This window comes from Methylocystis sp. H62 (assembly GCF_015709515.1).
GTDB lineage: Bacteria > Pseudomonadota > Alphaproteobacteria > Rhizobiales > Beijerinckiaceae > Methylocystis.
Map to the genome: position 1 here is coordinate 1 of NZ_JADNQZ010000056.1, position 54281 is coordinate 54281.

54 protein-coding genes and 1 pseudogene (1 of these 55 running past the window's edge) are annotated in these 54281 nt (G+C 62.9%); 19 read left to right on the forward strand and 36 right to left on the reverse strand.

Features of this window, described 5'->3' with window-relative positions; translation table 11 throughout:
• Nucleotides 1–167 precede the first annotated feature (167 nt).
• Entirely contained in the window at nucleotides 168–809 is a 642-nt protein-coding gene (locus IYY11_RS14035; protein ID WP_196404430.1) for an IS5 family transposase, read from the forward strand.
• A 621-nt stretch (nucleotides 810–1430) separates the two neighbouring features.
• Entirely contained in the window at nucleotides 1431–2690 is a 1260-nt protein-coding gene (locus tag IYY11_RS14040; protein WP_246719977.1) for an ISKra4 family transposase, read from the forward strand.
• 209 nt (nucleotides 2691–2899) lie between these two features.
• Here IYY11_RS14040 and IYY11_RS14045 read toward each other — a convergent pair whose 3' ends face one another.
• The 5 genes from IYY11_RS14045 to IYY11_RS14065 form a co-directional block, all read right to left on the reverse strand.
• Nucleotides 2900–3703, reverse strand: coding sequence for an aspartyl/asparaginyl beta-hydroxylase domain-containing protein (locus tag IYY11_RS14045; RefSeq protein ID WP_196404432.1), 804 nt, complete (start codon nucleotides 3701–3703; stop codon nucleotides 2900–2902).
• A complete protein-coding gene (locus tag IYY11_RS14050) occupies nucleotides 3693–4487 on the reverse strand; it encodes a polysaccharide pyruvyl transferase family protein (protein ID WP_196404433.1) in 795 nt (264 codons plus the stop codon). Before IYY11_RS14050 ends, IYY11_RS14045 begins: the two co-directional genes overlap by 11 nt.
• Nucleotides 4484–5209, reverse strand: a complete 726-nt coding sequence (locus IYY11_RS14055; protein WP_196404434.1) for a DUF6492 family protein — start codon at nucleotides 5207–5209, stop codon at nucleotides 4484–4486. The genes IYY11_RS14050 and IYY11_RS14055 overlap by 4 nt, the downstream gene beginning before the upstream one ends.
• A gap of 41 nt (nucleotides 5210–5250) precedes the next feature.
• Nucleotides 5251–7329 (reverse strand): sulfotransferase, encoded by a 2079-nt coding sequence (locus IYY11_RS14060; RefSeq protein ID WP_196404435.1) that lies wholly within the window; start codon nucleotides 7327–7329, stop codon nucleotides 5251–5253.
• 136 nt (nucleotides 7330–7465) lie between these two features.
• On the reverse strand, nucleotides 7466–8827 hold the full coding sequence (locus IYY11_RS14065; protein WP_196404436.1) for a 2OG-Fe(II) oxygenase: 1362 nt from the start codon (nucleotides 8825–8827) through the stop codon (nucleotides 7466–7468).
• 105 nt (nucleotides 8828–8932) lie between these two features.
• Between IYY11_RS14065 and IYY11_RS14070 the strand changes: the two genes are divergently transcribed.
• Complete coding sequence (locus IYY11_RS14070; protein WP_196404437.1) at nucleotides 8933–9859, forward strand: glycosyltransferase; 927 nt, start codon at nucleotides 8933–8935, stop codon at nucleotides 9857–9859.
• Here IYY11_RS14070 and IYY11_RS14075 read toward each other — a convergent pair.
• Entirely contained in the window at nucleotides 9816–10637 is an 822-nt protein-coding gene (locus IYY11_RS14075; protein ID WP_196404438.1) for a DUF1826 domain-containing protein, read from the reverse strand. The two genes, IYY11_RS14070 and IYY11_RS14075, sit on opposite strands and share 44 nt — an antisense overlap.
• Nucleotides 10638–10777: 140 nt before the next feature.
• On the opposite strand from IYY11_RS14075, the pseudogene IYY11_RS14080 reads away from it, so the two are divergent.
• Nucleotides 10778–11472: pseudogene (locus tag IYY11_RS14080) on the forward strand (IS6 family transposase).
• A gap of 296 nt (nucleotides 11473–11768) precedes the next feature.
• Here IYY11_RS14080 and IYY11_RS14085 read toward each other — a convergent pair.
• Nucleotides 11769–13151, reverse strand: coding sequence for a site-specific integrase (locus tag IYY11_RS14085; RefSeq protein ID WP_246719978.1), 1383 nt, complete (start codon nucleotides 13149–13151; stop codon nucleotides 11769–11771).
• Nucleotides 13152–13265: 114 nt separating this feature from the next.
• On the opposite strand from IYY11_RS14085, the gene IYY11_RS14090 reads away from it, so the two are divergent.
• Nucleotides 13266–13700, forward strand: coding sequence for a DUF2267 domain-containing protein (locus IYY11_RS14090; protein ID WP_196404439.1), 435 nt, complete (start codon nucleotides 13266–13268; stop codon nucleotides 13698–13700).
• A 1005-nt stretch (nucleotides 13701–14705) separates the two neighbouring features.
• Here IYY11_RS14090 and IYY11_RS14095 read toward each other — a convergent pair.
• Entirely contained in the window at nucleotides 14706–15110 is a 405-nt protein-coding gene (locus tag IYY11_RS14095) for a hypothetical protein (RefSeq protein ID WP_246719979.1), read from the reverse strand.
• On the opposite strand from IYY11_RS14095, the gene IYY11_RS14100 reads away from it, so the two are divergent.
• From IYY11_RS14100 to IYY11_RS14120, 5 genes are all read left to right on the forward strand, one after another.
• On the forward strand, nucleotides 15103–15561 hold the full coding sequence (locus tag IYY11_RS14100) for a hypothetical protein (protein WP_246719980.1): 459 nt from the start codon (nucleotides 15103–15105) through the stop codon (nucleotides 15559–15561). The genes IYY11_RS14095 and IYY11_RS14100 overlap by 8 nt on opposite strands.
• 61 nt (nucleotides 15562–15622) lie before the next feature.
• The gene (locus tag IYY11_RS14105; protein WP_196404440.1) at nucleotides 15623–15892 is read left to right on the forward strand and encodes a hypothetical protein; all 270 of its coding nucleotides are present in this window, start codon (nucleotides 15623–15625) and stop codon (nucleotides 15890–15892) included.
• Between the two features lie 73 nt (nucleotides 15893–15965).
• A complete protein-coding gene (locus IYY11_RS14110) occupies nucleotides 15966–16550 on the forward strand; it encodes a hypothetical protein (RefSeq protein WP_246719981.1) in 585 nt (194 codons plus the stop codon).
• A 39-nt stretch (nucleotides 16551–16589) separates the two neighbouring features.
• Nucleotides 16590–18149 (forward strand): porin, encoded by a 1560-nt coding sequence (locus IYY11_RS14115; RefSeq protein WP_196404441.1) that lies wholly within the window; start codon nucleotides 16590–16592, stop codon nucleotides 18147–18149.
• A 149-nt stretch (nucleotides 18150–18298) separates the two neighbouring features.
• Nucleotides 18299–18655, forward strand: coding sequence for a hypothetical protein (locus tag IYY11_RS14120; RefSeq protein WP_124739159.1), 357 nt, complete (start codon nucleotides 18299–18301; stop codon nucleotides 18653–18655).
• A gap of 147 nt (nucleotides 18656–18802) precedes the next feature.
• Here IYY11_RS14120 and IYY11_RS14125 read toward each other — a convergent pair whose 3' ends face one another.
• The 7 genes from IYY11_RS14125 to galK all read right to left on the reverse strand — a co-directional run bounded on the left by IYY11_RS14125 (nucleotide 18803) and on the right by galK (nucleotide 24812).
• Nucleotides 18803–19765 (reverse strand): MORN repeat-containing protein, encoded by a 963-nt coding sequence (locus IYY11_RS14125; RefSeq protein ID WP_246719982.1) that lies wholly within the window; start codon nucleotides 19763–19765, stop codon nucleotides 18803–18805.
• 200 nt (nucleotides 19766–19965) lie between these two features.
• Nucleotides 19966–20808: a lytic transglycosylase domain-containing protein gene (locus IYY11_RS14130; RefSeq protein ID WP_196404624.1), complete on the reverse strand. Its 843-nt coding sequence runs from the start codon at nucleotides 20806–20808 to the stop codon at nucleotides 19966–19968.
• A gap of 117 nt (nucleotides 20809–20925) precedes the next feature.
• Nucleotides 20926–21153, reverse strand: coding sequence for a hypothetical protein (locus IYY11_RS14135; protein ID WP_196404443.1), 228 nt, complete (start codon nucleotides 21151–21153; stop codon nucleotides 20926–20928).
• A 106-nt stretch (nucleotides 21154–21259) separates the two neighbouring features.
• The gene (locus IYY11_RS14140) at nucleotides 21260–21919 is read right to left on the reverse strand and encodes a 3-oxoacid CoA-transferase subunit B (RefSeq protein WP_196404444.1); all 660 of its coding nucleotides are present in this window, start codon (nucleotides 21917–21919) and stop codon (nucleotides 21260–21262) included.
• A complete protein-coding gene (locus tag IYY11_RS14145; protein ID WP_196404445.1) occupies nucleotides 21919–22575 on the reverse strand; it encodes a CoA transferase subunit A in 657 nt (218 codons plus the stop codon). Before IYY11_RS14145 ends, IYY11_RS14140 begins: the two co-directional genes overlap by 1 nt.
• A 14-nt stretch (nucleotides 22576–22589) precedes the next feature.
• Nucleotides 22590–23639 carry a UDP-glucose--hexose-1-phosphate uridylyltransferase gene (locus IYY11_RS14150; RefSeq protein ID WP_196404446.1) on the reverse strand — a complete coding sequence of 350 codons (1050 nt, stop codon included), beginning with the start codon at nucleotides 23637–23639 and terminating at the stop codon, nucleotides 22590–22592.
• Nucleotides 23640–23648: 9 nt separating this feature from the next.
• A complete protein-coding gene (gene galK / locus IYY11_RS14155) occupies nucleotides 23649–24812 on the reverse strand; it encodes a galactokinase (protein WP_196404447.1) in 1164 nt (387 codons plus the stop codon).
• A gap of 83 nt (nucleotides 24813–24895) precedes the next feature.
• Here galK and IYY11_RS14160 point away from each other — a divergent pair, with 83 nt between their 5' ends.
• A complete protein-coding gene (locus tag IYY11_RS14160; protein ID WP_196404448.1) occupies nucleotides 24896–26854 on the forward strand; it encodes a beta-galactosidase in 1959 nt (652 codons plus the stop codon).
• A gap of 25 nt (nucleotides 26855–26879) precedes the next feature.
• On the opposite strand, the gene IYY11_RS14165 is transcribed toward IYY11_RS14160, so the two are convergent.
• Nucleotides 26880–27893 (reverse strand): magnesium transporter, encoded by a 1014-nt coding sequence (locus tag IYY11_RS14165; protein WP_246719984.1) that lies wholly within the window; start codon nucleotides 27891–27893, stop codon nucleotides 26880–26882.
• Between the two features lie 220 nt (nucleotides 27894–28113).
• On the opposite strand from IYY11_RS14165, the gene IYY11_RS14170 reads away from it, so the two are divergent.
• Both IYY11_RS14170 and IYY11_RS14175 read left to right on the forward strand, forming a co-directional pair.
• Complete coding sequence (locus IYY11_RS14170) at nucleotides 28114–28470, forward strand: DUF5132 domain-containing protein (RefSeq protein WP_196404449.1); 357 nt, start codon at nucleotides 28114–28116, stop codon at nucleotides 28468–28470.
• The gene (locus IYY11_RS14175) at nucleotides 28471–28914 is read left to right on the forward strand and encodes a hypothetical protein (protein WP_196404450.1); all 444 of its coding nucleotides are present in this window, start codon (nucleotides 28471–28473) and stop codon (nucleotides 28912–28914) included.
• A gap of 2 nt (nucleotides 28915–28916) precedes the next feature.
• Here IYY11_RS14175 and IYY11_RS14180 read toward each other — a convergent pair whose 3' ends face one another.
• Together IYY11_RS14180 and IYY11_RS14185 are read right to left on the reverse strand one after the other, a co-directional pair.
• Nucleotides 28917–30098, reverse strand: coding sequence for a methionine adenosyltransferase (locus IYY11_RS14180; RefSeq protein ID WP_196404451.1), 1182 nt, complete (start codon nucleotides 30096–30098; stop codon nucleotides 28917–28919).
• Nucleotides 30088–32988 (reverse strand): cation-translocating P-type ATPase, encoded by a 2901-nt coding sequence (locus tag IYY11_RS14185; RefSeq protein WP_246719985.1) that lies wholly within the window; start codon nucleotides 32986–32988, stop codon nucleotides 30088–30090. The genes IYY11_RS14180 and IYY11_RS14185 overlap by 11 nt, the downstream gene beginning before the upstream one ends.
• Nucleotides 32989–33679: 691 nt before the next feature.
• On the opposite strand from IYY11_RS14185, the gene IYY11_RS14190 reads away from it, so the two are divergent.
• The 5 genes from IYY11_RS14190 to IYY11_RS14205 all read left to right on the forward strand — a co-directional run bounded on the left by IYY11_RS14190 (nucleotide 33680) and on the right by IYY11_RS14205 (nucleotide 42492).
• On the forward strand, nucleotides 33680–34825 hold the full coding sequence (locus IYY11_RS14190) for a catalase family protein (protein ID WP_246719986.1): 1146 nt from the start codon (nucleotides 33680–33682) through the stop codon (nucleotides 34823–34825).
• Nucleotides 34813–36633, forward strand: a complete 1821-nt coding sequence (locus tag IYY11_RS14195; protein ID WP_196404453.1) for a cytochrome c — start codon at nucleotides 34813–34815, stop codon at nucleotides 36631–36633. Before IYY11_RS14190 ends, IYY11_RS14195 begins: the two co-directional genes overlap by 13 nt.
• A gap of 300 nt (nucleotides 36634–36933) precedes the next feature.
• On the forward strand, nucleotides 36934–37740 hold the full coding sequence (locus tag IYY11_RS22440) for a hypothetical protein (RefSeq protein ID WP_210331368.1): 807 nt from the start codon (nucleotides 36934–36936) through the stop codon (nucleotides 37738–37740).
• Between the two features lie 91 nt (nucleotides 37741–37831).
• Nucleotides 37832–39196, forward strand: a complete 1365-nt coding sequence (locus IYY11_RS14200; RefSeq protein ID WP_210331377.1) for a DNA polymerase Y family protein — start codon at nucleotides 37832–37834, stop codon at nucleotides 39194–39196.
• Entirely contained in the window at nucleotides 39193–42492 is a 3300-nt protein-coding gene (locus tag IYY11_RS14205) for an error-prone DNA polymerase (RefSeq protein WP_196404455.1), read from the forward strand. Before IYY11_RS14200 ends, IYY11_RS14205 begins: the two co-directional genes overlap by 4 nt.
• A 21-nt stretch (nucleotides 42493–42513) precedes the next feature.
• Here the strand turns inward: IYY11_RS14205 and IYY11_RS14210 are convergent, their stop codons facing one another.
• The 14 genes from IYY11_RS14210 to rpsE form a co-directional block, all read right to left on the reverse strand.
• Complete coding sequence (locus IYY11_RS14210) at nucleotides 42514–42855, reverse strand: LapA family protein (protein WP_124739174.1); 342 nt, start codon at nucleotides 42853–42855, stop codon at nucleotides 42514–42516.
• A 113-nt stretch (nucleotides 42856–42968) separates the two neighbouring features.
• On the reverse strand, nucleotides 42969–43259 hold the full coding sequence (gene ihfB, locus IYY11_RS14215; RefSeq protein WP_196392648.1) for an integration host factor subunit beta: 291 nt from the start codon (nucleotides 43257–43259) through the stop codon (nucleotides 42969–42971).
• Between the two features lie 45 nt (nucleotides 43260–43304).
• The gene (gene sppA / locus IYY11_RS14220; RefSeq protein WP_196404456.1) at nucleotides 43305–44276 is read right to left on the reverse strand and encodes a signal peptide peptidase SppA; all 972 of its coding nucleotides are present in this window, start codon (nucleotides 44274–44276) and stop codon (nucleotides 43305–43307) included.
• Nucleotides 44277–44373: 97 nt separating this feature from the next.
• A complete protein-coding gene (gene cutA, locus IYY11_RS14225; RefSeq protein WP_029648653.1) occupies nucleotides 44374–44691 on the reverse strand; it encodes a divalent-cation tolerance protein CutA in 318 nt (105 codons plus the stop codon).
• 7 nt (nucleotides 44692–44698) lie between these two features.
• The gene (locus IYY11_RS14230; RefSeq protein WP_196404457.1) at nucleotides 44699–46189 is read right to left on the reverse strand and encodes a DegQ family serine endoprotease; all 1491 of its coding nucleotides are present in this window, start codon (nucleotides 46187–46189) and stop codon (nucleotides 44699–44701) included.
• Between the two features lie 265 nt (nucleotides 46190–46454).
• Nucleotides 46455–46868, reverse strand: a complete 414-nt coding sequence (rplQ, locus tag IYY11_RS14235) for a 50S ribosomal protein L17 (protein ID WP_018406001.1) — start codon at nucleotides 46866–46868, stop codon at nucleotides 46455–46457.
• Between the two features lie 180 nt (nucleotides 46869–47048).
• Entirely contained in the window at nucleotides 47049–48068 is a 1020-nt protein-coding gene (locus tag IYY11_RS14240; protein WP_196404458.1) for a DNA-directed RNA polymerase subunit alpha, read from the reverse strand.
• 84 nt (nucleotides 48069–48152) lie between these two features.
• Nucleotides 48153–48542 (reverse strand): 30S ribosomal protein S11, encoded by a 390-nt coding sequence (gene rpsK, locus IYY11_RS14245; RefSeq protein WP_196399695.1) that lies wholly within the window; start codon nucleotides 48540–48542, stop codon nucleotides 48153–48155.
• A gap of 123 nt (nucleotides 48543–48665) precedes the next feature.
• A complete protein-coding gene (gene rpsM, locus IYY11_RS14250) occupies nucleotides 48666–49034 on the reverse strand; it encodes a 30S ribosomal protein S13 (protein WP_018406003.1) in 369 nt (122 codons plus the stop codon).
• Between the two features lie 207 nt (nucleotides 49035–49241).
• On the reverse strand, nucleotides 49242–49829 hold the full coding sequence (locus IYY11_RS14255) for an adenylate kinase (RefSeq protein ID WP_196404459.1): 588 nt from the start codon (nucleotides 49827–49829) through the stop codon (nucleotides 49242–49244).
• Nucleotides 49826–51166, reverse strand: coding sequence for a preprotein translocase subunit SecY (secY, locus tag IYY11_RS14260; RefSeq protein ID WP_196404460.1), 1341 nt, complete (start codon nucleotides 51164–51166; stop codon nucleotides 49826–49828). Before secY ends, IYY11_RS14255 begins: the two co-directional genes overlap by 4 nt.
• Before the next feature lie 151 nt (nucleotides 51167–51317).
• On the reverse strand, nucleotides 51318–51794 hold the full coding sequence (gene rplO, locus IYY11_RS14265) for a 50S ribosomal protein L15 (RefSeq protein WP_196404461.1): 477 nt from the start codon (nucleotides 51792–51794) through the stop codon (nucleotides 51318–51320).
• A gap of 10 nt (nucleotides 51795–51804) precedes the next feature.
• A complete protein-coding gene (gene rpmD, locus IYY11_RS14270) occupies nucleotides 51805–52014 on the reverse strand; it encodes a 50S ribosomal protein L30 (protein WP_014890745.1) in 210 nt (69 codons plus the stop codon).
• Between the two features lie 11 nt (nucleotides 52015–52025).
• The gene (gene rpsE / locus IYY11_RS14275) at nucleotides 52026–52598 is read right to left on the reverse strand and encodes a 30S ribosomal protein S5 (RefSeq protein ID WP_196404462.1); all 573 of its coding nucleotides are present in this window, start codon (nucleotides 52596–52598) and stop codon (nucleotides 52026–52028) included.
• Here rpsE and IYY11_RS14280 point away from each other — a divergent pair.
• On the forward strand, nucleotides 52515–52739 hold the full coding sequence (locus tag IYY11_RS14280) for a hypothetical protein (RefSeq protein WP_196404650.1): 225 nt from the start codon (nucleotides 52515–52517) through the stop codon (nucleotides 52737–52739). The two genes, rpsE and IYY11_RS14280, sit on opposite strands and share 84 nt — an antisense overlap.
• Here the strand turns inward: IYY11_RS14280 and rplR are convergent.
• The 4 genes in view from rplR to rpsN are tightly spaced (at most 32 nt apart) and all read right to left on the reverse strand, a layout consistent with a single transcriptional unit that may run on beyond the window.
• A complete protein-coding gene (gene rplR / locus IYY11_RS14285; RefSeq protein WP_018406008.1) occupies nucleotides 52736–53098 on the reverse strand; it encodes a 50S ribosomal protein L18 in 363 nt (120 codons plus the stop codon). The two genes, IYY11_RS14280 and rplR, sit on opposite strands and share 4 nt — an antisense overlap.
• A 9-nt stretch (nucleotides 53099–53107) precedes the next feature.
• Nucleotides 53108–53641, reverse strand: coding sequence for a 50S ribosomal protein L6 (gene rplF, locus IYY11_RS14290; RefSeq protein ID WP_196404463.1), 534 nt, complete (start codon nucleotides 53639–53641; stop codon nucleotides 53108–53110).
• 32 nt (nucleotides 53642–53673) lie between these two features.
• Nucleotides 53674–54072, reverse strand: a complete 399-nt coding sequence (gene rpsH / locus IYY11_RS14295; RefSeq protein ID WP_014890749.1) for a 30S ribosomal protein S8 — start codon at nucleotides 54070–54072, stop codon at nucleotides 53674–53676.
• Between the two features lie 10 nt (nucleotides 54073–54082).
• On the reverse strand, nucleotides 54083–54281 hold the 3' portion of the coding sequence (rpsN, locus tag IYY11_RS14300) for a 30S ribosomal protein S14 (protein ID WP_014890750.1). Its footprint extends 107 nt past the window's final position; 199 of the gene's 306 nt are visible here — the last part of the coding sequence; the start codon falls outside the window, past its right edge — the gene reads right to left on this strand; its stop codon occupies nucleotides 54083–54085.

Genomic DNA, 54281 nt, shown 5'->3' on the forward strand with positions numbered 1-54281 from the left:
CTCCGACTGAGTCGGAGACCAGAAGCCATGTCGACACGGATGGACGAGGAAGACTGGGCGCATACGCTCACGGTGTTTCGGGCCTGCCTTTCGCGTCGCGGACGCAAAGGGAAAAACGATCGCCGCTTCCTCGAAGCACTTCATTTCTTCACGCTCCAAAACGTAAGGTGGCGCGCGCTGCCGGAACGGTTCGGACGCTGAAACAGCGTCTGGAAACGCTTCGACCGCTTGAGCAAGGCCGGCGTATTCGAGGCCTTCTTCGACACGCTCGCCTCCATGAGTTCGTCGGCGCATCTGATCCAGATGTTCGATTCAACGATCGTGCGCGCGCACGTATCAGCCGCAGGAGCCAAAGGGGGCAAGACGCGCAGGCGCTCGGACGGTCGCGCGGCGGCTTCACCACGAAAATCCACGCCAAGTCGGACGCGTCGGGCGACATCATCGCTTTCGATCTGACCGGCGGCGAGGCTGCCGACGCGCCGCATTTCGAAACGCTCCTCGATATCGGGCCGGACATTCAGCCCCGCGTCGTCATCGGCGACAAGGGCTACGCCAGCAAGGACAATCGCGCAGCGGCGAGATCGCGCGGCGTTGCGCCCGTGATCCCGTACAAGGCCAATGAGAAGAACAAGCCCGCCTTCTTCGCGCGCACGCTCTACAAGGCGCGTTCGCGGATCGAGCAGGGCTTCGGCCGGCTCAAACGATTCAAGCGCATCGCGCTACGCTGCGAGAAGACCGCCAGAAATTTCCGATCTATCGTCAGTTTCGCCGCTGGTCTCTGCTTGATCAAATTCGTCCACACGGCCTAGGACTCTCGAAATACAAAGGTGCCACGACCGCTCCCGGCCCAAAGTCCAAATTCAATTCTTCATCATACCCTATCAAAACGACAGATCCGTCCTCGCAATACGAAAGAATATAGTGACACAGACGAGAGCATGCAAAGTCGTGGGGAGTATGTAAATTTTCGAGGGTTAAGGTCGCTTCTTTGGGAAAGGCGAGCCTATGCAAAAGCTGGTTTGGCGTGATCTGCTACCGTGAAACTGGACCGCTTTTATGTAGAGTTTCCGCGGCCTGATTCCTTGGCTGGCGGGAGTGGAAGACGATGACGGCGTCGAAATTTTCGGACGCGCAGAAGGCGTTCATCTTGAAGCAAGGCTCGAAAACTCAACTTTCGGGCGGTCCAATGTTGGGGAGCAGAGCATCAAACGCCGGTTCTCTAATTGCCAGTGGATGAAAGTTCAGCGGCAGGTCAGGCGGGTGAAACTCGTCACTGATCTTGGGGACGGAGCGCCAGAAATCGACGTCGAAGTGGCCCAGATCGAAAGAGACGATTTTGCTGTTCCTGAAACGCTTGGCCTTTCGCTCGCTGAAGTGAAACGCCGCGCGCTGCTATTCAAACGAAAATGGTCCGCGCGCAGACAGCGACGATGGGCGAGCGCTTCCGTTGCTGTACACATTGCGGATCGGACTTGCCCAGCAAAGGTTACAGATCCGTCACGTTTCGATCGCTGTTCGGCGACGTGCCGCTTCGAGTTCGTCGGTTCGCGAACTGCCAATGCCGTCGGGCCGCGGAAGAACCGAGAAGTTTTTCGGCGTTGACGCTTGAAGGCGGCTTAGCGCCGGAACTCGCCTATGTGACCGCCAAATTCGCCGCGCTCGCGCCGTTTGCGAAGGTGGCTGATTTGCTTGCAGAATTGTTGCCCGTCGGTGGAGCCGTCAACGCAGGTACAGTGCGCAATCGAACCCGCCGTGTCGGTGAGCGTATCGCGCGGCTGCGTCCCGAAGGAGCCGCAGACCCCGACATTGATGCGGTAACTCCTGCAGTGGTGATCGGCCTCGATGGGGGCTATCTGCGCAGCCGGCATCGGCGCCCCGAACGGAATTTCGAAGTGATCGCAGGGAAGGCGCTCAATCTCGATGGTTCCCAGCACCGGTTTGCTTTTGCACGCAACGGCAATTCCACGAGTGAGTTTGCTAACGCGGTTGTGAGCGCTGGCATCCGTCTCGGCACGCCAGCGACGGTGCTGTGCGATGGCGACCCCGGACTATGGAAGCTACAACGGCAGGTGATGCCAGAGGCAAATCTCGTCCTTGACTGGTTCCATATCGCCATGCGTTTTGAACACGCCTTGCAGGCGGCGCGCGGCCTTGGCGCCGGCACTTGCAGCGACTACCTCCAAGGCCATCCAATCCGCAAACTCGAGAGAGCCAAGTGGAAACTTTGGCATAGTCGTTCAAGCGCATATCTTGGGCGCTTGGCGCGCCTGACGCATTGGGTTGACGCCACTCATGTCAGAGATGTCAAAGGCGCGCCCGCAGTTCGGCGACACATCAACGACCTGATTGAGTATCTCTCCGCCAATAAACCTGCGCTCGTGAACTACGGACGGCGACGCCGTGATCGGCTGCCGATTTCAACCGCCTTTGTCGAAAGCGCAGTCAACGAAAATCCTGTCAAAGCGCATGATCAAGAAGCAGCGGATGCGATGGAACAGGTGGACCGTGCAGCCCTTCCTCGACGTGCGCGTCGCCGTTCTCAACAAAACACTCGCCGGTTCGTTCAGGCGCCTCTATCCAGATTTCCAACCAGACAACGAAAACGATCCCGTGCGTCTCGCAGTCTGACGAACCCCACAACCTTGCATGCTCCAAGACGTAAAGACAGCAACTCCAGGGTGGGCCTCTAGAGGGAGCATGTCTGGACGGCCCCCGTCGGTCAAGGGGTTCCTTTTGGTTCTGCACATCTCGGGCGCGGTCATGTCTACGGCCCGCTTGTGAAACGGCATGCCGTTTGACCCCCTATCGGCTTCCAATCAGCTTCCAAGCGTGACCCCACCAAGACGTCGACGGCTTGCTGTTTCGACGAAGGAATTTTACCATGATGGGGGTAACACACCTACTGCACCGGGCTCAGCGTGAGTCGCCGCGCCTCCAACGGTGTCACGAGCGGCGGAATCGACACGTAATGGCCGGGATCCGCCCGACCGAGACAGCGGGGAAAACGCGCGGCAGGCTCGATGCGGCGCAAATCGGCCGCAGCCAGATCTGCGCCGAACATGAGCGCGAAGGTCTCGCCGGTCAACAGCATGTCCCACACCAGATGTATGCGCGTTGCCGGCCCAGGATTAGTGGCGTCGTGGACGCAGCCCTGGTTGAAATAATAGATCGAGCGGGGCAGGAATCGGAACGCTTGGCCATCGAGCTGCATGCGCGCCTGTCTATGGGAGCGTATCGGCAGGTGAAATCGCGCCCGCACCGCCGGCGCGCCGGCCCGGCTCATGAACAGGCTATGCTCCTCGTGCAAAGCGAGAGCCGAATTCGGCCCTAGAAGGTTGACGCGGAAGTTGATGCTGTGCGGAAAGAGAGCGATAAAGCTTGCAAGGCTCGGATAGGTTTTGCTGTGATGGAACCGTTTGCCCAGACAGGACAGGTCGTGATCGTCGCGATAATCGGTGAAATCGCCGCTGCGATTGAGCAAGCTGAATTGCCGGACGCAGCCTCGAGGCCGCGCCCAATGCGTAACATGTCCGCACTGCTGCACGTCGGAACCGGTTTCGGCGGCGCATAGGCGGTCGATTTCGCCGCGCAGCGCCAGGGAGAGATTGCGTTCGAGGGTGAACAGCCGCAAACAGCGTATGCCGCCGGCGTGGTAGTTGCCGTCCCGAATCCCGCCGAGCAGCCTATCAACTTCAGTCACCATCTCCATTCTCCCGGCAAGCCGCTTGCCTGAAGGGGCAGCTCCGCCACAAGGCCTCGGTGTCCAGACTGGCGGGAGACCAGGCTTTGCTCGCGAGCGAAGCGAAACCGGCGCAGTCGTCGGCGAGGTGCGCCGCACTCGGCGGCTCGACGCCGAGCGCGGCGTAATGATCGTGGAACTTACTGCCGTCGCCCGAGGGGAGGTCGCGGAAGCTGACCCAGGCGGCCGGCACACCATAAGCGTGGCTGACGATCAGCCCGTGCAGTGAAGACGACAGGACCCACTCGCTGCGGCAAATCTGAGCGACGACCTCCTCGATTCCGGCCTGGATGTCGATCAGCACAAGCCCCGGCGGCACCCTGCCCCCGAGCCGCGCGAGGTCGGAGAAATGCGCGACCAGCGACGGGCCTTTACGCTTTAACGCGGGAGGCGGCAGGAAGCGCGGGAGCAACAAGGCGGGATCGCCATAGACCTCCGGGCAATCGGCACCGCAGGCGCGCGCGCGCCGTCCGCTCAGCGGCCCGCGCACGGCGAGAAGCCGCGCGGCAGGAGAGACGTGGTCGTCGGCGTTCATGACGCCACTGCCCCAAACCGTGCAGCGGGCGGTCGCGAAGGCGAGGATGCTCCCGGTTACGAAAAGCTTATCGCGCGGGTCCTCGGGCAACGCGAAATGGGGAGTTCGTCCGGTGATCCGGCGGATCAGCCAGGGCGTGAGGGCGTCGCCGAAATTCGGCCGGCTCGGAATCCGGCACCAGAAGGCGAGAACGGGTCGGCTGGCCTGCTTCATCGCGCGTCGGCGCGCGCGCGGATGGCGCATCTGATTTCCGGCGTCAGTCCGCCCCAGCTCCAGTGCCAGTCGCAGCAAGGCCGTGGAGCCGCGGCCGTTCCCGCGACGTGGAAGCTGAACTCCTCGCGATGGAAGCGCCAAGCGTAGGCGCCGAGGACGTTGAATTCGGAAAAGCCGCGCAGCGGGCGCGAGAGCACATAAGCGTCGAGCGGCGTTCCATGTCGTTCGAGTCCGTGATCCCGCACCGCCTTGTAAAGTCCGCGGGGAAAGACGAAAGGCGGTTGCTGCATGTAGTCGTGGAGCGCCGCGAAGCCCAAGAAATCCTCGACGGGCGTACGCCAGGGATAATGCCGGCCGAGTTCGCTCACCGGCTTGGCGATGAGAAATGGCCGACCTTGCGGATGCAGGTCTTCCGGCGTTATCTTGCGCGAAAAGATGCAATCGGCGTCCACATGCGCGATGTAGTCGGCGTCGGTATAGGCGTCGGCGAACAATTTTGTGAGTTGCTGGCCGAGATAGTCGTCCTTGTAGTCGGGGCATGCAACGACGCGTATTTCCATTTCGGGCAGCCTCGCGTGGCGAAGCCAGGGCAGAGTCGATTTCGGCACGACCACTACGGTTTCGCTGAAGCCACGGCAGTGGAGACGGATCGCCTGCAGGCAATAGCGCAGCCACTCCAGATCCTTCCAGTAGGTGCGGATGAAGATGGCCGTGCCGGTCATTGCCTCGGCCTCATCTCAGCTTGCATCGAAGACGATCCCTTTCAGTTCAAGGTCTCGCCGAATTTGGACGGCACGTAATGGTTCAGGAGCGTCGTGAGTGCGAGGCAAGGCGCGGGCGCGCGTTCGCGCCAGTGCGGCATGTCGTGGCCGCAGAACAGCACGGCGTCGCCTAGCGCGGCGGTCACTTCGACGCTGCCGTCGACAGTTTCGAAGTGGATCGGCCAATCCACGGATCGGCCGCCGCTCTCATCGATGACGAAGGAGAGCGTGTAGACGCACTGCTTGCGGTCGAAATGGGGATCCAGCTCGGCACCGCTTTGATAGGCGGACACATAAGCGTAGGACGGAACGACCTTCTCGCCGGCAAGTTCGGAGACGAAGTCCCATAGTTGGTATTGGACGAATTGGGCCATGGCTTCGTTGTGCCAGCCATGTCGCCGCTCGACCTGATCGTCGCCAGCTGTCCAGAGGTCCGAGGCGATCATCGTCCGGTAATAGCGGGCGAGCGCCTGGGTGTGCGGACTTCCGATGAGACGAGGTATGACGCAATATCCGGATCGAGCGATCGTGGCCTTGAGGGCCTCCCGGGTCCTGGCGGCGGATTCCTCGCCCCCACGGCGCTCGGCCTCCGTGGCGACGATTCCGGCGGCGTGAAGTTGCGCCAGCTCTCCGCCAAGATTTGGCGCCGGCCGGCCGGCTTCAAGGCGGCGATACAGGAGGGCCTGCTCGCGGGGCGCCCAGAACGGAAGGTAGCTTTCCGTCAGCGCGGAGCGCACCCAGAGGATCGGTTGATCACCAAGGAAACGGCCGCGGAAGCGCGCGCTGCCGGCGAGTCCCAACGGAATGCTGTTGCCCATTTGGTAACGAAAGCTCGGATCGACGATCAGCTCCTCGGACGCCGCCGAAGCTGTGGGCTGCACGTCGCGCAGGAAGCAGGCGAAGCGGACGCCCGGGATTTCGATCGTCTGCGGCGAGGCGATTGCGGCGGGGCGCTCCTGCAGATCAAGGCTGCGCAGACGTCCGCCGAGGCTGCGGACCCTATTTTCCAGTCGTCCGGCGTCGAGCGCCGGGTTCCGTCGCCATTTCAGCGACGACGGCGGCGATATCGTGGTCGCGCTAAGCGCCGGCGTTCGGTCGAGGAAGGCCTCAAATTTCGCATCCGTTTCAAGGCCGAGGAAACGGCAGAGCCGCAGCGCCGTTCGCTTCGGGGCGGCGATGAGTTCGTTATAATCGACATGCGCCCAGCGGTTGCGGTCCAACCCGTCGAGATCGTCGAGCGCATGCCGATACGCCGACGCCCATTGGGCGGTAACGACGTCTTGAAGGGAGCGCCCGGCAAGCCGCCGCCACTCGGGCGGCAGAAGAAAACACCACTTACCGTCCGGCCAGTCCGGCAGCTCCAGGAACCTGTCGAAGCCGCCATGACGCCAAGCTTCCATCAGGCTGCTGACGCTCTGGCGCGCATCGCGATGCAGGAGGATGAAGAAGCTGTCCGGAAAGGCCTGCGCCAGGAATGAAACCCGCAGGGCGTTCTCGGTCGTCTTGTCGAGAATGCGAAGCTGGGCCGGACCGGTTCCGGCCGGCAGGGCGTCCAGCTGCTGACCGGAGCGGTCGCGCAGGTCGAACATGAGGCCGGCGCGCAGGATCTCGGCGACATCCCCGCCGGCGTCCTCGTCGGTCAGCCGATCCGACGTGAAGCCGCGTTCGGCAGGGTGAAGGCCGACGATCCCCTCCACCGCCCCTTGGCCTTCGCTGCCCTGTGTCCACAGCCCCGGCGCTTGCGCGAGAAGGTCAAACAGAAGGGTGCTGCCCGAGCGGGGCGCTGCGATGATGAAGACGGGCCGGTCGAGCTTGCCGCCCCTGGCTGAGTCGGCCACGACGGGAGGCGGCGTCTCTCCGAGACGAGCCGAAAGCAGGCGATATGCGGGATCGGCTTGGAAGGACTGCAAGTCCGCCGAGTCCCGGACCAGATAGAAGCCGCGCAGCGCGCGCGCCTCCAGCCGCCATTGCCGCGCCAGAAGGCCGGCAAGACGCGGCGCCGGCAGAGCGACCGTGGTCCTCCACGCGCCCCGCGCCGCGAAGGCGTCAATTCCGTCCCAGCCCAGCCGCACGCTGTGCATCTGTCATCCTCCAGGATGCATGCCGGGCGACCGATTGGATGTTTCAAACATGGCAGGGCGTCCAACGATCCACCCGAAACTACGGGGGAGACGGGGACCACCGGCCGCCGCCGCCTCCTGTCCCTTGTCACGCCCGTCAGTCGCGCCGGTGAATCCAGCCGTTGACGGTGAACCTCGAGTCCCCGAATTCGCCGCTCGGCACCCGCACCGGTAGAACTTCGTGGTCATTGGCGCTGGCGAAGAAGAACAGCGTGTCCTGCCGCGGCGACAACGTCTGGAAATGATCCGCAGGCAGGAGCTGTCCGGCGACCATTTTCTTGCCGTAGATGCGTAGTTCGCCGCCAGAGAACCGGCGCGGTTCGCGGAAGAAATGATAAGCGAAAGAGACCTCGCGGGTGCTCTTGGAACCGGTGTCGGAATGGAGACGGTAGAAATCGCCATTGCCGCTCGCCGTTATCTGCATTTCGATCTGGCCGACCGGGAAACCCGGAAGTTTCAGCTTCTTGAGCGCCGGCTCCAGATGCTGCGTCAGCGCTTTCGCGAAGACATCCTTGAACGGGCCGAGATCGTCCAGCGTTCGCGCGCGGCGGACGACCTCGTCAACCGAGGCGCAATCGCTGGCGTCCCGAACGACCATCGCCGGCGTAAATCTCGATTCCGACGCCAGCGCGTACTGCATTAACTGATCGCGAGCCGGCCCAAGCATATTTGCGAAGCTGACGACAAACTCCACCTCGGAGATCGGATCGACTTCCCATCGTCCGGTGCCGCTCGGCACGCCGCCCGGCTTGCCGGCATGACCGCCGCGCACGAGGCGGATGATTTCAGAGGCGAGGCCTTCCGTGCCGAGCCATTCCGCCAGCGATCCCATATAGATAGTCTGATGGAAATACGACTGCGCCGCCAAGGCCCGACTGTCGATCGCGTGAGCGAGCAGGTCGGGCGTCGGTGTGTTGGCAATGCCCAGCGCCTCCTGAACCTTATCGACCGCGGCGCGATACGTATGATAGCGGGCGTGGGGCGTGACGAAGACATCCTCGGTCTTTCCGAAGCCGCTTTGCGTCAGGACGTGGTCGGCGAGGGTCGAATGCTCGGCCGCGAGATAGCAAATTTCGGCTCTCGGATGCGCCGAGAGCTGGTCCAACGCCTCTTTGTAGACGGCGCTGATGAGACCGATGTTGGTCAACTCCTGTGGTAATGTGTAGACTGGCGAGACAGCATAGCTGCCGTCGGCGATGGAATGGGTCACGCATATCGCAACGATCTCGCGAGAGCCGAGCCCCCAAGGTGGCCACGGCCGGTCGCGCACCGCCGCGACGATCCTGGCGTCGCCTTCCGCAAGGGTCGGCAGAAGGAACTCGTCGATGAGATGTGGCGCGCCCAAGCGGCGGGCGAACTGCCGCAGCGCCGCCAAAATTTGTGCATTCAATTCTTCGAAAACGTCGATCCGGGTGACTCTGTTGCCAGCGTCGAAGAAATGTTCGTTTTCTCTCAGCATGTGAGAGCTCCACGAAAGAATAAATGAGAACCATAACTATCTTTTTCTAAAAAGGTGCACGCTCGGGCTTCATTTGTCAATTACAATCTAGGAGAGGCTCTTTCCGTGATCGCAAGCCTGTCTTGGCCGTTCGAAGCTGTTCTTGACGCCCGTGGAGAAGAAATCGGCTGGATTGCGATCCATGGCCCCGTCCTCGCTTCCGCTCAGCAGGAGCAATTCGCCGAACTTCGGCGCAAGCGCGCTCGCTTCCTCGGCGTCACCAGCTATCTCGATTTTCCCCGCCACGACCCTCGCGACCCTCTCGATTATGAGGGGCTTTGCGAGGCGTGGTGCCATTGTTTCCGTGATCCCAATGCTTATTTCACTTATTCTGCCCCACGCGCCCTCATAAGCGTCTCCGACTTCACCGACTGGTTGCTCCTGCGGCGGCGCGCGGGGTCCATTGCCCCAGAGAGCCTTCCGGCCGAATTCGATTACGTCTATGTCGGCGGTGTCGACCCTTGGCGGAAGGGAGTGAAGAACTGGGCTCTTGCGGCGCGCTGCGTCCCGATGATTTACAACCGCCTGGGTCTGCGCGCCTTGGTAATTGGCGAAGCCGACGAGGTGTTTCTGCAACAGCCGGGGGTTTCGTTTGTTCAAGCTCTTCCTTGGGAGAGCCTGCTGGCGGCGATTGCCGGGTCCCGGTTTCTTCTGGCGCCTAACCGAAGCGACCCGTCGCCCCGGGTCTTGGCGGAGGCCCTTTGTCTCGACGTGCCGGTTGTGGTCGACCGGGCCATCCTCGGCGGCTGGAAATATGTGAACCGCTTCACCGGCCGCTTCTTTGACGGCGAGGAGAACGTTCTCGACGCTGCGCGCGACTGCGCCGAGGGCCGGGTTCGTCCTGACGGCTGGTTCCGCAGTCAGTTCGGACCGGAACTCTCCGGCCGACGGTTGGCGACGCTGCTACGCTCTGTCGATCCAGGTTTAGGCCGCGACGCCTCGCTGCAGCTCAGCGCCGCCGGGCCGTGCGGGGGTTCGCCGGCGAAAGATTGACGACGAGCCGCGGCGTGCCCGACATCGGCGAGCAATGCAGCCATGTGCGGCCGGACGGGTGAAGGTTCCAGAGCTCCCGGACGTCGAGATGGCGGAAGGCGACGACAGCGCCGGGCGGCGTCCGGTAGACTTTGGCGCCCTTTCTGAGAAAGGGCAGCATCTCGTCGAGGTTCAGCATGGATGACCTTCGGCGATCAGCCGCGGCGGCGTCTTCCTTCTGCAGCGCCGCCCGCCATTCGGCCGAGAGCCGCTCGCGCTTGCCGAGGTAGTCGTAGAACCGACCCATGTCCGGCATGTCGCGGGCCAGGACGTAGCGCGTCGCCTCGCCGTTATAGACCTTGAGGAGACCGAAAGGGGGCAGGCCGGGGCCAACCGTGTCGATATGGAAGCCGCAGATTTCGGTCGGCGCTTCGACCAGGACCCGCAGCAAGACGCTGTTGCACCCCGCCAATTGGCGCAGCTCATCGGCCATCACTGCTATGTCGTCGATCAGCGCGAGTCGCGTCGCGAATGCGAGACCCTCCTCTGGGAGGCTCGCTTCGAGGATCGAGGGCAGTTCCTCGATGCGGGCGGTCGGAAGGGTCAGCCGCTCGAAACGGAATGCGCCGCTCTCCACCACCGCCCCCAGCCTTTCTTCCCATTCCGGGCGCCGGCTTGGCCGGACGAAGACGGCTTGCACCGCAGGATCGCGAAGCCGTTCAATTGCTGCAAACTCCTCGGCGAAGATGATCCCGCTCGCTTCAGCCTCGATCTCGACGGAGTCTACAACCCTGTTCATGCCGTCCGTCCGGATGTTTCGCGCCACCTCTGGCCCGACACTGGAGACTATCGACACACGCGACGAGGTCAATCATCCGACCTCGCTTTACACCACATTGTCAGCTTGCCGGCCCTGACCTCTGGCTCTTATCCTGCACGATGACGAAAATCAGCTACGCCGGTTACCGCTTTCCGCCCGAGATCATTCAACAGGCAATCTGGCTCTATGTCAGATTCACTTTAAGCTTCCGCGACGTCGAGGATTTGCTAGCGGAACGCGGGATCGCGGTCTCTTATGAAACCGTGAGACGATGGGTCAATTATTTTGGGCCAAGATCGCAGCCGATCTGCGCAAACGCCGGCCGAAGCCGCACACCACATGGCATCTCGACGAAGTCTATCTCAAGATCGATGGACGCTTGGTTTATCTGTGACGCGCCGTCGATAGTGAAGGAGAGGTTCTGGATGTCTTGGTCCAGACCAGGCGGAATAAGACCGCAGCGCTGAAATTAATGCGCAAGCTTCTGAAGAAATATGGCTTTGCGCCGGAGAATTTGGTGACCGACGATCTGCGGTCTTACCATGCCGCCGCGCGTGATCTTGGGATCGAACAGCGGCATCTCACCGGCCGATGGCGAAACAACAGAGCGGAGAATTCTCATCAACCAACCCGACGACGAGAACGCAAGATGCAAGGTTTCAAGAGCGTTGGTTCAGCACAAAGATTTCTCTCCTTTCACGCAGCAGCCCACAACATCTCCAACGTTCAACGCCATCTCATTTCAGCAAGGACGCACCGAGCTTTTCGAGGCTCGGCCATGGACACATGGCGTTTGGCCACTGCTGAAGCATAAACAAGATCGTCAATGAGATTATTCGCGTCTTTCGTTCGACAACGTGACAAAGCCGGCGCGACGGGTTTAGAGGACGGCTTCGCACGACGCGCCGCGGCCGCGCCATCGGCGCGGGTTCAAGGCTCAACGGGTGGGGCGAATCGCTTTCCAACATGCGCGGAATCGTAGGCGCGGAACGGGTCCAGCGGCAAGCCACGGCGGCGCTTTATCGTTAAATTTAGCGCCCGATCCGCCGCGCTTGTCTTTCCTCCATCATGTCCGATAATGTGGGCTTATCGGATACATTTTGAGATAGATTAAACGCACAAGTGAGCTCGCCTACGAACTTGAATCGACAAATGTTTAGCATCCGATTTTGAACTTGGATCACTGTCACAGCTTTTGTTAAGCGCTGCAGCAATGGTCTCACCGATTGTATCCGCTGCGCGCCGGATCGGATCGGCGTCGAGATGGGCATAGCGGCTAGTAGTCGAAGCCTGCGTGTGACCCAGAAGCTTGCCGACGATCGGCAAGCCAAGCCCTGCTCCGGCGCCGACGCTGGCGAAAGAGTGGCGCAGGTCATGAATGCGCAAGTCCGGAAGATTGGCGGCCTCGGTCACCGCCGCCCACGGCTTCTTGAGATCCGCTCGCGGCACTTTTGGATCTGCGCCGGGTATGACGCAATCTCCGACGCGCCCCAAAGATCGAATTACCGCCAGTGCTGGCGCGTTAAGAAAGATCGTTTTTTTGCCAGTCTTGGAATCGGGTAGGAACAGCAAGCCCCGCTCCATATCGACATGTTCCCAACGGAGGTGAAGGATCTCGCGCAGGCGCGCGCCGGTAAATAGCAGGAGCCGAAGCGCAGCAATCCCGTCTCGAAATCGCCCGTCGTTCTCAAATCGACGGAAGGCTTCTCCGAGCCGCGCCAATTCCCCCATAGTTAGGAAGCGCTCCCGGCGCGATTCGGGGAACCGTTCAATCCGAGCAGCCGGATTACATCCATCTGCAACTAGTCCAAGCCGCTCCGCGAAAGAATACATGCTCGCGACCACCGCGAGCAGCCGATTTGCCTGATAGGGACGGTTCCGCATCGAAAGATGTATCCGCGCGAGATCGGACCCAACAAAATCATGCGCCTTCCGAGGACCATGTTTGGGCAGGACATAGCGTTCTATTAGGCTGCGGTAATGAGCCGCGGTCGTGCCCTTCCGCTTCGGGCTGACGTGCTCGGCGAGAAATCTCCTCGCCAGTTCATCGACAGTGATTGCCGCTCGCTCCCCCCGACGTTCTTCTACGGGGTCACGACCGCGACACACATTGGCCAGAACTGCCTGAGCCAGCCCCCTCGCCTGCTCCGGCGTCAAATGTCCGAATCGACCGATCGCGAGGAAGCGTTTCCGACCCGAAATACGATATCGGACAAGGAACGTTTTTGTCCCTGACGGCTCCACCCGAAGCCCAAGGCCCTTTAGAGTTCTGTCCCAGACGACATAACGCTCAGACTCAGGCTGCGCCATGTCGACAATCCGCTTTGTCAGCTTCGCAATCCGCACGCTCATCGGGCTCCATTGGTGACCATATGGTGACCACCAGAAAGAAAGTCGCCGACGGCAATCGGAAAGCGCCTCGCCAGATTTGTCAATGATAATCAATACATTATCGCAGCGTGGCGTAAAATCGGATAGCGTGGAATAGCCCATGGATGAGACTTTTAATCAGGGGGTCGTGGGTTCGAGCCCCACCGCGCTCACCAACATTATCAATTCGTCAAGGCGGCGGCATCGCAATCGGACTGAGAATTTCGAGGGCCGAATATGGACGAATGGGTCGCGCATATCGCGGCGTCGGTCGGCATCGCGCCCGCGGTCGCGAGACTCGCCGTCGGTCACGTTTTCGGCTTCCTCCAGAAGCGCCATCCGAACGGCCCTGCCGACGAACTGATCGAGAAAATCCCCGGTGCTGAAGCCGCGATAAGGGACGCTGCGGCGGCGCCGCGGCGGGGTCTGCTCGGCGGCGTGCTCGGAGGGGTCGGCGGCCTGGTGGGCGGCGCGAAAGGCGACGTCCTTGCGCTGACGGCTCGTTTGACGAGCCTGGGTCTCTCTCCAGACCAGCTTCAAAGGCTCGCCAGAGAGATCTTCGGCGGCGCGGAGCAGGTTATCGGCAGAGAGAAGCTGCGAAGCATGACTGATTCGATTCCTGGCCTATCGCAATTTCTCTGGCCGAAGTCGCGATCGGCGCGTCTCAGGTAAGGAAGAGGCGCGCGGGCGCCGACGCGCTTCGACAGGCATCCGCCGAATTGCTCGCCGTCGTGGTCATCCCAGAACGCGCAAGCGGCGCACGTTGAAGGCGCAGAATTGCGGGGTTCAAGGCTTGGCCGCCGGCGCGTGCGCCAAGAACCAGGTCCGTACCCAATGTCGGCGCGAATTCGCGCGACATTTCCGCAACTCAGCGAAGCCTTTGGCGACGTTCAGGGCTTGTCGATGCGCTCACCCATCGTCGTCCTGGAATCGTCTTGAGAGACAGCGCCCCATGCCGGACTCGCGCAGGCAAGATCGAGCGGCTGTTTAGCAAAATAACTCGCGTGTAAAACTTCGCATCTTGCCCGAACAGGAGCGCTAATGAGCTTTGCTCGAGCGAAACCCACGCCGGCAACTGCGCATCTTGTGAGTCTTGCAGCTTCCGTATCTGTAAGACGGCCGTGGTCTGAATGTCTCATAGCCATTCCCAGGCGGATTTTGCTCCTGCACCATGTTCTCCAAGACCACGGTCCCGATCGGGCCCATATCTCCTTGAGCCACAAGGGAAGTTGGACTTAGGAGCGCCAATGAGACAAACACCGACGAAAACAGGTTAACCCCACGACATTTCATGCTTTTTCCCCAATTTACCAGGTAGAGCGATCAGCTTATTAGCTATCATTGTACTTCGATTGAATACAAGAAGGCGTCTTACATTCATCTAAAGTTCATAATTCGGAACCGTTCCATAATTCTCATTTTGCACTTCACCAACGACGTTAACCTCTCATCGCCGAGGTTATCCACATAGGCTCGAAGGGCCATGTTTTTTCCATGATAAACTGAAAATATCGATGTAACTTCGATGTGTTAGCCCTTCTACATTGCACTGCAAGACGATGTTGCACTTTCGCCACAGTTATTACTAAAAGTGGTTATCGGGATATTTAGTGGCTGGACGGATCGACCGCTCTTCGACAACTCTGCGCCACGATGACTGGCGCGCTGGTCGTCTGATTAGAAAAAATCTCTAGAAGGATCCTCCCCATGAGCGACCGGGATCGCGAGGCCGCCGGCAAGACCGGCCTGATCGGAGTCATTTTCCGACAGCGCAACCGCCGCGCTGACCGCGACGACCGTCACGTCGCCGGCGTCGCCGCCATTGCCCGAGTCGACGATGCTGCCGACGCTGAAGGCGTGCGTGTTCATGTTGAAGACAGCGCCGGTCTGGCTGAACGCGGTGGGCTGAAGTTCGATGCCGCCGCCGACGGCGACGTTCTGGTTGACAACGCCGACGTTGTTGAGGCCGAGGTTGGTGACGCTGCCGACGTTCACGCCCTGCGAGACGGAGGTGTTGATGCCGACGTTGGCGCCGATCGGGTCAGCGAAAGCGGGGGTAGCGAGCACGGCGGCGATGGCCACAAGCGAGAGCTCTCTCTCCGCCCAAGGCACCGCGCTGCAGGACAACGCGCCCCTCAGCATCATTCCGATTAACGTCGGCGTCGGCGTCGGCGACAACACCACCTCCTCGACCGCGACTGTCGGCACGGTTCAGGCCAATCTGTCGTCGCAGCGTTCGACCACTGTCGCCGCCTCCAGCCAGGACGGCATCGGCAATGGCATCGACGCCAACGGCGGCAACGGCCAGGCCTTCATGATCACCATCGGCTCCAACAACACCAGCATCGACAACACCTCGGTGTCGCGGATCGAAGTCGACACCAACATCAATGTCGCTGATCGTGGCGGCGTCGCTGGCGGCCTGCGGCTTGAGGACTCCTTCAATCCGATCGATATCCAGGACAATGCTATCGCGCTCGCCGGCGTCGCGGTCACCGCGAACCACAACGACATCGGCAACGGCGCTCCCTGATCTTAGCGAGCCTGGCTAACATCGAGGGCGGCGTGCAGCATATGTTCAAAGGATCAGTCCTATGAAGCCAATACTGCATGCCGCCCTCGTCGTTCTCTTCAGTCTCTCCGCATTCGCGTCGCCCGCCGACGCAGCCAAGAGCCACAGGCAGAGACGATCTGTAGCGGTCGTGACTGAGGACAGTTCGCCGGCATGTCTCGGCGGCTATTTGGCGCAGACGGAAGCCCAGGATTATCTCAGAGACGACATCTGGGTCTTGGAGCCGGTTCCGGGCAGCGACAATCGCCCCTATCGCTTCGACTGTCGGCAGCCGGTTTTTTTCAGGCGTTAGCTCTTAGCGCTTTGTCTTTGAGAGAGCGCCGCCGCGCGCTTGGTCGTCATTTTTCGAGAGCTGGGAATAGACGATGTCGCGAACTCCGCTTCTAGCCGCAATCTTCCTCCTGAGCTTCATGAACTCCGTCTTTGCGCAAATGGCGACGCAAAGCGCACCCTTCAATTTCGCCTTTGGGTTTTCCGGCGGATCGCAGTCGTCCATCGACCTGTCGCAGTCCGGCTTCGTGAACGTCTACTACGGCGTTCAGGATTCAAATTTAGCGAATCAAGCGGTGATCAACCAGAACGGACTCAACAACTATTCGCAGATGCAGCAGATCGGCGACTCCACGGGAGTGTCTAGCGGCAGCGCGAGCGTTCGCGGCGACGGTCCGCGTTATGGCGCACAGAATTACGCCTCCGTGACCCAGAACGGCGTGGAGAATAGTTCGCAGATCACGCAAATGGGCGGCACGAATGTCGCCGCGGTCGCGCAAAACTCCCATGTCGGAAATGGTTCGGCGCCTCGCGTGCTGGTGCCGACCGACGGCCCGATCTACCAGTCCTATCAAACGTCAGAAGGCTATCTCTCTCTGTTCGCCACGGACAGCATGAGTCTGGCGATCTGGACGCCGCCAGGTCTGACGGCGACGAACAGCTTTGGACGAATGCACTAACGACGAACCTTTGACTTGGTGTCCAACGGACAGGGCTACGTGAAAAAGCGAACAAAAATCGTCGTATCGTTCGCCTGCGCCGCCGGAATGGCCGGCGCGTCGACTGCGCTCGCACAGCCGGCAAGCTTCGATAAGGGCGTCGACGCTTCGATTCTGGAAGCTGAGCGCGCGATCCAAGAGCTCAACGCCGCGTCAAAAACGCGAGTGAAAGAGAAGCGTCCTGTCAGTCAGCCGGTAGCAAAAGCTGCGCCGCGGCCCGTCGTTAGAATGACGGGGCCGTGCAATCTGAACGGCAATACCCAATTTTTTCAAATTCCCTACATCGGCTTTTGCGGCGCGGTCCACGGATCCTTTACCGGTTTCCTGGGCAAGGACTTTGCGACCGAAGACATAGCGTTCACGACGCAGCGCCTTCCTGCCTATCGATACGGATGGAACGGTCTCGGATTGAGCGCCGCCGTTCCGATGTTGTACTATTGGAAAAATCCGCTCGTCAGCAAAACAACGTCCGGCGCTTATACCGGCACCTACAGCATGGTGAATTTTCTGGCGTTCCGGAACACGGATTACGGAACGATCTCCGTGTTCATCAACGCCGGATTGTTCGCCAGGACGGTAAAAAATTATGAAGGTGAAACGCGCATATCGCTGAATCAACTATACGGAAACTACTGGAGGGGCGCCTTCGATCAGGCCTGGGTTCAATGGGGCGGGCTGCGCGTTGGACTCCAGCCGTCGCTGTTCAGTTTCAGCCGGACCGGCTACACCTTCATGCCGGGCTACGCGTCCTACATGACGACGCCGGCGGTTTCTTACACTCACAGAATCGAAAATATCAACGTTCTCCCAGGTCTCCTGCCGCGCTTGGGCGCCTCGATCAGCGTATCGGCTGAAGATCCGACGCTGAGGCGTTATCCGGACGGGGTTCTGTCGAGATATCCGACGGGCATGGGATACCCGGACTTTGTCGCGCAATTACGCGTCGGCGCCCCCGCCTTCGTCGTCCACGCGTCGGGAGCGATGCACGAAATCAGGGATGTTTCCGCCAACGCGTACAATTCCTTCATGCCGAAATACTCCACGTGGGGCTGGGCTGCGCAGCTCGCCGGCGAATATCGTTGGAAGTGGAGCGGGCTCATTGGTCCCCTTGGCGGCGAAATGTACGGCAAGGCCATGCTATCGGCGACCGCCACTCAAGGCGCGCTGTCGTATCTCGGCATGCCGTATATGTCGATCGACTATGTGAGCAGCTCGACTGGAACGATCCAGAGGAGTTCCGGTCAGTCATTGATGGCATCCTACGAACATCTTTGGACTCCCGTGTTCAAGACCTCGATCACCGGAGCGGCGTTTCAGAGCTACATGGGCTCCGCCCCCGAATTTCTCGGTTTCGGCAACGTCGCTTTCGGCTTCAATACGCAAGTCAGAGGTCAGCGCGTCGTCGGAAACGCCGAATATTGGGCTGGCGAAGGATGGGCGTTCGGTCTGGAAGGCGGTTGGACATGGAGCCAGGCCAACGGCCAATATCTCGGCGGACGCGGCCTGCCGGTGGCCGTCAACTTCCCGAACGTCCTCACCTATATGCGGAAGGCCTTTTGATGAGGCTGGACACATGTGGCGTTTCGGCCACATCGAGGATTCTATCGCAGTTCGTCGAGGTCGAAACGATCGACCGCAGCGCGCTGCAAAGCTAGGGTGACAGTAGGCAGTATCCGAACAACGAAGGCCAACTTCCAGGGACCAGACCCATGAAAAAGCTGATCGCGACAATATCCTTCTGCACGCTCGCTGCCGGTTCGGCCCTCGCCGACGGTCAGAACAATCAGAACCAGAATCAGTCCCAAGCGTACGGCAACAATTATTCGGCCGTCACACAGATCGGCGTGAACAATAACGCCGCCGTCGTTCAAAACGGCTCGGTCGGCGGAAGCATGGTCGATCTTGGATCGGGTAACCAGAATCAGAGCAATGTAAACATCGACAAGCAAGCCTTCGCGATCGGCAGCATCATCGACTCCGCAGGCGCCACGATCAGCAAGACCGACTCTGACAACATTTCCATTAATAATAATGCGCAAGCCTCGATCGTCACGCCCATCCAGTAGGCGCGGCGAAACGTAAGACCGCCGAAACCGCAAAACCCCAGCCTCCGGCTGGGGTTTTCTGTTTCATGCACTTTGCGTCAGCAAGGCGGCGCGCCCCGGCCGATCATCTATGATCCCGCGCCCGCTGGCGCGCCGAGCCCACGCGATCTATTGGGGCTGATATTTGCCCGCTCTAAAGATTCCGCTCTGCGACTGGCCATCGGGCAAGCTCATCGTTCCCTGTCCGTCCGGCTCGCCATTCTGGAACTCGCCGCGGTAGGAGGCGCCATTCGGCAGGGTGAGAATGCCCTTGCCGTGCGGGCGTCCGTCGCGGAATTCGCCCACATACTTCTTGCCGTCGGGAAATGTGTAAGCGCCTTTGCCGACGATCCGGCCGTTGACGAATTCGCCGCTGTAGCTTTCGCCGTTGGCGATCGTGTAAGTGCCCTTGCCGTGACGAACGCCGTCGCGGAACTCCCCGACATATTGGCCGCCGGACGCGAACCTGATCGTGCCGCGCCCCGTTGCTTTTCCGTCGCGGAACTCGCCCGCATAAAAGTCGCCGTTTGGAAACTTCAGTCCCCCGACGCAGCGCTTCCAAGGCGTCGCCAAACTGACGTCGCAAGGCGGCAGACCGTTTTTCGACCCCTTCTGTTCGTTCCGCGCCGCGCTGCCGGCATTCGGCTTCACGGCAAGTTCGCCGTCAACGAACTTTCCGGAGAACTTCTTGCCGTCTGGCATGGTGACGGCGCCCATGCCGTTGGGAACGTCCTCCTTGAACTGGCCGACATAGATTTTTCCGTCAGCAGCCACCAATTTGCCCTGCCCGCTTTTCTTCCCGTCCTTGAAATCGCCGGTGTAGGACTCGCCGTCAGGATGTGTGATGGTTCCCTTGCCATTTGGCGCGCCGTCGCGGAATTGGCCCCCGTATTTCTTGCCGTCCGTGAAAATGAGCGCGCCTTTGCCGTTGGCCTTGCCGCCCTTCATCTCTCCGATATAGCGGTTGCCGTCCGGCGCGGTTACCACGCCGAAGCACTGCTTCGAGATGTTTTCCTCGGAGCATTTTGGCAGTTTGCTTTGCGCCGACGCGGAGAGCGAAACGCCGGACGCGCCCGCACAAAGCGCAAGCATCAAGATGCTGCGGCGAAATTTTGGGACTGAGGCGTAAGGCATGGCAAAACCTGCGCTGGTGAGGCGGCGGAACCGTGAGCCTTATAGCTCAGTCAAAATTTAGAACAATGAACTTTTTCAAGGAAGAATTCGCTGAAATCCAAGAGAGCGGCTTGTTCAGCGGTCTTTGAGCATGCACGCGAACAGCGCAACGACGCCGCTCATTGCGCGCCCGCGAGCTTCGTCGCCAGCAGGGCGATGGTTTTTACATAAACGCGCGCCTGATTCCACTCGAGCAAAACCGCGAAGTTCGGCTCGCCTTCATTCCAGCCCGCGCCCGTGCGCCAACCTTTCCCCTTGAGGAAATTCGCCGTCGAGGCGAGCGCGTCTGGCGTGGATCGTATGAGATCACGTCTGCCGTCCCCGTCGAAATCGACGCCATATGTCAGATAGGAGGAAGGCATGAATTGCGTCTGGCCGATTTCTCCAGCCCAGTCGCCGCGCATCTGCGCCGGGGACATGTCGCCGCGCTCAACGATTTTCAGCGCATGCTTCAGCTCTTCGTTAAATTGCGCGGAGCGCCTGCAGTCATAGGCGAGCGTCGCGAGCGCCTGCATCGTCCTGAAGCGCCCATTGTCGGCGCCAAAGCCCGTTTCCAATCCCCAGATCGCCACGAGCACCGCTCCGGGAACGCCATAACGCGCCTCGATCTGTGCGAGCAGCGCCGCGTGCCGCTGAAGCATCGCCCGCGCCTTGTTCAAGCGGGCGGGCGTCACCAGGCGACTCGAAAACTTCTCGAAACTTTGGTGAAAAATCCGCTGTCCACGGTCGCGGCCAATCACCGCGTGATCATAGGTTACGCCGGCCAGCGCAGCGTCGAGCGTCCGCTGCGAAACGCCTTCCGCGGCGGCGGCGCGTTTCATCTGCTCGAGCCATTGGCTAAAACCGGGCGCCGACGATCCGCAGGGCGCGGCGCGCGCCGATACGGCGCACGCGCCCAAAGCCAGCACGCTGGCGGCAAGTAACACACCCAACGCCTTGGCGCTTTTCGACAGCCGGTTCATGACCGGCAGTTTAGTGGGCCTGTGAAGGCGCTGCAATCAGCCGTGCATCCTCACGACGCCCGACCCTCGGCGGAATCCGCGGGGCCAGCGCCGGCATTTCTCTAGCGACACGCTGAGTTAGCGGCGCTGTGCCCTGAACTGGCGTTTGCAGGCGCTTGAAAGCTCGTTCATATGCGCGCGCAGGCACCTTTCGACGGCGATCGCATTGGGCTCTTCCGCCGCGCAGAACTTGTGGGAATCGCGCTCGCAGGCCGTGCGCTGCTTGTCCATCGTCCGGGCTGTCGCGGGATTGAACGCGGCGAGGCCAATGAAGGCGGTAAGAGAAAAGATCAACAGCTTACTCATCGGTTGCTCTTTCGTTTAGCGCTAAGACCGCTGTGCAAAGTGCGCGACGCGGCCAGAGCGATACCTGTATCGAGCGTGGCCGATATCAAGTATCGGCGCCTGCCTGCTAATCGCGACAGAGAGGCATCTCAGGCGTAACTTCCTGCACGATGAGCCGCGCGCCCGTGCAGGCGACGATCTCCGCGACGCTGACGCCGGGCGCGCGTTCGCGTAGCGCCAGCCCCTCATCGGTCGGCTCGATGACGGCAAGCTCCGTCACGATCAGGCTGACGCGCCGCGCCGCCGTCGGCGGCAAGGTGAGAGATTCGACGATCTTCGGCTCGCCCTTGGCGGCGTGCTGCATCGCCACGATGACGCGCTTGGCGCCCGCGACGAGGTCCATGGCGCCCCCCATCCCCGGCGTAAACTTTCCGGGAATCATCCAGCTGGCGAGACGTCCCGCGGCGTCGATCTGCAGTGCGCCAAGCACCGCCATGTCGACATGGCCGCCTCGAATCAGCGCGAAGCTCGTCGCGCTGTCGAAACTGGCGGCGCCCGGCAGCGCCGCGATGAACCCGCCGCCAGCGTCGATGAGATCGCGATTTTCCATCCCTTCAGGCACCGGCGCGCTGAAGCCGATCAGGCCATTTTCGCTCTGCATGGCGACCGACATCCCCTGCGGGATAAAACGCGCCACGAGAGTCGGCAGGCCGATTCCGAGATTGACGAGCATGCCGTCGCGCACCTCCAGAGCGACGCGGCGCGCGATGATGTCCTTGGCGTCCATCAGCGCGCCCTGCCCACGATGTGCGTGACGAGCACGCCCGGCGTGCGCACCGCGTCGGGCGGAATGACTCCAACCGGCACAATCTCGTTAGCTTCGACGATGACGCAGTCCGCGGCGAAGGCCATGACCGGGTTGAAATTTGCGGCCGTCAGACGATAGGTCAGATTGCCGTAATAGTCGGCCTCATGCGCGCGCAGCAGGGCGAAATCCGCCCGCAGCGGCTTCTCGATGAGAAAGCTCGCGCCGTCGATCTCAATGACCTGCTTGCCGTCCGAGACGATCGTGCCCACGCCGGTCGGCGTCAGGACGCCGCCAAGCCCGCTGCCCGCGGCACGAATGCGTTCGGCGAGCGTGCCTTGCGGTATGAGCTCCACGTCGATCGCGCGGGCGCTCATCAACCGCTGCGTGGTCGGATTGGTGCCGATATGCGAGACCTCCGCGCGCGCAACGCATCCCGCTTCGATCAGCCTGCCGACGCCGACATTCGGATAGGCTGTGTCGTTGCCGATGATCGTCAATGCGCGCGCGCCACGCGCGACGAGCGCGTCGATCAACCGATCAGGCGACCCGACGCCAAGAAACCCGCCGATCATGACGCGTGCTCCGTCGGGAACGAGCTGCGCTGCGGCTTCGACGGTGATCGCGCTTTTTCTCATTCACCGAGCCCTGCTTATCGTGTGGGCGTATCCAGATAATGCGTTTCGGAGACTTCGCGCAAACGCGCCGCCGCGGCTTCCGGCGTGATGTCGCGTTGGGGTTCGCCCAGCAACTCAAAGCCCACCATGAATTTCCGCACGCTCGCCGAACGCAGCAGCGGCGGATAGAAATGCGCATGAAAATGCCAGTCGGCGTGCGGCGCGCCGTCTGTCGGACGCTGGTGGAAGCCCATCGAATAGGGGAAGTCGGTTTCGAACAGATTATCGTAGCGAATGGTCAGCCGACGAAGGATGTCGGCGAGCGCCTCAATCTCGTCTCCGGTAAGATCGTCAAAAGAGCCGATATGCCTTGTGGCCAGCACCATGGTTTCAAACGGCCAGATCGCCCAGAACGGCACGAGCGCAACGAAATGATCGTTGTGGCAAACGATTCGCTCGCCGAGGCTTTGCTCAAGCGCAAGATAGTCGCACAGGAGACAGGAGCCGTTCTTCGCCAGATATGCGCTCTGCCGCGCCGATTCCTTGGCGGCTTCGTTCGGAATGCTCTGCGTCGCCCAGATCTGACAGTGCGGATGCGGATTGCTCGCGCCCATGGCCGCGCCGCGATTTTCGAAAATCTGCACGTAATTGATCGCGTCGAGTTCGCCCAGACCAATGGTTTCCTCCCGCCATGCGTCAATGACGGGGACGATCTCGGGAACGGTCATGCGCGATAAAGTCTGATCGTGGCGCGGCGAGAAACACAGCACGCGGCACCGGCCGGTCTCCCCTTCGGCGACAAGCAGTCCGTCTTGAACGACCTCCTCCACTGACGCCTGCGGCGTGAGCGCCGCGAAGTCGTTATCGAACGCAAAAACGCCCCTATAGGCCGGGTTGCGTTCGCCATTCGCCCGCGCGTTTCCAGGACACAGATAGCAGGACGGGTCGTATCTAGGCCGATCCGTTACGCGATCCTTTTCGACCTGGCCTTGCCATGGCCGGCTGGTCCGATGCGGCGAGACGAGCACCCACTCGCCGGTGAGCTGGTTGAGACGGCGATGCGAGGCGTTGCTGAGCAAGGACACGAGCCGCTCCTAATCGCCGACAGGGCCCGCGCCAGGACCGGGCACGCAGGTGAGGATGGGCGGCATAACGCCGGTCGCGGCGCGATATCTGTCAGCCATCGCCTGCTCGAAAGCTTCAGCGCGGCTCGCTTCCACCAGATTGATGGTGCAGCCGCCAAATCCGCCGCCCATCATCCGAGCGCCATAAACTCCCGGAAGGCTGCGGGCGATCTCGACCATGAGATCGAGTTCGGCGCAGCTCACTTCATAATCGTCGCGCAGACTTTCATGCGAAAGATACATGAGACGGCCGCATTCCTTAAGGTCGCCCGCGTCCAGCGCCGCGGCGGCGCGCAGCGTGCGATCGATCTCGCCGACGACGTGACGCGCGCGGCGAAAGATGAGCTCGGGCATCGAATCCGCGTATCGCATCAATTGCGCAAACGTCACGTCCCGCAGCGCCGATACGCCGTCGAGCCGCGTCGAGATCGCCGCGACCGCGCGTTCGCAGTCCTCGCGACGCGAATTATATTCATCGCTCGCGAGTTGATGTCGCACCATCGTGTCGCAAATGACAAGACGCGCGTTCGGATCTATCGCAACTTTCCGCGAAACGAGACTGCGGCAGTCGAGCAGCAGGGCGCTCCCTTCGACGGCGCAGCACGATATGTATTGGTCCATAATGCCGCAGCGAACGCCGACGAATTGATTTTCGGCGCGCTGACAGATCTTGGCGAGTTCGACTCTGTCGACCTCGCAGCCGGAGATCGTCAAAAGCGCGAAGCCCGCGGCGACTTCAAACGCCGCCGAGGCTGAGAGTCCGGCGCCGATGGGCAGATTTCCGTCGAGGACGAGATCCGCGCCGCTCAGCTTGTAACCGGCGCGCTCAAGAAAAATCGCCACGCCACGCACATAATCGGTCCAATCGCCGCGCGGCTGTGCGTTCGCGTCGTCGAGGTCGAATTCGACGACTTCATCCATCACAAGCGAGCCTATGCGCAAGCGGCGGTCGGAACGCGGCGCAATGGCGGCCCAGATCGAGAGATCAAGCGCCGCCGGCATGACGAAGCCGTCATTGTAGTCGGTATGCTCGCCAATGAGATTGATGCGGCCCGGCGCCCGAAAAAGGCGTGGCTCGCGCTCGAAACTGCGGCGGAAGGCGGCAATCAGACCTTGCTCGATCCTCGACTCCATTCCGGCAACAATCCCATTGTCATCAAATCGTCAAGGCGACGCCGCATCGGATCGGCGGTAGGGGATCAAATGATAGTCCGCACATGACACGTCAACGCCTTGGCGTTTGCTACTATCCTGAACATTGGCCTCAGTCACGCTGGAGCGAAGACGCGGCCATGATGAAGGAGCTAGGTCTCTCCTTTGTTCGGATTGGCGAATTCGCCTGGTCACGGCTAGAGCCCAGCGAGGGCGCCTATCGCTTCGATTGGCTGAGCCGGGCGATCGAGACGCTGGACCACGCCGGACTTAAGGTCGTCCTTGGGACGCCAACGGCGACGCCGCCCAAATGGCTCGTCGACAAGATGCCGGAGATGGCGGCGCTCGACGCCGACGGCAGGCCGCGCAAATTCGGTTCGCGCCGACACTATTGCTTCAGCCACGAAGGCTACGCTCAAGAATGTGACCGCATCGTCGAGCATCTGGCGCGCGCCTTCGGCGGCCACCCCGCTGTAGCGGCGTGGCAGACCGACAATGAATATGGCTGCCACGACACGGTGCTCAGCTATTCGCCGGCCGCTCTGCAGGCGTTTCGGCGATGGTGCGAGGCTAAATATCGCACGATCGAAACGCTGAACGAAGCCTGGGGCAATGTCTTCTGGTCGATGGACTATCGAAGCTTCGATGAGATCGAGCTGCCGAACCTGACCGTCACCGAGGCCAATCCGTCGCATCTGATGGATTTCCAGCGCTTCTCATCCGATCAGGTCGTCGCCTTCAACCGGCGCCAAGCGCAGATCATCCGGCGTCGCGCGCCGGATGCGACGATCCTCCACAACTTCATGGGCGCGTTCGTCGACTTCGACCACTATGCGCTGTCCGATGATCTCGATATCGCTGCGTGGGACAGCTACCCGCTCGGGTTTCTGGAACGCTCCTCTCACGACGACGCCTTCAAGCTGCGCTACATGCGCGTCGGCGATCCCGACTTTCAGGCCTTTCATCACGATCTCTACCGCGCATGCGGACGCGGCAGATGGCAGGTGATGGAGCAGCAACCGGGGCCGGTGAATTGGGCGCCGTGGAATCCGGCGCCCGCGAGGGGCGCCGTACGGCTCTGGACCTTCGAGGCTTTCGCCGCCGGCGCCGAGGCGGTGAGTTATTTTCGCTGGCGGCAGGCGCCTTTCGCGCAAGAGCAGATGCACGAAGCGCTGCTGCTGCCGAACGCCGAGCCGAACGACGCCTGTCATGACGTCGCGCGCATTTCGGAGGAGCTCGCCATGCTCGATGCGCGCGTCGAAACGGCGCGCGCAGAGGTGGCGCTGGTCTTCGATTATGAAAGCGCCTGGGCGTGGCGCATCGAGCCGCAAGGTCAGGACTTTTCTTATTTCGATCTTGTCATGTGCTTCTATCGGGCGCTGCGGCGCGCGGGACTTTCCGTCGACGTCGTTCCGCCGACCGCGGCGGCGATCGCTGATCGAACGCTGATCCTTGTCCCCGCGCTTTTTGCACCGTCTCACGACTTCGCAGAGGCGCTGGCGAAAAGCAGCGGGACAGTGCTGCTTGGTCCGCGCGCGGGATCAAAGACGGCCGACTTTCAAATACCGGCGGATCTCCCTCCCGGCGTTTTGCGACGCATCATCGACATTCGCGTCAGACGAGTCGAAAGCCTTCGGCCCGGCGCACGGATTACGCTTTCCGGACATGGCGCTTTCGTGCGGTGGCGCGAATTCTTGGCGCTCGGCGAGAGCGTCACGCCCGAGTTCAGATCGGAAGACCGCGAAACTGCGCTCGCGCGATCCGAGAACGTCTTTTATCTCGCCGGTTGGCCGGACGAAGAATTGCTGAACAACATGCTGCGCCATGTTGCTCATGTCGCCGGCATATCGACGCTCGATCTCGCCGAAGATATCCGCGTCCGCGACAATGGCGCGATGCGCTACATTTTCAATTACGGCGCGACGACGACGGATATTTCGGCGCTGGTCGGCGAAGCGACTCTCTTGATCGGCGAGCGCCTTCTCGAACCTTGCGCCGTCGCGGCCTTCAGGCGTCGTGATTGACCGCCGCACGCTTCAAACGCGCAGCTCAGAACACCAGCCAAGAAGCGACGACAAAATAGGTCAAGAGCGAAAACGTGTCCTGCACCACGGTCGCGACCGGGCCGGAGCCGAGCGCTGCGTCATAGCCGAGCCTTGCAAACAACCAAGGCATGAGAAATCCGAACGTCGTGGCGATGGTGCTCGCGACCGCCAGCGAAATTCCGACGGTCGCGGCGAGGCCGACGCTCGAAAAGAAGAACCAGACGATCGGGAAAGCGAGACCGCCGAGCATCGCGCCGAGCAGCGCCCCGGTGCCGAGCTCGCCGGCGAAAAGCGGCAGCAAGGCCGAATCGGTGAGGGAGAGGCCGCGGATGACCACGACTTCCGACTGCGTGCCGACCGAATCCGCGAGATAGACGATCGCGGGGATAAAGAAGGCAACGGCGATATGCGCGCTGAGCGCAGTTTCGAAGCGCGACATCATCGCGGTCGCCGCGGCGCTGCCGGCCATGCCGACGAGCAGCCAGGGCAATCGATAAAGCGCGCGACGGTGCGGCGCGGCTGTCAACGCGTCTCTTGCAGCCTCCGACTTGCCGAGGATGCCCACCATGTGATGCAGATCCTCAAGATGCTCGTCGCGCAAGATGGTCATGAGCGCGCGCGCCGGCACGGCGCCGAGAAATCTTCCTTCGGCGTCGCAGACGGCCAAGATCGACAGGCCCGAGTGGATGGCGACGCTGGCCGCAGCTTCGCGATCCGCGCCGAGCGGGACGCTGTAGGCTTCGGCCGTTCGGGCAATGTCATGCAGCGGCGTCGTCTCCGGCGCCCCAAGCAGATCGCGTATGGCGACGACGCCGATGAGGCGACCGTCTTCGGCGAGCACGAAAACATGCGAGGCGTCGTCGAAACGCTGGCCAATCAACCGCGCCCGCGCCTCGCCGGCGCTTTCCCGCGAGCGGGCCACAGGCACGGACGTCACAAGATAGCGCCCCACGGTCTGGCCGTTCATCTCCACTGGAGGCAGGCGGTCTAGCGTCGGGTTACGGGACATTGCGGTCATGTCTTCCACGATGTTTCGGAGAGACGAGCTGCGTCCGGGCCGATTAAGCAGCGGGTAGCCGTAGCTCATAGGAACGCGTCACGTTACAGTTATGTGACCGCGCCCGCGCGCTCTTTTCGCGATCGCGTCGATTGTTGCTGATAGGATGTCTTGATAGAATTTCCTCGCCGTCGTCGCTTGGCCCTGGCGGCCTTCAGCGAATCGGACCGGAGTCGAAGTGATGAAACCCTTTGGATTTGCGTTGGGCGCTTTGACGGGCGCCGCCGCGGTTTTGCTTCTCAACCGTCAGGGAACGCAGCGCGTGCGCCCGATCGCCAAGGCGGCGATGAAAGCCGCAGTGATGGCCTATCACGAAGCGCGCGTGCAAGGCGCCGAACTCGCCGAAGCCGCCGAAGATCTCTTCGCCGAAGCGAAGGCCGAGGCCGTGGCCGATATTTTCGCTGCAGCAATGACCGCGGCGCAGACGAAGGCTGCGCAAGCAAAGACCGAGGCCACGTCCACAGCGACGGCGAAGCCCGAGAGCGCCGCGCCAGCAGGCGAGGCTCCCGCCTCACGGGCCGCAGGCGAGAGCGCGTAGATGAACGACGCAATCCTGCCCCTGGCGCAGCTGGCCCACGCCATGCCCGGCCGCGCGCGCCTGCGTGTCGCCGACCGCCGCGGCGACGCCGCTTATTTCGCTTCGGTCGCCAAGGGCCTGTCGGCGATCGCCGGCGTTCGCGCCGTCGAGGTGGCGCCGCTGACAGGCAGCGTGCTCATTCAGCACAGCGGACCCTTGGCGCGCATCGGCGTCGCGGCGCAGGAGGCGCGGCTCTTTGTCGTCGGCGAAGCGCCTCACGCCGCGCGCGCGGCGCCCGAAGTTTCCATCGATCCAAAGGTCGTCGCGGCGCTGGCGCTCTTTGCAGCGGCGCTGTGGCAAATGTCGAAGGAGAGCGTTTTGCCGCCGGCGATCACGCTTCTTTGGTATGCGAGCCGGCTGGGCGGAGTCTGGTCGCCGGATGGCGACGGCGGCAATGGCGATTAGTCCTAACCCCTGAGCGCCTCAGCGAGGTCGGTCGCTTCCCACGGGAGGTCGAGATCGGCGCGGCCGAAATGTCCGTAGGTCGCGAGCGGCAGATAGAAGCCTGCCGAGCCGCACATCTGGGGCGCGGTGCGCAAGCCGAAGCGGCGGACGATCGAGCCAGGGCGGAAATCCAGGAGCGCGGCGAGACGTTTGGCGATTTTCTCATCCGCCAGATAGCCTGTGCCGAAGGTCTCGACCGAGAGACTGATGGGCTCCGCCTGCCCCGCCGCGTAAGCCAGGTGAACTTCGCAGCGCTCGGCAAGGCCCGCCGCGACGATATTCTTGGCGGCGTGCCGCGCCGCGTAAGCGCCGGCGCGTTCGATGCGCGAAGGGTCCTTGCCTGACAGCGCCGAGCCGCTCTGGCGCGCGATCTCGCCATACGTATCGATCCCGCTCTTGCGCCCGGTCAGGCCGGCATGGCGCGCCGGTCCGCCGATTTCGAAGGGTTCGCCGGCATTGACGTGAACGCTCGTGTGGGCGTCCGGCCTCAAGTCGCCCGCGGAAAGCGCATCGAGCGCGATCGCGCGCAGCTGTCCGAACTTATCGTCGTCCATCGCCGCGCCGTCAAAGGCGACGGTCAGCGAAACCCCATAAATACGCGCGGGACGACCGCCACGAAATTCGACGGAGACTTGCGTCTTGGCGTCGGGCGAGAGCGACGAGAATCCGTCGCGCCGTGCGGCGTCGAGCGCCCGCGCGACCCTATGCGCGAGGCTGATCGGCGCCGGCATGAATTCAGGCGTGTCGCGACAGGCGTAGCCGAAAACATTGGCTTGCTCATGCGCGACGCGCCTGCTGACCGCCGCGTCGTCATCAAGCTCCGCTAAAGGCGGCTCGCGCGCCTCGAGTGGCAATTCGACGAAGCTCGTCAGTATCGAGCAATTGCGCGCGTCGAAGCTCCCCGCGGCGTAGCCGGCCTCCTGCATGACCGTGCGCGCGAGCGCCGGCAAATCGACGAGCGCGTCGGCGGCGTATCGCGCGGCGAGAAAGACGACGCCCGTCGCCAGGGCGCACTCCACAGTTGCGCGCGCGCGATCGTCTTCACGCAGCAGCGCATCGATGGCCGCATCGCTGATCTGATCGCAGAGCTTGTCGGGATGCCCCGGCGTCACCGACTCCGACGTGAAGATCATGTCAGGCGACATGGCTTTCTCCGTTGCCGCGCGGCGGCGCCTCTTCGCGATCGGCGATTCTGCCGATGATGTCGTTGGCGAGCGAACTACCGAGGGCGATGGCGCCGATCCGCAACAGGTCGCCGGCGCCGAGCGGCGACAGGCCGAGAAGGCGCCGGGTCAACGGAAAGAGTTGCACGCCCGCCTGCAGCAGCAGGGTCGCGCCCACGGCGCCATAGAGCGTCGAATTGGGCGGCCTGCCGACCTCGGAGCTTAATCCGCGTAACTCCGAACGACAGGCCAGACTGTGGAGCAACTGGCCGCAGGTGAGGCCGTGAAAGGTGACGGTGCTGGCGCGCGCGCCGCCTGCGCCGCCGCCGAGGCTGAAATAGCCGAACAGCGCCGCAACGCCCATCACCGATCCCTCGCGAAGAATGCGCCTAAAATCGGAGGCGGCGAGAATCGGCGCTTTCGGATCATGTGGCGGCCTGTCGAGCACGTCGGGCTCCGGCGGCTCAAGTCCCAGCGCGATCGCCGGCAGCGCGTCGGTCGCCAGATTGAGCCAGAGCAGCTGCATCGGCGTCAACGGCTCACCGCCCACCAGCGCGGCGCCGAGCATGGCGATCGTTTCGGATGCGTTGGTCGAAACGAGATAGCGCAGGACCTTGCGAATATTCGCATAGGTGGCGCGGCCGAGTCGTATGGCCTCGACGATGCCATCCATGTCGTCGGTCGCGAGCACGATGTCGGCGACCTGACGGGCGACGTCGGCGCCTTCGCCACCCATGGCGATTCCGACGTCCGCCGCGCGCAAGGCGGGGCCGTCGTTGACGCCATCGCCGGTCATCGCCACGATATGGCCGTGGCCTTGCAGCGCCTTGACGATGTTGAGCTTGTCGACGGGGCTGACGCGCGCGAAGACATGCGGCTGCCTCGCCAGCGCCTCGAGCATCTCGGGCTGCATCTTCGCCATCTGCCCGGCTTCGAGCACGCGCAGCTCGCCGCCATGATTGAGATCCAGGCGACGCGCGATGGCGAAGGCGGTCGCGCTTTGATCGCCGGTGATCATCACCGTGCGCACGCCGGCTCGATGCAGCTGCTTGAGCGCCGGGCCAACGCTGGCGCGAATAGGATTCGCGATGCCGGCAAGGCCGAGCCACACGAGATCATGCTCGTCACGGGGATCGCCGCCCGCTTCGCCGACCGCGACGCCAAGAACGCGAAGCGCGTCGCCAGCCATGTGTTCATTGGCCTTGAGAATGGCGGCCCGCGCCGGGCCGTCGAGCGGCGCGGCGCCATCGGCGATCCTGTGAGTGGCGCAACGCGCCAGCACCTCGACCGGATCGCCTTTGACGCAGAGCACGCGCGCGCCGCCGATCGCTTCGTGGAGCGTGCTCATGCGCTTGCGGCCTTCCCCGCGCGCCACGCAGGTCGCCATAGGCGCAGAGCGACGCAAAGCGATAGGATCGACGCCCATCGCCACGCCCGCTTCGATCAGCGCGGTTTCGGTCGGCGTGCCGTCGATCTCCCAACCTTTCGCCGCCGGCGCGACGGCTGCGTCGCTGCACAGCGTCGCGGCTTCGAAGAGGCGACGCGCAATATCGATTGTTACGGCGTCGGCATCGACGCCGTCGCGCAACAACCGGCCTTCCTGTAACTCAAACGCGCCATTGTCGACGTGAACGCGCACCGCCGCCATGCGGTTTTCGGTGAGCGTGCCGGTTTTATCGAGTCCGATCGTCTCGATCGCGCCAAGCGTCTCCACGGCGTCGATCTTGCGCACCAGCACCTTGCGCTTGCGCATGTCCTGCACGCCCAAGGCCAGCGTCGTGGTCGCGACGGCGGGCAGCCCTTCGGGGATGGCCGCCACGGCGAGCGAAATCGCGCTGCGCAAAGTCGGGATAAGCCCGTGGCCGCGCAGAAGGCCAAGAGCGAAGACGCACGCGCAAATGGCGCCATTGACGATGACAAGTTCGCGCTCGACGTCGCCAAGTTCGCGCTGAATAGGCGTTTGTGGCCGCTGTAGCGCGCCGAGCAACTGCTGCACGCGGCCGATTTCCGTCTGCGCGCCGATGGCGGTGATAATGGCGACGCCGGATCCGCCGGTCACCGCCGTGCCGCGAAACACCATATTGCGACGATCGGGAACTCCCGTGTCCGGCGATAAAACGATCTTTGCGTCTTTTGGGGCCGGTTGCGCCTCGCCGGTGAGCGGCGATTCGTTCACGGTCAGATCGTCGCTGGCGATCAGACGCGCGTCCGCCGGCACGAAGGCGCCGCGCTCGATCAGCAGCAGATCGCCCGGCGCAAGATCGCGCGCGTCGATCCTCAATCGCGCGCCGTCGCGGACGACGGCGGCGTCCGACAGCTCCTCCGAGGCAAGGCCCGAAATCGTACGGTCCGCCTGACGTTCGGTGGCTGCGGCGATGCCGGCGTTGATCAGCACCACCGCAGCGATCATCACCGCATCGGCGACGCCGCCGGTGGCCAGCGACACCACCGCCGATGCGCCGAGCAATACGATCGGGAGACTGGTCAACTGTTCCGCGAAAACAATCGCCGCCGAGCGCGGCTCTGCGCGGTGGAGCTCGTTGCGCCCCCATTTCTGCAATCGCTCCGCCGCGTCTTCCGCCGTTAGGCCTCGATCGATATCCGTTTCCAGACGCGCCGCGAGCGCTTCCGTCGCCTCGGCGTGCGCGGCGTTTTCCGGCGTGAGCGACGCGCCGTCGCCGACGTCCCATGCCGGCTCTTCGGCGACCGCCGCTTCGAGCGCCTGCATCAGCCGCGCGCTTGTGAGGGGCTGCTGAAATTCGATGAGAGTCGAACCCGTCAATTCGCTGGCGCGAACGAAAAGGACGCCGGGCAGACGTCGAAGCCGCTTCTCGACGGCCCGCGCGAGCGCTGCGCGGCCGCGCAGTCCCATATGGCGGATCCGCGCGCGGCCGCAACAAGCGTCATGAATAAGCTCGGCGCCAAATTGCGCACAGGACTCCACGCCGAAGCGACGTGAACCTACGGGCGCCTTCTCTGAGTCCGCTTCAGCCAGGATCATTGAGCACATTGTCTGGCGCGCATCGAAGCCCGCTTTTCACGACCGTTCGATGACATTTTCGGCACTGCGGAATCGCTTCCGCAAAACCGCTGTTCCAAAGTCATGTCGTCGGCAGCCGATCCCAAACGGCGACGCGCAATGGGCGCGCTCCGCAATGTTTGAGATCGCTACTATAGTTGCGCGCAAGGGATAGGCGCAACCGCGGGCCACTGCGTTGCGCGCTGCGCATCCTGCGCTGCAAAATCGACTGCCGGCGGAACCTTAACGAAGGATCGGCGTTCCCCACAAGCGGCAAGCCTATATTGCGCCTTTGCCAATTTGCAAATCTGATAGTGTTACTGTTTTCAGTTTCGTCGATTCGGGTGGGAGCGAACAATGTTCTTGAGAGAGCTGCTTGCGGCGAGCTTCGCCGCATCCGCATCTGCTGTCGCCGGCTCAACGTTCTGCACAACGTCGATAACGCCATTCTAGGCGTCAAGGTCGCGCGGGCGTATAACGTCCTTGCGGCGGACTGCTTTCAAATGCGCAATTCAAGAAATCGCTTTCTCGAGGGGAGGGAGACATGATGAGAAGACGGAGCGCGTCTGTCGCGACGGCCGCCTTGCTTTTGGCTGTGTCAACAAGCCCGCGCCAAGCCGCGCACGCCGAAGAGGCGAGAGCCGCGGCGCCAGCGGCGCCGCTCACGAAATTCGAAAAAGCGCCTCAAGGCGAAGCCGAGCAGATCGGGCAGATCATCGCGCTCACCACGCAGCTTCTGCAGATGCGCTATCCGGAAGGCATGGCGCGGCGCGGCGTGCATCCGAAGGATCACGGCTGCGTCAAAGCGACGTTCACCGTCAATTCCGACATTCCCCCAAATTACCGGGCCGGCGTCTTCGCGACGCCGGGCAAGAAATATCCGGCCTGGATTCGCTTCTCCAACGCCACGCCGTTTCTCGCGCCAGATCTCGGCAAGAACGGAAAACCCGACAGTCGCGGCATGGCGATCAAGCTGATCGGCGTAGAAGGCGATACGCTCTTAAACGAGCCCGGCGCCAAAACGCAGGATTTTCTGCTGATCAACCTTCCCGCCTTCGCCTTTCCGAATGTCTCCGAATATTTGGAAGTCACAAAAATCCAGCTCTCTAATCACGACGACATTCTGCCCTTCTTGACACAAAATACGCCGGAGAGGCTGAAGACACGGGCAGTGGTCGCGAAGATCCTGCAAACCAACGTCGGCAATCCGCTCGAGAGTCCGTATTTTTCGGCTGCGCCGTTTCTTTATGGCTCGGACAGGGTCGCCAAATTCAGCGTGACGCCGAGAAGCGCGGAAAAGACGCCCGTGCCGGCAAATCCAACTACGAATTATCTGCGCGAGGCGATGAAGAAGAGCCTCGATCCCGCCAATGGCAAGCCGGCCGTCTTCGATTTCAAAGTCCAATTGCGCAATGACGATTCGCTGCCGATCGAAGACGCGACCGCCGAATGGTCGGAGACGACCGCGCCGCAGCAAAATGTCGCGACGATCGAGATCGACCAGCAAGATTTCGACGATGCGTATCAGGTGACGGAATGCGAGCACATGGCGTTCACGCCATGGCACGGGCTCACAGCGCATCAGCCGATCGGCGGCATCAATCGGCTGCGCCGCGACGTCTATATCGCCTCCTCGAAGTTCCGGTCCCAGCCCAAAGAGCCGACGGGATTCCCAAAATGGCCGTGGTGATGCGTCTTACACGCGCGATCGCGCGCATTTCGTTCGTCGCATGCCTGACGCTGACGTCACACGCCTGTCTCCACGCGCCGGCTTTCGCGCAATCGGCGCCGGCCGGCGGCGAGTGGCGCGCCGAGCAGGAAAAAAGATTGAAGGCGCTCGACGCCTATATCAGCCGCAAGCCGGTCGCCTATCGCTGGTTTGCGGATTTTCCCTTCGGCCTTACGGACGGCGCTCCGTTCATCATTTTGAAGCTCCTGCCAAAGCTCGCGCCCGAAGAATGGGGAAGCGCGGATAATTTTCTCGACGTCGCCGGCCTCTTCATCGACGGGCGCGATCCGACCTACCCTATCGCGCGCGGCTTCGGCTGGACCGGATTGGCGCGCGACGACGCAAACGGCGCCGTCGATTACGCGGCGTTGAGTTGCGGCGCCTGCCATATCGGCCGCGTGCGCCTCGATGACGGCAGTCTGCGCTATCTCGACGGCGGCGTGAACGCGCAGTTCAATCTCGTGCAATATCGCGTCAGAGTGAAAAACACGATCGAGAAGATCACCGCCGGCGCGACGACGCCAGAGGAGAAGATCGAACGCGCCACTCGGGCCATTCTTACAGCGCTCGACAAGGCGCATGCCCAAGACAGAAATTACTTCTACAAGAATTACTCCTTCGCCGGCCGCCGCTTCGACGCCGCCTATGAGACCCGTCAGATCGAGCTCTTCATGCAGGACGCGCCGGCGATCGTCGGCAAATTCCTGACGCGCGCCGGACTGGAATACGTCTCACTTCTCGACCTCGTCTACAAGAACTACAAAGGTTTCGAGGAGCAGATGACGCAGGGCTTCGGCGGGATGGCCGACGCGACCGGCGTCAGCACGTCGATGGTCTACGCCGCCGCCGAAGCGCGCGGCGAAAATCCGGATCCGATGACAAGCCTGCCGCCGACGCCGGGCATCACCGACTTCATGGCCGTGTGGGAGCAGGAGAAGCGGCTGGCGCGCTGGTCCGCGGATCACACACAACTCGTCGACGGCGGCGGACAATGGAACGGCAATATTCCGATTCCGATCTTCCGCAACCTCGCCGCCGAATTGACGTTGGGGCTGGGACGCGACACCGACATTCGCATCGCCGCTTTCAGCGAGGATCTGCTGCGCGATCTGCCGGCGCCGGTCTACCCCTTCCCCGTCGATCTCGCGCTCGCAAAAAAGGGCGCGGCGCTCTTTGAAGAAAATTGCGCGGCGTGCCATCGGCCGCATAACGGCAAGGTCTACGACCTCGGCACGGATCTCGGACGGGCGCGCGTCGTCAGCGATGCGATTGCGAAAAACGCCCGCGACAGTTTCACAAAAATATGTCCGCCGACGAGAGTCGTCGAGATGCCGCCGTCGGGCGACCGGCTTGCGCCCTGCGCGAAGTTCGAAGAAATCTCGCTGGAGAACCGCGCTGACGTCTCCATGGCCGATCCCGCGACGCATGAGGGCTATAACGCGCTGCCGCTTGGCGGCGTGTGGGCGCAGGCCCCCTATCTGCACAACGGCTCAACGCCGACGCTTTATCATCTCCTCGTGCCGCGCGAGCGCCCGGCCGTCTTCATCAAGAGCCGGCTCGACTATGACAAGAAGCTCGTCGGCTTCTCCTGGGAGCCGGCGCAGACGCTCTCGCGCGAGGGCTATCGTTTCGATACGACGGCCTTTCCGGCGCTCTCCAACAAGGGGCACGACAAGGACGTCGTCGAGGACGGCAAGACCTTGAAGCTCGATTGGTCGGACGACGTCGCCGGCGCCATGGCGATCGTCGAATATCTGAAGACGAAGTGACATTCGAAGCCCGGCGCGGGCATCAGCCGTCCGGAATCTTCCTCCCCGCAGCCGTCATGCCCGGCCTTGTGCCGGGCATCCACGCCGGGACATCGCGAAACGCATCACGTGGAGACGGCATGTTCGCTCATGTCCTGACATTTGCAGCGCGTCGTCGCGTGGATGGCCGCGACAAGCGCGGCCATGACGCGGTGAGATGACGCCTTGTTAACCTGGATACGGAGCCCTGCCGTTTAGCCAGCCCCGCCTTGACTCTCCCGCATCGGGAGTCATTATAAGAACATAACAGGAACTCATGAGATGACCCAACCGCTGGCGTCGCTGCGGAAAAGCCTGGCTTGCGCCTATTCGGCCGTCCCTTCCGAGACGATCGCGCTCGGCGCGCCCGCCCTTGATGGGCGGCTCGGCGGCGGCATTCTCCGTGCGGCGCTGCATGAGGCCTATGCCGAGACCGCCGCCGACGCCCCGGCGGCGACGGGCTTCGCTCTGGCGCTCGCCAGGCGCGCACTGGCGGGCGCGGAAAAGCCGCTGCTCTGGGCCCGGCAGGAGGCGCTGAGCGCCGAATCCGGCGCGCCCTATCCGCCGGGTCTCGCCGACATTGGCCTCGACCCCGCCGCCGTCGCCTTCATTCGCGTGCGCGACGCCAAAGAGGCGCTGCAGGCCGGCGCCGAAGCCGGACGCTGCGCAACTGTGGGCGCGACGCTGATCGAACTCTTCGGCGAAGCGCGCGCCTATGACCTTACCGCGAGCCGGCGCCTGGCTCTGGCGGCCGCCGCCGCCGGCGCGCCGATCTTCGTCTCCCGCGTCGGCGCCTCCCCCGCGCCGAGCGCCGCCGCCAGCCGCTGGCTCGTGCGCGCCGCGCCTTCCCGCGCGCTAGCGGCGAATGCGCCGGGATCAGCGGCTTTTACGGTTTTTCTGCTGCGCCAGCGTGGCGGCGCGGCGGGGCAAGAGCAGCATGAGTGGCGTGTGGAGTGGAACCGTGACCGTGGCGCCTTCGAGGACAGAACATTCGACGCATCGTCGCTATCTGGCCCTGTGGCTTCCCTTCCTGTCGGCGGAACGCCTGGCGAAGGCGCGCCGCAGAGGGCCGGACGCAAATTCGGATGACGCGCCGCTCATCCTCGTCAAAAAAGAGCGCAGCGCGCTGCGCATCGACGCGCTCGATCGAAAGGCGATCGCGCTCGGCCTGACGCCGGGCATGACGCTCGCCGACGCCAGGGCGCGCGCGCCCCATCTCTCAGTCGCGCAGGCCGACCCTGACGCCGACGAGCGGCTGATGATGCGTCTTGCCGCCTTTTGCGAACAGTTCACGCCGCTCGTGGCGCTCGATCCACTCTGCGGCCTCATGCTCGACGCGACGGGCTGCGCGCATCTTTTTGGCGGCGAAGCGATGATGCGGACCTGCATCCTGCAGGCGATGGCGCGCCTCTCCTTCACCGGCCGGGCCGCTGTCGCCGGAACGCCGGACGCCGCGCGCGCGCTGGCGCGTTTTGGCCAAGAGGTCGTCACGCCTCCGGGCGAAGATGAAATTTTCACACGCCCGCTCGCCATCGCCGCGCTCGAAGCGCCAAAAGAAACGAGCGTCGCGCTGACGCGCGCCGGCCTCACGACCTTGGGCGATCTCGCCGATCGTTCCTCGGCCGCGCTGACGGCGCGTTTCGGCGCCGAAACCATGCGGCGGCTGACCCGCATTCTGGGACGCGAAGACGCGCGCATCACGCCCTTGCGGCCCTTGCCGGAATGCATGGTCGAGCGGCGCTTCGCCGAGCCTTTTCTCGATCTTTCCGCGATAGAGAATGTTCTGCGCCCGCTGATCGCCGAAGCGATGGGCATTCTCGAAAGGCGCGGCGAAGGCGGCCGCGTTTTTGAAGCGCGCTTCTTTCGCACCGACGGCGCCGTCGCTGTCCTCAATTTTGAAACCGGTGCGCCCTCTCGCAATGTCGAGGCGCTTTTGCGTCTTTTTCGCCTGAAGGCCGACTCGCTCGCCGATCCGCTCGATCCGGGATTCGGCTTCGACGTTATCCGCTTTTGCGTCCTCAACGCCGAAACTCTGACGCAAAGCCAGATCGGCTTCGAGCGGCAGGACGCGCAGGAGGGCGACGTCGCCGATCTCGTCGATCGCCTCTCGGCGCGTTTTGGCCGCGAACGCGTGCTGCGCTTTGCGGCGCATGAGACGCATGATCCCGTGCGCGCCGCCTCCTATGTTTACGCGGCGTCTCCTTCCAAACCTAATTCCTGGGAGAAGCCGGAGCCGGGCGAACCGCCCTTGCGGCCGCTGTTTCTGTTCGATCCGCCGCAGCCCATCGACACCATGGCGGAGACGCCGGACGGGCCGCCGATGCATTTCAAATGGCGCCGCGTGCGCCACATGATCGCCCGCGCCGAAGGGCCGGAGCGCATCGCGCCGGAATGGTGGCGCAACGCGGTCGGCCGCGACAGGCGAACGCGCGACTATTACCGGCTGGAGGATCGCGAAGGCCACCGCTTCTGGGTGTTTCGCGAAGGCCTCTATGAAAGCGAAACCGCCGCGCCGCGCTGGTTCCTGCATGGGCTCTTCGCATGAGCGCGCCTTTCGCCGAACTCGTCGCGGCGACGAATTTCTCCTTCCTGCGCGGCGCGTCGCATCCGTCAGACATGGCGCTGACGGCGCTGCTGCTCGGCCATAGCGGCATTGGCGTCGCCGACCGCAACAGCGTCGCCGGCGTCGTGCGCGCCTATGCCGCGCTCAAGGAGCTGCAGGAAAAATTGCGCGATCCGCCAGCGGGCGAGGATGCGGCGTTTCTGGCGCAGCTCGATGCGGCGCAAGTAGACTCCTTCAAGCTCGTTGTCGGCGTGCGTCTCGTCTTCGCCGACGAGACGCCCGACATCGTCGTTCATCCGCAAAACCGCAACGGCTGGGGACGGCTCACGCGGCTGCTGACGACGGGGAATCTTCGCGCCAAGAAAGGCGAATGCCATCTTTATTTCGACGATCTTGCGCAAGCCGCGCACGATCTGCTGCTGATCGTCATGCCTTCACGCAATCTGACGCGTCTGCCGTCGGCGCTCGCGCGTCTGAGCGATCTGGCGCAAGGCGACGTCTGGCTCGGCGCGACCATGCCGCGGCGCGGCGACGACAGGCGGCGTCTCGCAAAACTGAAAGAGATCGCCGCACGAACGCAGACGCCCCTGCTCGCGACGAATGACGCGCTTTACGCCGATCCCGGCCAGCGCGATCTGCAAGACGTCATGACCTGCATCCGCGAAGGCGTGACGCTCGCGCAAGCTGGGCGCCGGCTGGAGATCAACGCCGAGCGTCATTTGAAGACGCCCGACGAAATGGCGCGTCTCTTCACTGAGACGCCGGAGGCGATCGAGGAGACGCAATGTTTTCTCGCGCGCGTCGATTTCTCGCTCGATCAACTGAAATATGAATATCCGGACGAGCCTGTCCCGCCGGGACGCAATCCCCAGGAATGGCTTGAGGAGCTGACCTATCGCCACGCCGTCATGCGCTATCCAGACGGCGTGCCGGAGAAGGTCGAGAGGCTTCTGCGCGAGGAGCTGGCGCTCATCGAGACGCTCGACTACGCGCGTTATTTCCTCACCATTCACGACATCGTGCGGATCGCCGAAGACAAGGGGATTCTCTGCCAGGGGCGCGGCTCCGCCGCCAATTCCGCCGTTTGCTATGTGCTCGGCGTCACCTGCGTCGATCCGGCGGAGAACGATCTGCTCTTCGCCAGATTCATCTCGCAGGAGCGCAAGGAGCCGCCCGACATCGACGTCGATTTCGAGCATGAGCGGCGCGAAGAGATCATCCAGCATATTTACGGCAAATACGGCCGCGAGCGCGCCGGACTCGTCGCGACCGTCATCAGCTACCGGCCGCGCAGCGCCATTCGCGAAGTCGGCAAGGTCTTCGGACTGACCGAGGACGTGACCGCCGCGCTCGCCAGCACGCAATGGGGCAGCTGGGGCTCCGACATTCCGCAGGCTTACATCCGCCAGACCGGGCTTGATCCCGAAAACCCCGTCATTCGCCGCGCCATTCGTTTCGCGACGCGCCTGCTCGGCTTTCCGCGCCATCTCTCGCAGCATGTCGGCGGCTTCGTTCTCGCGCGCGGACGGCTCGACGAATTGACGCCCATCGCCAACGCCGCGATGCCGGAGCGCACCTTCATCGAATGGGACAAGGACGACATCGACGCGCTCGGCCTGATGAAGGTCGACGTGCTGGCGCTCGGCATGCTCACCTGCATTCGAAAATGTTTCGATTATTTGCGCGCCCATGAAGGAAAGGACATGGGACTTGCCGACGTGCCGGCCGACGACAAGGCGACCTACGACATGCTGTGCCGGGGCGATTCCATCGGCGTCTTTCAGGTCGAGAGCCGGGCGCAGATGAATATGCTGCCGCGGCTGAAGCCGCGTGAATTCTACGATCTCGTCATTCAGGTGGCGATCGTGCGGCCCGGACCCATTCAGGGCAATATGGTGCATCCCTATCTGCGCCGCCGCTCCGGCAGCGAGCCGGTGATCTATCCCTCGCCCGCGCCGGAACACGGGCCGGCGGACGAATTGCGCAAGGTGCTCGAAAAGACCAAGGGCGTGCCGCTGTTTCAGGAGCAGGCGATGAAGCTCGCCATGGTCGCGGCGAAATTCTCCGATGTTGAAGCCAATCGTCTGCGCCGCGCGATGGCGACCTTCCGCAATCTCGGCACCATCCATCAATTTGAATCGCTGATGGTCGAGCGCATGGCGGCGCGCGGCTATGATCGCGGCTTCGCGCAAAGCTGTTTCGAGCAGATCAAGGGCTTCGGCTCCTACGGCTTTCCCGAAAGCCACGCCGCGTCCTTCGCCAAGCTCGTCTACATCTCGTCCTGGATCAAATGCCACTATCCGGCGATCTTCGCCTGCGCCCTGCTCAATTCGCAGCCGATGGGCTTTTACGCGCCGGCGCAGATCGTGCGCGACGCGCGCGAGCATGGCGTCGACGTGCGCGCCGTCGACGTGAATTTCAGCGAATGGGACAATAGGCTGGAGCGCGCGGAAGACGGAGATTTGGCGCTGCGTCTCGGCTTTCGGCAAGCGGACGGCGTGCATGAAAGCGAAGGACATCGCATCGTCGACGCGCGGACGAAGCCCTATGACAGCGTCGAAGATCTCGCGCGGCGGGCGGCGCTCAACGGCGCGACGATGCGCGCGCTCGCCGACGCCGACGCTTTCCGCTCATTGCAAAGCGACCGCCGCGACGCGCTCTGGGCCGTGCGGCGTCTGCCGGACGCCAAACCCCTGCCGCTCTTTGCCGCCGCCGACGCGCGCGAACTCGCCAAGGAACAAGATCCGCTGCTGCCGTCCATGTCGCTTGGCGAACATGTCGCCGCCGACTATCAGACGCTGCGGCTTTCGTTGAAGGCCCATCCCATGGCGGTGCTGCGGCCGATTTTCACGCGCGAACGGATCATCCCTTGCGCGGAAGTTGCGGCGCTCGCTGACGGCGCCTTTGCGCGCGCGGCGGGCGTCGTGCTGGTACGCCAGCGGCCCGGACAGGGCAACGCCATTTTCGTCACGCTCGAAGACGAAACCGGCGTCCTCAATATCGTCATCTGGGCGCGGCTCTTCGAGCGCTACCGCCGCGAGACGATGGCGTCACGACTCATGCTGGTGGAAGGAAGGGTGCAGAAGAGCCCCGAAAATGTCGTGCATCTGATGGCGCAGCGCATTATCGACCGCAGCCAGGACCTCACTAGGCTGTCAGAGGCGCATCATGCGGAAATCGTCCTGTCTCGCGCGGACGAATTCATCCATCCCCAGCATCCGCGCGGCGGCCATCCGCGCAATGTCCGGATCTTGCCGAAGTCGCGGGATTTCCATTGAAGGCGCGACAGAGACAGCCGCTTAGCTGCTCTTCACTCTCTTATCGGCCGGCAGGCTCGCCAACGCCTGCTGACGCAGCTTGTCGATCTCCACACGCGTCTTGCGCGCCTCGGCGCGAGCGATCTTCGCGGCGCGGCGTACGGAGAGATGCCCCAGCCAGGAAGAGATCCCGCCCGCAAGCACGCCAATCGCCATCGACGCCAGAACGACAAGGAAGATCGGCGCCTCGAAAGAAGGACCCGATCCGTCGCTCGGCGCGAAGGGATCAAGCCCGATGCGCACCGAGCCACGATTGGCCATCGAGAAAAACAGAATGATGAGCGCCAGAGGAACGAAAACGATGACGCGCAGGATGGACTTCATAACATCTCCCTCTTGCCGGCGCCGCGCAACACGCTGGGCAGCCGCACATATAGCCGCCGCTTCGCCGCTGCCGCGCGTCCCGAAACCAGAGGACGCAGCCGCTTTAGATCGCCTCAGGCCGGATAATTCTCGTTGAGGCGCTCGCGCATCTCTTTACCGGTTTTGAAGAACGGCACGCTCTTTTGCTGCACCGACACCTGCGCGCCCGTGCGCGGATTGCGGCCGGTGCGCGCATCGCGTTTCTTGACCGAAAACGCGCCGAAGCCTCGCAATTCAACGCGATCGCCCCGCGCCAATGCCGAGGTGATCTCGTCAAGAATCGTGCTGACGATTGTCTCGACGTCGCGCTGGTAAAGATGGCCATTTCGGCGCGCGATACGTTGAATAAGTTCCGACTTTATCATGAGCCGATCCAATATGTTAGCGTCGAACAAAGCGCGACGCCCGAGTCAGTTTGCGGGCGAATGCTGCCAAATCGCCAAAAGGCCGTCAAGCTCGCCGCTCCGTTCGAGCAGAATTGATTTTTCTAAAAAACCGGCGATCGACTCCAATCCGGCGACCCGCGCGAGGCCGGCGGCGGCGCCGACAAGCCCAAGCCGCTCGAGGCTGGATTTCTTCTTCCACTCGCGCACGGGCATGTCTTTCGCGATTCCCTTGTTGGCGACCAGCCAATCGATGGCCTCGCGCTGGCCGCCGATGAGATCGACAAGCTTCAGCGGCACGCCCTGGCGCGCGGTGAAGACACGGCCGTCAGAGACCTTCGCCAGTTCCGCGTCGTCAAGCTTGCGCCGCTCCTGAACCAGCGCCTTGAACCAAGCGAAGGAGTCAGCGACAAGACTGGCGACCGCCTCGCGCGCCTCCGGGCTCGTCGGTTCGAGCCCGTTCGGCGCGGCCTTGAGCGGCGACGATTTTATCGTCTCGACCTCGACGCCCCAATTATTAAGCAACTTCGAGACGTTGGGATATTGGAACAACACGCCGATCGAGCCGACCAGCGAATTGCCGCGCGCGACGATCGTGTCGGCGGCGAGCGCGGCAATATAGGCGCCGGACGCGGCCACCGTCCCGACAACGGCGACGACGGGCTTCTTCTCGGCGACGCGCCGAACCTCCTCATAGAGCCGTTCGGAGCCTGTCGTCGTGCCGCCGGGACTCTCGATCTCCAGCAGCAGAGCCTTCGTCTGGCTCGATTCCCCGATCTTCTTGATCATATCGATCGTATCATCGTCGCCGGTGATGACGCCCTGCAGCTCGAGGCGGGCGATATGCGGCGTGAGCTTATCCGCCGAGTCGGCGCCGCCGAGCCGCACCACGGCGACGAGGCCCGCCAGACCCAAGGCGAGCAGGGCGGCGAAACGCCACCAGCCCAGCTTGCGGCGAAGCCTGCGGCGATCAACGAAATAGTCGGTGGGAGGTGACATCCAAGGGTCCCGAAGGCTGGCGCGGCGCAAGGAGCGTCGCCGCGCAGGAAAGGTAATGCCGAGATCGACGGTTTAAAAGACGCCCGGCCGGGCGCGCTTACCGTCGCGTGGCCTCCATCGCCCAGGCGAGATAATCTTTGTCCGCCTCGGCGACGTCGATGCGCAGAATTTCCGGCGTCTCATAGCTATGCAGACGGCGGACCAGTTCGGCAAGCGCCGGATAGTCGTCACCGCGCGCTTTCATGTGCAACAAGAACTCAGGCTCTTCGCGCATTTCGTCCTTCCAGACGTAGTGGCTGCGAATGGGATGTATCTGAACGCAGGCGGCGAGCTTTGCGGAGAGCGCCGCCCGGGCAAGCGCGCGCGCCTTTTCCTCGTCGTCGATCGTCGTGACGAGGATCGCAAGCGCGCTCATGCCGATCCTAGCCGCCGATGACCGTCGTGAACACCTGCCCGCCGCGCGCCAGGGTGATCTTCCAATAGTAGGCGCGCCCTGCCGTTACGCTCTCCAGATCGCGCGTCGTCCCGATCTTTTGGTCATTGACGGCGAGAATGATGTCGCCGCGCTGCAGATTGAGCTGCTGCGCATAGGAGCCGTCGTCGACCTCGGACACGACGACGCCATTGGCGGTTCCCTGCACCGACATCTCTTCGACGACCGCGGGAGAAATATTCATGACCGTGGCGCCGGCGAAAGGCGACGCGCCCTTTATCCTGATCGCGTCGCGCGGCGGCGTTTCCGGCGCAGGCGCGAGTCGAATTTGCGCAACAATCTTTTTGCCGCCGCGCAATACGCCGAGCGTCGCCTGCCCGCCAATCGGCTTGGTGGCGAGCCGATAGCCGACCGCCTCCGGGTCATCGGCCGTCTGGCCGTCGACCGAGATAATGACGTCGCCGCGCTTCAGACCGGCTTCGGCTGACGGCCCCTTCGGATCGACGTCGGCGAGCAAAGCGCCGGTGGGACGATCGAGCCCGAGGCCGTCGGCGATCTCCTGCGAGAGCGTTTGCAGCGTCGCGCCCATCCAGGCCCGCCGAACCTGCTTGCCGCCGCCCTTTGCGGCGGCGATCACGCTCTTGACCATATTGACGGGAATGGCGAAGCCGATGCCGACCGAGCCGCCGGACTTCGAGAAGATCGCGGAATTGATGCCGACGACGCGCCCGTTCATATCGACCAGCGGTCCGCCCGAATTGCCGGGATTGATCGCCGCGTCCGTCTGAATGAAGAAGCCATAGTCGCTGATGCCGACATGGGTGCGCGAAAGCGCCGAGATAATGCCTTGCGTCACCGTTTGACCGACGCCAAAGGGATTGCCGATCGCGAGCGTCAAATCGCCGACTTCAAGCGCGTCCGAATCGCCAAGCTCCATGGTCGGAAAATTGGCGCCGTCGACGAGCTTCAACACCGCGAGATCGGTGCGCGGATCGCGCAACAAAATCTTCGCGGCGAATTCGCGCTTGTCGGCGAGCGCCACCTTCACGTCGGTCATGCCCTCGATCACATGGTTGTTGGTGACGACGAGGCCGCTTTGATCGACGATCACGCCCGAGCCCAGCGACTGCGCCATGTTGCGCCCCGGCATGCCGCCGCCCTCGCCAAAAAATCGACGAAAAATCGGGTCATCGAACAGCGGATTGGCGGGCATGCGCTCGACCCGCGACGCGAAGACGTTAACGACTGCCGGCTGCGCCTTTTTGACGACCGGCGCGAAGGAATTCATCAACTCGCCGCGGCTCGTCGGCACGGCGCGATCGGGCGCCGGCGGCGTAAAGCTCTCGACACGGCCAGGCGGCCTTGGCGAAGCGGTCTGAGCCTGTTCAGGCGAGACTTCGGCGCGCGCGAAGGCCAAAGGCGCCGCGAGGGCGCAGGCGAGCGCCGCAGCCATAAAAATGTGATGCGCCGAAATCTTCATGAAGCGCTCCGTGGCTCGTTTTTGCCGGCGCATTTATAGACGCAAAGACGCGAGACGATAAGAATGCGCTGCGATGATGGTTCAGTGCGGAGAAGCGCCGACGAGGCGCCAGCCGGAAGCGCAATCGCCGATATGCGGCTTCCGCGCGAGGTTCTCGGACGCTTCCTTGCTCTTAAAACGCTTTCGGCGCCGCATCCCCGCAATCGAGATACGACGCCGTGTTTGCTGATCATGATGACGATCGAAACGGTCGCCTTTGAGCCGCTTACGCCGCCGCCTCTCCTTCGTGGACGGGTCCGGAGTCCTGCCCCCTGGCGTTCACGTCGCGATCGACGAATTCGATGACCGCAAGCGGCGCATTGTCGCCATAGCGGAAGCCCGCCTTCAGCACGCGCGTATAGCCGCCGTTGCGATCCTTGTAGCGAGGTCCGAGCACGTCGAAGAGCTTGCCGACGAGCTTGACGTCCTTGATCTTGGCGATCGCCTGCCGGCGCGCGTGGAGGTCGCCGCGCTTGCCGAGCGTCACGAGCTTTTCGACGACCGGACGCAGATCCTTCGCCTTCGGCAGCGTCGTGACAATCTGCTCATGCTTGATGAGCGCCTGCGCCATATTGGCGAACATCGCCTTGCGGTGCTCATGCGTGCGCCCGAAGCGGCGCTTCTTGTGACCGTGATACATGCGGCTCTCCGTTGATTATGCGGCCGCCGTGCCAAGGAACGGCCGTCTCCATTATTTCCCTCTCCCGCTCGCGGGAGAGGGTGGCCCCGCGAAGCGGGGTCGGGTGAGGGTATTTCCCGCGCCCTCATCCGTCGCGCATTCGCGCGACACCTTCTCCCGCAAGCGGGAGAAGGGGGAAACTCAGTAGTGTTCCTCAAATCTCTTCGCGAGATCGTCGATGTTCTCCGGCGGCCAGCCAGGGACTTCCATGCCCAGATGCAGACCCATCTGCGCCAGCACCTCCTTGATCTCGTTCAAGGACTTGCGGCCGAAGTTCGGCGTGCGCAGCATCTCTGCTTCCGACTTCTGGATAAGGTCGCCGATGTAGACGATGTTGTCGTTCTTCAGGCAGTTCGCCGAACGCACCGAAAGCTCCAACTCGTCCACCTTCTTCAGCAGCGCCGGATTGAAAGCGAGCTGCGGAATCGACGGCGCGGCCTCTTCGCGGCGCGGCTCTTCGAAATTGACGAAGACGTTGAGCTGGTCCTGGAGAATGCGCGCCGAATAGGCGACCGCGTCTTCCGGGCTCATCGCGCCATTCGTCTCGACCGTCAGCGTCAGCTTGTCATAGTCGAGAACCTGGCCCTCGCGGGTGTTTTCGACGCGATAGCTGACCTTTTTAACCGGCGAATAGAGGCTGTCGATCGGGATGAGGCCGATCGGCGCGTCTTCGGCGCGGTTGCGGTCGGCGGGCGCATAGCCCTTGCCGTTCGCGACGGTGAACTCGATGCGGATCTCAGCCCCCTCGTCGAGCGTGCAGATGACAAGTTCAGGGTTGAGGATCTGCACGTCGCCCGTCACCTGGATGTCGCCCGCGGTGACGGCGCCCGGCCCCGTCTTCTTGAGCGTTAGGCGCTTCATGCCATCGCCCTGATATTTGATGGCGATGTCCTTGATGTTGAGGACGATGTCAGTCACGTCCTCGCGCACGCCGGGGATCGACGAGAACTCATGCAGCACGCCGTCGATGTGAATCGACGTGATCGCCGCGCCCTGCAGGGACGACAGCAGAATGCGGCGCAGGGCGTTGCCAAGCGTCACGCCAAAGCCGCGCTCCAGCGGCTCGGCGACGGCGGTCGCGCTGCGCTTGGGATCGTCTCCGGCCGTGACTTCGAGCTTGTTCGGCTTGATGAGTTCCTGCCAGTTCTTCTGGATGCTCACGTGGAGGCCTTTCCTTGAAGCTCCTGAGTGCGGCGTTGGGGCATGCGCCACGCCGCTCGAAATCAAATCAGACAATCTGAATACTCAGACGCGGCGGCGCTTGCGCGGCCGGCAGCCGTTGTGCGGGATGGGCGTCACATCGCGGATCGACGTGACGGTGAAGCCCGCCGCTTGCAAGGCGCGCAGCGCCGACTCACGGCCGGAGCCCGGACCGGAGACTTCGACTTCAAGCGTGCGCACGCCATGCTCGCCGGCCTTGCGGGCGGCGTCTTCGGCGGCCATCTGCGCGGCGTAGGGCGTGGATTTGCGCGAGCCTTTGAATCCCATCGCCCCGGCGGACGACCACGACACAGTGTTGCCTTGTGCGTCGGTGATGGTGATCATGGTGTTGTTGAACGTCGAATTCACATGCGCGACGCCGGAAACGATGTTCTTGCGCTCGCGGCGGCGAACGCGCGTTGTGTCCTTAGCCATTGTTCAGTCTGCCTTTCGATATCGACGCCGCCGTAGTTCCAGCGGCTCCACCTGGACAGTCGGCAGTCGGGCTTCGGCAGTCGGAAAAACCGAATGCCGACTGCCGACTAACGACTGCCGGAATTACTTCTTCTTGCCGGCGATCGGCTTCGCCTTGCCCTTGCGGGTGCGGGCGTTGGTGTGCGTGCGCTGGCCGCGCACGGGGAGCTGGCGGCGATGGCGCAGGCCGCGATAGCAGCCGAGATCCATCAAGCGCTTGATGTTGATCGCGACTTCGCGGCGCAGATCGCCTTCGACCATGTAGTCGCGGTCGATCGTTTCGCGAATTTGCAGAACTTCCGCGTCAGTGAGCTGCGCCACGCGGCGCTCGGCCGGGATGCTCACCTTCTCGCAGATTTCCTCTGCCTTCTTGGCGCCAATGCCGTGAATATACTGGAGCGCGATGACGACGCGCTTGTTGGTCGGGATATTAACGCCTGCAATACGGGCCACTTTGTCTCTCCATGTGAGAAGGAGCCTGAAGCTCCGGGATGACGCCCGCGTCCGGTGGAGCCCGGCCCATGCGCGCGGTTGTGAACCGTCTTCATACGAAAACAGGCCCCGCCCCCCAATCCGGGAGCCGGAGCCGACTGTCCAACAACGTGAAGACTGCCTATTTAGGGGTCAACGGGTTGAGGGTCAAGCGATTTCGCGAAAAATCTAGCCGGCGCCCGACAGGGCGCGATCAATCTCCGCGGTTACATCCTCGATCGGCGCCATGCCGTCGATCTTCGTCAGTTCGCTACGCTTCGCATAATGCGCCGAGACCGGGGCCGTCTGGGCCCGATAGGCTTCGAGCCGCGTCTTGAAGCTTTCCGGATTGTCGTCGGCGCGCACCGCGCCGCCCGCGGCGCGGGTTTCATCCACCCGTTTGCGCATACGGTCGACGAGCGCGCCTTCGTCGACGGCGAGCTCGAGCACGGCGTCGAGCGACAAGCCCCTGCGCACGAGAAGCTCTTGCAGCGCCTCGGCCTGCGCCACAGTGCGCGGGAAGCCGTCGAGAATGAACCCGCTGGAGCAGTCAGACGCGCCGAGCCGTTCGTCGATCAGGCCGATCACGACCTCGTCCGGCACCAGCGCGCCAGCGTCCATGATCTCCTTGGCCCTGAGGCCAATCGGACTTTTCGCCGCGACCGCGGCGCGCAGCATGTCTCCTGTCGACAGCTGCGGCACGCCGTGCTTTTCGACCAAACGCGCCGCCTGCGTTCCCTTGCCGGCCCCGGGCGGACCGAGCAGCACCAGCCTCATCGGGCGCGTTTCCCGCCGCGAAGCTTGGTCTTGCGTATCAGCCCCTCATATTGCTGCGCCTGCATATGACCGTGGATCTGCGCCACAGTATCCATGGTGACGCTGACGACGATGAGCAGAGACGTGCCGCCGAAATAGAACGGCAGATTGGCGTAGGCGATGAGCCCCTCCGGAATGATGCAGATGATCGCCAGATAGGCCGCGCCGAGCACCGTGATCCGCATCAGCACTTCGTCGATGAATTTCGCCGTGCGTTCGCCAGGGCGAATGCCCGGCACGAAACCGCCGTGCTTCTTGAGATTGTCCGCCGTCTCGACCGGATTGAAGACGATCGCGGTGTAGAAGAAGGCGAAGAACACGATCAATCCGACATAGGCGAGCATATACAGCGGCCGACCATGCCCGAAATAGGCGGAGATCGTCGCGAAGATGCTCTCGCTGCCGGTCGATTGGTAGAAATTCGCCACGGTCGTCGGCAAGAGCAGCAGCGACGATGCGAAGATCGGCGGGATGACGCCGGACGTGTTCAGCTTCAGCGGCAGGAAGGACGTCTGTCCCTCATAGACCCGGTTGCCGTGCTGCCGCTTGGGATAGGTGATCAGCAGCCGCCGCTGCGCCCGCTCCATAAACACGATGAAGGCGACGACGGCGAAGGACATGATGATGACGCCGATGATCAGCGCCGTCGAAATGGCGCCCTGCCGGCCCAGCTCCAAGGTCGACACAATCGCCGATGGAAAGGCGGCGACAATGCCCGCGAAGATAATGAGCGAGGACCCGTTGCCGATTCCGCGCGAGGTGATCTGCTCGCCAAGCCACATCAGGAACATCGTGCCGCCGACCAGCGTCACGACCGTGGTGATGCGGAAGAACATGCCCGGATCGGTGACGACGCCCTGCTGGCCCTCGAGCCCGATCGCCATGGCGTAGGCTTGGAAGGTCGCGAGCGCGACGGTGAGATAGCGGGTATATTGGTTGAGGACCTTGCGGCCCTGCTCGCCCTCTTTCTTCAGCGTCTCGAGCGTCGGAATCACCGACGTCAGCAGCTGAATGATAATCGACGCCGAAATATACGGCATGATGTTGAGCGCGAAGATCGCGCGGCGCTGCACGGCGCCGCCCGCGAACATGTTGAAGAGCTCCAGCATGCCCTTTGACTGGCCGAAAAAGCTTTTCGCGAAAGCCTCGGGGTCGATGCCCGGCAGCGGCACGTAAGTGCCGAGGCGATAGACGATCAGCGCGCCCAGCGTGAACAGGATGCGCTTTTTCAATTCCTCGGATTTGCCGAAGGCGGAGAGATTGACGTTGGCCGCGAGCTGCTCGGCTGCCGATGCCATGAAGGAACTCCCCTGTCGCGCCGCTGTCGACGCGACGCATTTGTTGGGCTCAGCGCTCGGAGCTAGCAGCGCGCGAGGCTCGCCCGCTCCGTTCGGAGCGTTTGTATAAAACAGCGCAGCCGCTCAAGCGAGAGCGGCCGCACTTTTTGCTTTAAGGCGCCGGCGTGTCGCCCGCGAGAAGTTTCACCGAGCCGCCTGCGCCCTCGATGGCCGCGACCGCCGATTTGGACGCCGCCGAGACCTCGAAGGCGAGCTTTGCCTTCAACTCGCCCTGGCCGAGGATCTTGACGCCGTCGCGCGGTCTGGTGACGACGCCGGCCGCAAGCAGCGCCTCGATCGTCACCGGCGTGGCGGCGTCGAGCTTGCCGGCGTCGAGCGCCTGCTGAATGCGCCCGAGATTGACCTCGTTGTAGTGGGTCGAGAACGGATTGTAGAATCCGCGCTTCGGCAGACGCCGATGCAACGGCATCTGACCGCCCTCGAAGCCCTTGATCGCCACGCCGGTGCGCGCCTTCTGGCCCTTGACGCCGCGCCCGCCGGTCTTGCCCTTGCCGGAGCCGATGCCGCGGCCGACCCGCATGCGGTTCTTGCTCGCGCCGGGATTGTCGGTGATTTCATTAAGTTTCATGGCCGCGTCCTCACTTCCCGTCGACGGTTTTGGCGTCGACGATTTTCACGAGATGCGCCACCTTAGCGATCATCCCGCGCACGGCCGGCGTGTCTTCCAGCGCGCGGCGGCGGCCAATGCGCGTCAGGCCGAGGCCAAGAAGCGTACGGCGCTGCCGTTCGGGACGGCCGATCGGGCTGCCGATCTGTTCGACGACGATCTGCTGCGTGCTCTTCGTCATGGGTCGTCTCCTTACGCGTCGACGGCGTCGGCGTCGACGCCTTGACGGCGCGACTGCAGCACCGAAACTTTAAGCGAACGGCGCGCCGCGACGGCGCGCGGCGAGTCTTCGCGGCCAAGCGCATCGAAGGTCGCGCGGATCATGTTGTAGGGATTGGACGACCCCTGGCTCTTCGCCACGACGTCGTGCATGCCCAGCGTTTCGAAAATCGCGCGCATGGGCCCGCCGGCGATGATTCCGGTGCCCGCCGGCGCCGCGCGCAGGATGACGCGGCCTGCGCCGTGGCGGCCATGAACGTCATGATGCAGCGTGCGGCCTTCGCGCAGCGGCACGCGGATCAACGCGCGCTTGGCCGCTTCCGTCGCCTTGCGGATCGCCTCAGGCACTTCGCGCGCCTTGCCGTGTCCATAGCCAACGCGGCCCTTCTGGTCGCCGACGACGACGAGCGCGGCGAAGCCGAAACGCCTGCCGCCCTTCACCACCTTCGCGACGCGATTGATGTGGACCAGACGATCCACAAATTCGCCGTCGCGATCGTCACGATCCCGATCGCGGCCGCGACCGCCTTCTCCTTCACGCGCCATTGTCTCTTCCGTCACTTACGCGGCGTGATGCGCCGCTCGCTTCCTTCACTGCCGACCCATCGGATCGACGCCCGGCGCATCTGCGCCGGCACGCATTCCGCGCGAGAAGCGCACGCCCTCAACGGCGCGCGCCCCAGTTAGAACTCCAGACCGCCCTCGCGGGCGCCGTCGGCCAGCGCCTTGACGCGCCCGTGATACATGTAAGCGCCACGGTCGAAAACGACCTCTTTGACGCCCTTGGCGACGGCGCGCTCCGCGAGGAGCTTGCCGACGACCTTCGCCGCCTCGACGTCCGCGCCGGTCTTCAGACCCTCGCGATTCGCCTTCTCGAGCGAAGAGGCGGCGGCGACCGTCGCGCCCTTCTCGTCGTCGATGATCTGCGCATAGATCTGCTTGGACGAGCGAAACACCGAAAGGCGCAACCGCCCCTTGGCGCGTTCACGGATCGCCCGGCGCACCCGCGCCTTTCGACGCTGTTCGACTTTGACATCCCTGGCCATGGCGGGTCCTTACTTCTTCTTGCCTTCCTTGCGGAAGATGAATTCATTGGCGTATTTGACGCCCTTGCCCTTGTAGGGCTCGGGCGGGCGCAGGGCGCGGATCTCGGCGGCGACTTGCCCGACCTGGCGCCGATCCATGCCGCTGATGCTGATTTCCGTCGGCTTCGGCGTCACGATCGCGATGCCGGCCGGAATCGGATAGCTCACGTCATGCGAATAGCCGAGCGCGAGTTGCAGCGTTTTTCCCTGCACCGCGGCGCGATAGCCGACGCCGGTGATCTCGAGCTTCTTTTCAAAGCCCGTGGTCACGCCGACGACGATATTGTTGATCTGGGCGCGCGCCGTGCCCCATAGCGCGCGGGCGCGCTTGGTTTCATTGCGCGGGTCGACCGTGATGGCGTTGTCCTGCTGGACGACGGAAACGTCGTCGGGCGCCAGAAACTCCAGCTGACCCTTCGCGCCCTTCACCTGCACGAGCTGACCGTCCACCTTGGCGGTGACGCCGGCGGGAAGGACGACAGGCTTCTTGCCGATACGAGACATGATTGAAAATCCTGTTTGATGAGGCGCAAGGTCTAGAAGACCTTGCACAGCACCTCGCCCCCGACATTATTCTCGCGCGCCGCGTGATCGGCCATGACGCCCTTCGGAGTCGACACGATGGTGACGCCGAGGCCATTCGCCACGCGCGGCACTGCGTCAACCGCCGCATAGACCCGGCGACCCGGGCGCGACACGCGTTCGATCTGCTTGATGACCGGCTCGCCGTCGAAATATTTCAGTTCGATCTCGAACTCGGTCCGGCCATTGCCGAAGTCGGTGCTGCTATAGCCGCGGATATAGCCCTCTTCCTTCAGCACGTCGAGCACATGCGCGCGCAGCTTCGAGCCCGGAGAGGACACCTTGTCCTTGCGGCGCATCTGTGCGTTGCGGATGCGGGTGAGAAGATCGCCCAATGGATCGTTGATCGCCATCTGCGTCCCCTTACCAGCTTGACTTCACGAGGCCGGGCACCAGGCCGCGGGACCCCAATTCACGCAGCGCAATGCGCGACATTTTCAGCTTGCGATAAAAGCCGCGCGGACGGCCCGACACTTCGCAGCGGTTGCGCACGCGAACGGGCGCAGAATTGCGCGGGAGCTCAGCAAGCTTGAGACGCGCCTCGAACTGCTCTTCGACGCTC

What these genes read in the sequence shown, in the direction of transcription:
- IYY11_RS14170 (WP_196404449.1), top strand. Translation starts at nt 28,114, where the DNA reads ATGAAACCCTTTGGATTTGCGTTGGGCGCTTTGACGGGCGCCGCCGCG.
- IYY11_RS14060 (WP_196404435.1), bottom strand. Translation starts at nt 7,329, where the DNA reads ATGCACAGCGTGCGGCTGGGCTGGGACGGAATTGACGCCTTCGCGGCG.
- rpmD (WP_014890745.1), bottom strand. Translation starts at nt 52,014, where the DNA reads ATGACGAAGAGCACGCAGCAGATCGTCGTCGAACAGATCGGCAGCCCG.
- rplR (WP_018406008.1), bottom strand. Translation starts at nt 53,098, where the DNA reads ATGGCCAGGGATGTCAAAGTCGAACAGCGTCGAAAGGCGCGGGTGCGC.
- rpsK (WP_196399695.1), bottom strand. Translation starts at nt 48,542, where the DNA reads ATGGCTAAGGACACAACGCGCGTTCGCCGCCGCGAGCGCAAGAACATC.
- IYY11_RS14140 (WP_196404444.1), bottom strand. Translation starts at nt 21,919, where the DNA reads ATGGACGCCAAGGACATCATCGCGCGCCGCGTCGCTCTGGAGGTGCGC.
- IYY11_RS14145 (WP_196404445.1), bottom strand. Translation starts at nt 22,575, where the DNA reads ATGAGAAAAAGCGCGATCACCGTCGAAGCCGCAGCGCAGCTCGTTCCC.
- IYY11_RS14120 (WP_124739159.1), top strand. Translation starts at nt 18,299, where the DNA reads ATGAAAAAGCTGATCGCGACAATATCCTTCTGCACGCTCGCTGCCGGT.
- IYY11_RS14255 (WP_196404459.1), bottom strand. Translation starts at nt 49,829, where the DNA reads ATGAGGCTGGTGCTGCTCGGTCCGCCCGGGGCCGGCAAGGGAACGCAG.
- IYY11_RS14065 (WP_196404436.1), bottom strand. Translation starts at nt 8,827, where the DNA reads ATGCTGAGAGAAAACGAACATTTCTTCGACGCTGGCAACAGAGTCACC.
- IYY11_RS14105 (WP_196404440.1), top strand. Translation starts at nt 15,623, where the DNA reads ATGAAGCCAATACTGCATGCCGCCCTCGTCGTTCTCTTCAGTCTCTCC.
- secY (WP_196404460.1), bottom strand. Translation starts at nt 51,166, where the DNA reads ATGGCATCGGCAGCCGAGCAGCTCGCGGCCAACGTCAATCTCTCCGCC.
- IYY11_RS14230 (WP_196404457.1), bottom strand. Translation starts at nt 46,189, where the DNA reads ATGAAGATTTCGGCGCATCACATTTTTATGGCTGCGGCGCTCGCCTGC.
- IYY11_RS14190 (WP_246719986.1), top strand. Translation starts at nt 33,680, where the DNA reads ATGATGAGAAGACGGAGCGCGTCTGTCGCGACGGCCGCCTTGCTTTTG.
- IYY11_RS14055 (WP_196404434.1), bottom strand. Translation starts at nt 5,209, where the DNA reads ATGACCGGCACGGCCATCTTCATCCGCACCTACTGGAAGGATCTGGAG.
- IYY11_RS14040 (WP_246719977.1), top strand. Translation starts at nt 1,431, where the DNA reads ATGGGCGAGCGCTTCCGTTGCTGTACACATTGCGGATCGGACTTGCCC.
- IYY11_RS14175 (WP_196404450.1), top strand. Translation starts at nt 28,471, where the DNA reads ATGAACGACGCAATCCTGCCCCTGGCGCAGCTGGCCCACGCCATGCCC.
- IYY11_RS14045 (WP_196404432.1), bottom strand. Translation starts at nt 3,703, where the DNA reads ATGGTGACTGAAGTTGATAGGCTGCTCGGCGGGATTCGGGACGGCAAC.
- ihfB (WP_196392648.1), bottom strand. Translation starts at nt 43,259, where the DNA reads ATGATAAAGTCGGAACTTATTCAACGTATCGCGCGCCGAAATGGCCAT.
- rplO (WP_196404461.1), bottom strand. Translation starts at nt 51,794, where the DNA reads ATGAAACTTAATGAAATCACCGACAATCCCGGCGCGAGCAAGAACCGC.
- IYY11_RS14125 (WP_246719982.1), bottom strand. Translation starts at nt 19,765, where the DNA reads ATGCTTGCGCTTTGTGCGGGCGCGTCCGGCGTTTCGCTCTCCGCGTCG.
- rpsE (WP_196404462.1), bottom strand. Translation starts at nt 52,598, where the DNA reads ATGGCGCGTGAAGGAGAAGGCGGTCGCGGCCGCGATCGGGATCGTGAC.
- IYY11_RS14100 (WP_246719980.1), top strand. Translation starts at nt 15,103, where the DNA reads ATGGCCACAAGCGAGAGCTCTCTCTCCGCCCAAGGCACCGCGCTGCAG.
- cutA (WP_029648653.1), bottom strand. Translation starts at nt 44,691, where the DNA reads ATGAGCGCGCTTGCGATCCTCGTCACGACGATCGACGACGAGGAAAAG.
- IYY11_RS14075 (WP_196404438.1), bottom strand. Translation starts at nt 10,637, where the DNA reads ATGAACAGGGTTGTAGACTCCGTCGAGATCGAGGCTGAAGCGAGCGGG.
- IYY11_RS22440 (WP_210331368.1), top strand. Translation starts at nt 36,934, where the DNA reads ATGACCCAACCGCTGGCGTCGCTGCGGAAAAGCCTGGCTTGCGCCTAT.
- IYY11_RS14135 (WP_196404443.1), bottom strand. Translation starts at nt 21,153, where the DNA reads ATGAGTAAGCTGTTGATCTTTTCTCTTACCGCCTTCATTGGCCTCGCC.
- rpsH (WP_014890749.1), bottom strand. Translation starts at nt 54,072, where the DNA reads ATGGCGATCAACGATCCATTGGGCGATCTTCTCACCCGCATCCGCAAC.
- rplQ (WP_018406001.1), bottom strand. Translation starts at nt 46,868, where the DNA reads ATGTATCACGGTCACAAGAAGCGCCGCTTCGGGCGCACGCATGAGCAC.
- IYY11_RS14200 (WP_210331377.1), top strand. Translation starts at nt 37,832, where the DNA reads ATGACGCTCGCCGACGCCAGGGCGCGCGCGCCCCATCTCTCAGTCGCG.
- IYY11_RS14090 (WP_196404439.1), top strand. Translation starts at nt 13,266, where the DNA reads ATGGACGAATGGGTCGCGCATATCGCGGCGTCGGTCGGCATCGCGCCC.
- IYY11_RS14160 (WP_196404448.1), top strand. Translation starts at nt 24,896, where the DNA reads ATGACACGTCAACGCCTTGGCGTTTGCTACTATCCTGAACATTGGCCT.
- IYY11_RS14085 (WP_246719978.1), bottom strand. Translation starts at nt 13,151, where the DNA reads ATGGGCTATTCCACGCTATCCGATTTTACGCCACGCTGCGATAATGTA.
- IYY11_RS14195 (WP_196404453.1), top strand. Translation starts at nt 34,813, where the DNA reads ATGGCCGTGGTGATGCGTCTTACACGCGCGATCGCGCGCATTTCGTTC.
- IYY11_RS14185 (WP_246719985.1), bottom strand. Translation starts at nt 32,988, where the DNA reads ATGGGACTGCGCGGCCGCGCAGCGCTCGCGCGGGCCGTCGAGAAGCGG.
- IYY11_RS14165 (WP_246719984.1), bottom strand. Translation starts at nt 27,893, where the DNA reads ATGACCGCAATGTCCCGTAACCCGACGCTAGACCGCCTGCCTCCAGTG.
- IYY11_RS14050 (WP_196404433.1), bottom strand. Translation starts at nt 4,487, where the DNA reads ATGAAGCAGGCCAGCCGACCCGTTCTCGCCTTCTGGTGCCGGATTCCG.
- IYY11_RS14205 (WP_196404455.1), top strand. Translation starts at nt 39,193, where the DNA reads ATGAGCGCGCCTTTCGCCGAACTCGTCGCGGCGACGAATTTCTCCTTC.
- sppA (WP_196404456.1), bottom strand. Translation starts at nt 44,276, where the DNA reads ATGTCACCTCCCACCGACTATTTCGTTGATCGCCGCAGGCTTCGCCGC.
- IYY11_RS14110 (WP_246719981.1), top strand. Translation starts at nt 15,966, where the DNA reads ATGTCGCGAACTCCGCTTCTAGCCGCAATCTTCCTCCTGAGCTTCATG.
- IYY11_RS14180 (WP_196404451.1), bottom strand. Translation starts at nt 30,098, where the DNA reads ATGTCGCCTGACATGATCTTCACGTCGGAGTCGGTGACGCCGGGGCAT.
- IYY11_RS14210 (WP_124739174.1), bottom strand. Translation starts at nt 42,855, where the DNA reads ATGAAGTCCATCCTGCGCGTCATCGTTTTCGTTCCTCTGGCGCTCATC.
- rplF (WP_196404463.1), bottom strand. Translation starts at nt 53,641, where the DNA reads ATGTCTCGTATCGGCAAGAAGCCTGTCGTCCTTCCCGCCGGCGTCACC.
- galK (WP_196404447.1), bottom strand. Translation starts at nt 24,812, where the DNA reads ATGGAGTCGAGGATCGAGCAAGGTCTGATTGCCGCCTTCCGCCGCAGT.
- IYY11_RS14130 (WP_196404624.1), bottom strand. Translation starts at nt 20,808, where the DNA reads ATGAACCGGCTGTCGAAAAGCGCCAAGGCGTTGGGTGTGTTACTTGCC.